Raw genomic sequence first — 57671 nt, forward strand, 5'->3', positions numbered from 1 at the left:
CCACGCCATACGCAGCCCTGCCCATGCCGACTTCCAATCCTTCGTTATTCAGCAGCCGCAGGAACTTCAATTGGTAACGCGATTGGCGCGCGAGATCCGGAGTGCCTGCGTCACCTGTCGAAATGTCCGCGGCAACGTCATAAGCAACGGCGTCGAGATGAACGCGCCTGTAGAGATCGCGTGCCGCCAGTTCGCCCGCACGCAACGCAGATTCGGCTTCCTGAAATGCCATTTGACGATCACGCAGATTCCCCGCCATGCGCTCCTCCAGGCTCGCCAGGCGCATACCGGCCAACCCGATGAGCGTCAGCAGCAACAGCATCACCAGGGTGACCAGCAGCACTGCGCCGCGCTCGGCGCGCCAACGCCTCATTCGGCCCGCACGGCATTGCGCAGCACAGTGGTGCTGCTCATCACCAAACGCAGGCGACGCTCCGTATTGGCGGTCAGCGTTCGTCCGTCGAACACCAGCGCAGTCGACGCCTCGTCGACGTTGCGGGTCAGGCTCTGCAACAACAGGCTGACGCGCACCGTGCGCACCCTGCGCCAGTCGGTAGCGGCCATCTCCCTCGCGGTCTTGTAGATCGCGACGGCGTCGCCGCCCTCGCCGGTAACGCCATAGCGCAGGCTTAGCCCCGCCACGCCGGAGACCAGTTCGTCGGTCTGTTGCTTGTCGCTGCTCTCGCTGTTGTAGGTGACGAAGAGGCCCGGCGAGCCCCCTTCCCCCTTGCCGATCCAGTAGATGGCGTAGCGATAGGGATAGACGCGAGTGGCCGAGGCCAGGAAGTGGCCCAACGCGCGGTTAGCGACCAGGGTGCTCGCACTGCCGGCGTTTCGCATCAGCAGGCAGGACTGCAGATCGGAGAGCAGGTAATACGCCCCGGCCGAGGCACCAGCGGAGGCCAGGGTGACCTGGTTGCCGACGACCGAGCGCGCCGCAAGCGCGGGCTCGCCGACATAACGCAGCAACAACGCATCCGTGTTCGCCAGTTTCCCGGAGGGCAACCAGGCCGGCGCCGCCATGCCGCTGCCGTAACCTTCGATGCCCGCCCTTTCCAGGGCGAATTGCGTGGTGCCAGCCCCGCTGGCATTCACCACGCCGGACGGGCAAGCACTGACGAACCCGGCAGTGCGCAGGTCCTGTGCGAGAATGTCGAAGGCGAAACGCCCGCTTTCCTGAAGCTCGGCCAGGGCAAGGCTGGCGTGGTAGGTCTGCTTGCTGCTCAGCAGCACTTCGATCACACCCGCCATGAGCAGCAGGCTGAGTGCCATGGTGATCAGCAATTCCACCAACGACAGGCCGCGCTGGGCAGAGGCGTCCATGTCAGAGTGAGGTGCGATAGGTAAAGGTTTCCCAGCGTTCGCCATCGCTGGGCCACCGACCTCGCGCACGACTGTCGTCCCAACGGATAGCGATCTCCACGCGGTACAGCTCGCCGCCGCGGAACACCCGCACCGAGCCGCCGCCTGATCCGCCCAGCGCCGTGCAGACCGTATTGCGCCATTGGCTGAGATCGAGTTGCGCACGACTGCTGCCGGAAACCGCCGGGCAATCTCCGGTCGGCTCGGCAAAGGCAAGGTCGTAGGCGCCCGCGCGGGCCGCCGGCAGGTTCGCCCGCAGGAGGTCGCTCATCTCGCTGGCCAGCCAGGAAGCCTGTGAGCGCTGCAACGCACTGTAGCCGGCGGCGACTCCGACGTTCTGCAGGCCCGCCAGCCCCAGCAGGCCGATGGACAGGATCACCACCGAAACGAGCAGTTCAACCAGGGTGAAGCCCCTGGCCGGCAAGCGACTTTGCATGGTTTCGCCTCGCTGCTGAGCGGATTGTGCGGCGTCGTGGGACGGCGCTCCGATCTCTAGAGTGCGAGGTGTTTCAGGGCCGGGTCAGCCAGACTGCGCGCCGAAATCGCCGGGAAATTTCCGCGCGAATAGGCGATCAGGCGCAGGCGCGGGAAGGCTTTCGACGGTGGAAACCACCGGTCCCGGAGACACGACCGCTCATCACGGCGAGCCCAAAGAAAAGGCCACCTTGCGGTGGCCTTTTCCGATCCCGTAGCGATCAGCCGTTGGCCGACTGCTGCACGATCACCGTCTGCGCCGGCATCGGCGCCGGGAAGTCGGTGCCCAGGGCTTCCTTGATGGTGCGGTTGGTGTCGAAGTAGACCTGCCAGTAGACATCGTTATGGCAGTAGGGGCGCACGGCAAGCACGGGGCCGACGAGGTTGAACTCGAGGATTTCCACGTCTACCGGCGGGTCGCTCAGCACGTTGGGAATCGCCGCGACGCGCTGCTTGAGCACCGCCACGGCGGCCGCATAATCGGCGGCGCCGGAGAGCTGGGCCTTGAGCTCCACACGGCGGTAGGGGTTGTGGGTGTAGTTCTGGATGGTGTCGCTGAATATCTTGTTGTTGCCCACCAGGGTCAGGACGTTGTCCGGGGTGTTGATGGCGGTGGCGAACAGGCCGATCTCCTTCACTGTGCCGGTGACACCGCCGGCGGTGACGAAGTCACCGACCTTGAACGGGCGCAGCACGATGATGAAGCCGCCGGCGGCGAGGTTGGCCAGCAGGCCCGACCAGGCCATGCCGATGGCCAGGCCGATGGCTGCGATCAGCGCCGCGAGGCTGGTGGTCTGCACGCCGAAGTAGCCGAGGATGCCGACGACCAGAAGGATGTTCAGGGTAACGGTGATGAAGGAGCCGACGTAGCGCAGCACCGTCGGATCGACGCTCTGCTTGGCCAACGCCTTTTCCACCAGGTTGACGGCGAAGCTGATCAGCCAGCGACCGAGCACCCAGAAGAGAATGGCGACGAGAATCTTCACACCGAACGCGAGCGCGTACTGCGAAACCGTCGCCCACAGTGCGTTGATCTTCTCCGTACCCACGTTGATGATGTTCGTATCGTCCATGGAAGCGCACCTGCGAGAGAAAGGGACCAGATGAACGCTAGCACGGCCCCGGCGGTTTGCTCGTCGCAGTGCGCAGCCCAGAGCCACGGCGGGCTCCGGGCGCCATGGAGCTAGCAGTCGCCGGGTAGCGAGGCGATCCAGCGATTGAGCAGTTCCAGCCCCTCGCGGTGCACCAGGGTGCGGCCCAGCTCGGGCATCATGTCGCCCGGCTTGTCGCTGCCGACCCGGTAGCTGAGCACCGATTTTTCCGGGCTGCCGGGGTGGATGTCCTCCAGCCTCCCGCCCGTGCCGCCGCCCGCCGCCACCGGTGGTTTGCAGAGGCCATAGGCGATGGAAACCGGCGTGTGCGGGTCGAGGTGCAGGCCCGAAGTGCGTGCCGCGCCCTTGGGGTTGTGGCAGTGCGAGCAGTTGGCGTCGAGGTAGCTGCGCGCCTGTTTCTCCAGCCCCTCACCGGGACGCGGATGGCCCCACAAGGCGTTCTGCGGAACCTGCGCCAACGCTGGCAAGCCCTTGAGGAAGCCGCGCGCCTGCCAGTGCTGCAGCTGGTTGTCGCTGCCCTCGGCGTAGGCGAAGTCCTTGTTCAGGTGCCGCGCCTTGGGCCCCAGCGGAGCGATGCCGCCGCCCTTCTGCTCGGCGTGGCATTCGGAGCACTGATTGGCGTCCGGCACCATGTAGGTGAAGGCAGTCTTCTTGCCATCCTCGGCGGTCAACTCCAGCGCCGGGCTGTCGCCGGCGAGTTCCAGCGTCGCCTCGCTCTGGTCGGCATTCCACACGTAGGGCAGCGCCGCCCAGCCGTCCTTCTGCCGCACCAGCACACGGGTTTCCACCAGGTGGACCTTGCCCATGTCCAGTCCGGCCTTGGGGTCGCGGTCGTCCTGGCTGTTCTGCAGCAGGTTGCCCTGGGCGTCCCTGGGGTAATAGAAGGTCTTCGTCAGCACGGTGCCGACGGGGTAGTCGAAGCGATCCTCGGCGTACTGCGCCGACAGGCCTTCGGGCATCCATACGGTGCGCAGCTTGTGCGCGTAGTCGGTGAACAGCGGGGTGTTGAGGTCATACGGCAGCACCTCGGCGGCCGGCGTCAGGTGGCCGTCCGCCAGGTGCAACATGCCCCAGCCGCTGAGCTTTTCCGGGTAATCATCACCTTCGGGCTGATAACGCGGCTTGCTCTCCTGCCCGCACCCGGCCAGTGCACCAGCAAGGGCAGCGGCCAGGGCGAGCGGCAACAGGAACGGAGCGGGTTTCGTCATGCCTTGTTGCCCTTCTCGCCGAGGCCGGCCTGTTCGATCTTCGGCAGCGGCTTGAGCTTGCACTGGTGGCTGCTCATGTCGGTGCTGATGTTCTTGTAGCCGTTGGGACCGTCGACGTTGACGATACCGGCGTTGCCGTTGTCGATGCAGATGGCCAGGGCTTCCGGAAGCTTGCCGTCGACCAGTTTCTTGTCGTTGAAGTAGCCGTCCCAGAGGATGTCCGGCAGGCGCCCGTTGAGACCGAACTTGGCGATCTTCAGGGCCTTGAGTTCCAGGTGGTCGGGGCTGTCGCCGCCCGGGCCGAAGGTGTTGCCGTGGATGAAGATGCCTTCGGGGTACGGGTCGAAGTTGGGCTGGGTGGCCTTGCCCGAATAACCGGTACTGAAGTAGCTGCTGACGATGACGTTGGCGGTCTTGTGGTTGCCGATCTTGTTGTCGAAGATCTCCACGTCATCGTTGGAGTTCACCACCACGCCCGAGCCCGCCGGCACGCTGGCCACTGGCGTGCCCTTGTGGCCGAAGTTCTCGTGGTTGTTGCCCTGCACATCGTTGTCGAAGACGCGGGTGCCGCGTCCCGGCTGCGGAAGGTTGGGCATGTTGAAGACGAGGATGCCACCGGTATTGTCGGTGGCGACGTTGTTGTAGACGTCGGCGCCGATGGTGTTCTCGATCTCGATACCGGCGACGTTGCGCTCGGCGCGGTTGTTGCGCACGACCACGTTGCGCGACTGGCCGACATAGATACCCGAGTCGGAGGCGCCGATCGCGACGTTGCCTTCGAGCAGCGTGTTTTCGGTCTGTACCGGGTAGATGCCGTAGCCGCCGTTCTCGGTAGCCGGGCCGTTGGTCCATTCGGTGCGGATGTTGCGGATGACGATGTTCTTGCCACCGATGACCTTCAGGCCGTCGCCCTTGGCGTCCTCGATGGCCAGGCTCTCGATGGTGAAGTCGGAGGCGTCGACGAACAGGCCTTCGGCACCGGCCTTCTGGTTCTTGAAGCTGAGGATGGTCTTGTCCATCCCGGCGCCGCGGATGGTCACGCCGTCCACCTTCAGGCTCAGGCTGCGGTCCAGGTGGTAGGTGCCGGCGGGAATGTCGATGACATCGCCGGCCTTGGCCTTGATCAGGCGCGCCTGCAGGTCTTTCTGGAAGTCGGCGCTGACGGCAGCGGTGGGCTTGTCACCTTCGCCGCAGGCGGCCAGGGCAACGGAGAGAGCGAGAAGGGAAAGAGTGGCGAGACGCATGGCGGGCTCCGGTCTTGTTTTTATGATATGGAACTATCGTACCAAATAAGACCGAGAATACTCCTACATCCCGCGCCACGCCAGCCCTTCAGACACATCGCACTTTGATTGATTGACGTCAGGGTTTAGCGGTGGCGGATCGGGATGATCTGCGCTTCCAACCCAAGGAGTGCACGGATGAGCTTCATGCCCTGGAACGACGAATTCGTGATCGGAATCGAGCGGATCGATGAACAGCACCGCTGGCTGGTCGACCTCACCAATGCGCTGTACGACAGCCTGAACGGCCCGGAGGGCGAGGGTCAGCCCATCGGCGAGTTGCTGGAGCAACTGGTGGAGTACACGATGAATCACTTCATCGTCGAGGAAGTGCTGTTCCAGCGCCTGGGCTATCCCGAGGAGGAAGCGCACCGGGCCGAGCACGATCGTTTCAATCGGCAGATCATCGACCTGCTGTACCGCCACGAGGATGGCGAGGTCGTCTCGGTCGAGGCCCTGGAGCTGCTCAAGGCCTGGCTGATCCACCATATCCTGAAGGTGGACAAGGCTTACGTGGCGTTCTTCAAAGGAAAAGGCGTGACCGCTTAGCGACACGCCTTTTTTACAGCACGGTACAGACGAATCAGCGCGGAATATTGGGCTGTCGCTTGGTGGTGCGCTTCTTGCCCTTGGCGTAGCCGCTGGCCTTGCCTTCCTCGGCCTTGTTCCACGGCTTGGAGCCGTTGCTGGCGCGCGGCGGCAGGCCGGTGTGCTGGGTCAGCAACGGCTTGCCGGTCTTCTTGCTGCCGGCCGGGGTGGAGTTCTTGCGGCGCGCGCTCTGGTACTCGTCGGTCTGCGGCTGGTAGGTCGGGATCAGGTGATGCTTGCCGTTGCCAATCAGGTCGGCACGGCCCATGCGCTCCAGCGCCTCGCGCAGCATCGGCCAGCCCTTCGGGTCGTGGTAGCGCAGGAAGGCCTTGTGCAGACGGCGCTGCTGGTCGCTCTTGACGATGGTCACGCCGTCGCTCTTGTAGGTCACCTTGCGCAGCGGGTTCTTGCCCGAGTGGTACATGGCGGTCGCGCTGGCCATGGGCGAGGGATAGAACGCCTGCACCTGGTCCGCGCGGAAGCCATTGCGCTTGAGCCACAGGGCGAGGTTCATCATGTCCTCGTCGGTGGTACCCGGATGCGCCGCGATGAAGTACGGGATCAGGTACTGCTCCTTGCCGGCCTCCTTGGAGAACTTCTCGAACATGCGCTTGAAGGCGTCGTAGGTACCGATGCCCGGCTTCATCATCTTCGACAGCGGGCCTTCCTCGGTATGCTCCGGGGCAATCTTCAGGTAGCCGCCAACGTGGTGCGTCACCAACTCCTTGACGTACTCGGGCGACTCCACGGCCAGGTCGTAGCGCAGGCCGGAGGCGATCAGGATCTTCTTCACACCCGGCAGGGCGCGGGCCTTGCGGTACAGCTCGATGAGCGAGGAGTGGTCGGTATTGAGGTTCTCGCAGATGCCCGGCCACACGCAGGACGGCTTGCGGCAGTGACGCTCGATCTCCGGGTCCTTGCAGGCGATGCGGTACATGTTGGCGGTCGGGCCACCCAGGTCGGAAACGACACCGGTGAAGCCCGGCACCTTCTTCATCTCCTCGATCTCGGCAAGGATCGACTCATGGGAGCGGTTCTGGATGATTCGCCCCTCGTGCTCGGTGATCGAGCAGAAGGTGCAGCCACCGAAGCAGCCGCGCATGATGTTCACCGAGAAACGGATCATCTCGTAGGCCGGGATCTTCTCCTTGCCATACAGCGGGTGCGGCACGCGCGCATAGGGCATGCCGAACACGTAGTCCATTTCCTCGGTGCTCATCGGGATGGGTGGCGGGTTGAACCACACGTCCACTTCGCCATGCTTCTGCACCAGGGCGCGGGCGTTGCCCGGATTGGTCTCCAGGTGCAGCACGCGGTTGGCATGGGCATAGAGCACCGCGTCGCTGCGCACCTTCTCGAACGACGGCAGGCGGATCACCGTACGCTCGCGCTCCAGGCGCGGGTGTGCCAGCAGCTGCACGACCTTGGCTTCGTTCGGGTCTTCCTGCTCGCCCTTTTCCTGCTCGATGGCGCAGGCGGCGGTGTCCTGGGTGTTCACGTAGGGGTTGATGATCTTGTCGACCTTGCCCGGGCGGTCGATGCGGGTGGAGTCCACCTCGAACCAGCCTTCGGGAGTGTCGCGGCGCACGAAGGCGGTACCGCGCACGTCGGTGATCTGCTCGACCCGCTCGCCGGCAGCCAGGCGCTGGGCGATCTCCACCACGGCGCGCTCGGCGTTGCCGTACAGCAGGATATCGGCGGTGGCGTCCATCAGGATGGAGCGGCGCACCTTGTCCTGCCAGTAGTCGTAGTGGGCGATGCGGCGCAGCGAAGCCTCGATGCCGCCGAGGATGACCGGGGTATCGCTGAAGGCTTCCTTGCAGCGCTGGCTGTAGACCAGGCTGGCGCGATCCGGGCGACGACCGGCCAGGCCTCCCGGGGTGTAGGCGTCATCGCTGCGGATTTTCTTGTCCGCGGTGTAGCGGTTGATCATCGAGTCCATGTTGCCCGCCGCCACGCCGAAGAACAGGTTCGGCTGGCCGAGCTTCATGAAGTCGTCCTTCGAACGCCAGTCCGGCTGGGCGATGATGCCCACACGGAAGCCCTGGGCTTCCAGCAGGCGGCCGATAATGGCCATGCCGAACGACGGATGGTCGACGTAGGCGTCCCCGGTGACGATGATGATGTCGCAGGAATCCCAGCCCAGCTGATCCATCTCTTCCTTGCTCATGGGCAGGAACGGCGCCGGGCCGAAACACTCGGCCCAGAACTTGGGATAGTCGAACAGCGGCTTGGCGGCTTGCATCACGGGCACCGTGGGTATCTCTAGTAGGGATCGCGGAAAAACGCGGGCGCGGAATATAGCACAAAAAGTGTACAAATCCGACCAGCGAACTCAGATTTACGGGGGATTTAACCTTCCGACGGTAGATTGCCAATGCCATCATCTGGCTATACTTCAGCCACTATCCGCAGTACGCCTGGCCAACCCGCCCAGGCCAGGGAGTGCCTGTCGTGTGTCGTGCCATCGTACTGTTGCTTACCCTGCTGTTCTGCCACACGGCGCTAGCCTTCGAACTCGACGACAAGGCCAGCGGCGCCTGGCTCAATGATCACCTCGAATTGCTGCAGGAGCGCGACGGCCCGCTATCGCTGGCAGCCGTGCAGACCAGCCGCGACTTCATTCCGGCCAACGGCCGCACCAGCGTTGGCCAGAGTCCTGACGGCTGGTGGCTGCGCCTGGACCTGGACCGCCGTACCGCGCCGCTGGGCGGCTGGTGGCTGGAAGTCGATGCCGTCAACCTGAAGGACCTGCGCCTCTACATACCCGACGAACGGGGCATCTACCGGGAAACGCTGTCCGGCGAGGCCGTGCCGTTCGCCCAGGGCCGTGACCGCGACTACCGCCGACCGCTCTTCCACCTGCCCGAAGGCACCGGCCCGGTGCGCATCTATGCCCGCGTCTACGACCCCGCCGGCAATTCGTTCCCGCTGCGTATCTGGTCGCTGGATGATCTGCAGGACCATCGCGCCGATACCAGCCTGTTCCTGGGTTTCATCTACGGCCTGATCGCCGCCCTGCTGCTGTACAACCTGTTCATCCTGCTGACCCTGCGCGACCCGGCGTACTTCTGGTACGTGCTGACGACCGCCAGCGCCCTGCTGTTCAGCCTGGGCATGAGCGGCCACGGTTTCGAGTACTTCTGGCCCGATCACCCGGTGCCCTGGTGGCTCGACCGCATCACCCTGCCCTCGCTCTGGGGCCTTTGCGTACACCGCTTTACCATCACCCTGCTGCAGACCCGCCGCTACGTGCGCTGGTCGCACTGGCTGCTGAACCTGAACTGCGCGCTGTACGTGCTGACCATCGTCCTCGGCGCGCTGCAGTTGCGCGGCGTGGCCGGCTGGATGCTGGTGGCGATCACCCTGATCGGCGTGCCGGCAGCGCTGGGCGGTGCCGTGGTGCGCTGGCGCCAGGGTTCGTTCCCGGCCTTCCTCTACCTGCTCGGCTTCGGCCTGGTACTGACCAGCGTGAGCATCTCGGTGATGCGCGCCACCGGCATGGTGCAGCCCTCGCCATTGACCTCGTACATCTTCCCCATCGCCGTGGCGATGGAGTCGGTACTCTTCTCCTTCGCCCTCACCTCGCGAATCCAGGGCCTCAAGCGCGAGCGCGCGCAGGCACTGGAGCAGGCGGATCGGGAGAAGAGCGCGCGCCTGACCCTCATGCAGAGCGCCCAGCAAGACCTGGCGACAGCCGTGGCCGAGCGCACCGCCGAACTCACCCAGAGCAACCAGCTGCTGCGCGAGCGCGAAGTGCAGCTGCAACACGCCGCGCACTACGACCCGCTGACCGGCCTGCCGAACCGTCGCTACCTGGTGGAACATGCCGAACACGCCCTGGCCCATGCCCAGCAGAACGGCGAGACCCTGGCGCTGATGCTGATCGACCTCGACCACTTCAAGCCGATCAACGACAGCCACGGGCACGATGCGGGCGACTTCATGCTGCAGAACGTCGGCAACCGCCTGCGCCAGTGCGTGCGCGGCAGTGATTGCGTGGCGCGCCTGGGCGGTGACGAATTCGCAGCATTGATTTCCGGGCCCGATGCCGAGAGCCACGCCAAGGAGATCGCCTGCCGCATCCTCAATGAACTGTCGCGGCCGGTGAAGTTCGACAGCCTGGAGCTGCGCGTCACGCCGAGCATCGGCGTGGCCATCTATCCCAGCCACGCCATGCAGTTCAGCAAGCTCTACAAGGCCGCCGACCAGGCGCTCTACGAGGTGAAGGGCAATGGCCGGGCGGCCTACGCCATGGCCAGCGAGGCCGCCGGCGAAACCAGCGATCTCTGGCTGGAAAACGAACGGCTGGAAAGCGAAGACCGTGCCTGATCAGCTGCGGTAACGGCGCGGCACGCGGGCGGTGACCTTGGTCAGCAACTCATAGCCGATGGTCCCGGCATGGGCGGCCACCTCGTCCACCGGCAGGTTGGCGCCCCACAGCTCAACGCGATCACCCACTGCGGTGCCGGGCAGATCGGTCAGGTCCACTGCAAGCATATCCATGGAGACACGCCCGGCCAGCGATGCGCGCCGCCCATCCACCAGCACCGGCGTACCGCTCGGCGCGTGGCGCGGGTATCCATCGGCGTAGCCGCAACTCACCGTGCCGATACGCGACGGCCGCTCGGCCACCCAGGTCGCGCCGTACCCAACGCTCTCACCCACCGCCACCTCGCGCACGGCGATCAGTCGCGCCTCCAGGCTCATGGCCGGGCGCAGGCCCAGTTCAGCGGCGCCGATGTCGGCGAAGGGCGTGGCGCCATAGAGCATGATGCCGGGGCGAACCCAGTCCATGTGTGCGGCGGGAATGGTCAGCACGGCGGCAGAGTTGGCCAGCGAGCGCAGGTCGAAATCCAGGTCCAGCACACTGAGGAAACAGGCCACCTGGTCTTCGGTCAGCTCGTCGCCGCGCACATCGGCATTGGCGAAGTGGCTCATCAGGTTCAGCTCCGCCACCTGCGGCGCCTGGCGCAGGCGCGAATGCCAGTCGCGTAGCGCCTCGGGCGAGAAGCCCAGGCGGTGCATGCCGGTATCCAGCTTCATCCACACATTCAGCGCACTGGGCAGTTGCGCGGCGAGCAGCGCCTGGGCCTGCTCAGGGCCTTGCACCGCCACATCCAGGCGCAGCTGGACAGCGATCAGGTATTCCGCCGGCTCGAAACAGCCCTCCAGCAGCAGGATGCGGGCGCCGGCATGCAGAGCGCGTACCTCGGCGGCCTCCTCCAGGCAGGCCACCGCGAAGCCGTCAGCCTCGTCGTGCAGGCAGCTCACCACCTCCCGAGCGCCGTGCCCATAGGCGTTCGCCTTGACCACTGCGAAAGCCTCGCGCCCAGGTGCGCAGCGCTTGGCAACGGCGTAGTTGTGGCGAATGGCGGCAAGATCGACGTGGGCGACGAGCGGGCGCATGGCGGCCTCTGAAATGAAAACGGGCGCCTATCTTAAGGCGCCCGTCGGTCACGCGGAATGCGGCATCGTTACTCGTCTTCGAAGTTGTACATGCCGGGCGCGAGGTTCTCGAAGCGGCTGTAGCGACCGAGGAAGGCCACGCGCACCGTGCCGATGGGGCCGTTCCGCTGCTTGCCGAGGATGATCTCGGCGACGCCCTTGAACTCGGTCTCCGGGTGATACACCTCGTCGCGGTAGACGAACATGATCACGTCGGCGTCCTGCTCGATCGCTCCGGATTCGCGCAAGTCGGAGTTCACCGGGCGCTTGTTGGGGCGCTGTTCCAGCGAGCGGTTGAGCTGGGAGAGCGCCACCACCGGGCAGTTGAATTCCTTCGCCAGCGCCTTGAGCGAGCGGGAAATCTCGGAAATCTCGTTGGTCCGGTTGTCGCCGGCGGAACCGGGGATCTGCATGAGCTGCAGGTAGTCGACCATGATCATGCCGATCTCGCCGTGTTCGCGCGCCAGGCGACGGGTCCGCGCGCGCATTTCCGAGGGCGAGATGCCGGCGGTGTCGTCGATGAACAGCTTGCGGTCGCTGAGCAGGTTCACCGCCGAGGTCAGTCGCGGCCAATCCTCGTCGTCCAGCTTGCCGGTACGCACCTTGGTCTGGTCGATGCGCCCGAGCGAGGCGAGCATACGCATCACGATGGAGTCGGAGGGCATCTCCAGCGAGTACACCAGGATCGCCTTGTCGCTGCGCATCAGGGCGTTCTCCACCAGGTTCATGGCGAAGGTGGTCTTGCCCATGGAGGGTCGGCCGGCCACGATGATCAGGTCGGACGGCTGCAGGCCGCTGGTCTTCTCGTCGAGGTCAGTGAAGCCGGTGGTGATGCCGGTCAGCGCGTCCGAGGTGTTGAACAGGTGGTCGATGCGGTCGATGGTCTTGACCAGGATATCGCCGATGCCCACCGGGCCGCCGGTCTTGGGCCGCGCTTCGGCGATCTCGAAGATCTTGCGCTCGGCTTCGTCGAGCACTTCGTTGGCGCTGCGCCCTTCGGGGTTGAAGGCACTGTCGGCGATATCGCTGCTGATGCCGATCAGCTGCCGCAAGGTGGCCCGCTCGCGGATGATGCCCGCGTAGGCCTTGATGTTCGCCACCGAAGGCGTGTTCTTCGCCAGCTCGGCGAGGTAAGCAAGGCCGCCCACCTGGGGCAGTTGCCCTTCGCGTTCGAGCTGCTCGGAGAGCGTCACCACATCGATCGGCTGGTTGGCTTCGGCGAGCTTGTAGACGGCGCGGAAGATCAGGCGATGGTCATGGCGGTAGAAGTCACCATCGGACACGGCGTCGGAGACGCGCTCCCAGGCGTTGTTGTCGAGCATCAGGCCACCCAGCACCGCCTGTTCGGCTTCGATCGAGTGCGGCGGCACCTTGAGGGAAGCGGTCTGCAGGTCGTATTGCTCGGGGACGGTGATGTCGTTCATGGGCGCTTCGTGCGGGCTCTTCGTAGAAATTCAAAGGCGGAAAAAACAAAGGGCACGGTACCGAATTTCAGTACCGTGCCCGATGTTAGCGGACTGATTCGCCCATGCAAGATGTGCGAAACGTCCTAGCGACGGATCGCTTACTCGGCGACTACAACCACGTGCAGGGTTGCATCAACATCCATGTGCAGTTGCACTTCGATGTTGTATTCGCCTACAGCGCGCAGGGCGCCGTCGGGCAGGCGAACTTCGCTCTTTTCCAGCGGGTAGCCGGCAGCCGAAACGGCGTCGGCGATGTCGCGGGTGCCGATCGAACCGAACAGTTTGCCTTCGTCGCCAGCGTGGGCGCCGATGGTCACGATCAGTTCGGCCAGTTGGGCAGCACGAGCTTCAGCAGCGGCTTTTTTCTCAGCAGCGGCTTTTTCCAGCTCTGCGCGGCGCTCTTCGAAAGCAGCGACGTTGGCAGCGGTGGCAGCGGTGGCTTTGCCCTGCGGCAGCAGGTAGTTACGAGCGTAACCGCCCTTTACGTTCAGCTTGTCGCCCAGGTTGCCCAGTTTGGCGATCTTTTCCAGCAGGATGACTTCCATTTGAGTCTTACCTCTTAACTTTTAACCTTCACCGTTCGCAGCTTTCTGGCGCTTGGCCAGGCGACCGCGAAAATCAAACAGACTGTCGACGACGGCGACAAGACAGATCACATTGCCCAGTACGAATACCAGCAGGTACAGCGGTGCCAGCCAGAAGCCCGGAAGCTTCTTCAGCGCGGCCAGGCCGTGCCCCAGTGCGATCCCGGCGAACAGCAGCGGAATCATGCACAGCGGCGCCAGCATGGTGGCCGCGGGCCCTGCGAAGGGCAGCGCCACAACGCCGACCAGCAGCGCTACAGCCGTGCCCGGCGACAGACGCAGTGCACGGAACTCGCGGCCAAACCCTTCCGGGTTGAACAGTACTGCTTGCCAATAACGCGCCAGCATCAGGCACAACAGGCTGATCGTCTGCAGCGAGGCTGCCATCAGGCCGGTGATGGTCGGAACCATCTCCGCCTGCAGGGCGGCCATCTGTTCCGGCGAAAGCTTGGCTTCGGCCAGAACCTGCGGCAGTGCCTTGCCGAATGCATCGGCCAGACCTGCGACCAACCCGGCCGACACCGTGCTGAGCAGCAGCACGAACACCGCACCGAGCACAACGCTCGCCAGCATCACCTGATTCCAGGACACCTTGCTGCGCAGAACCTGCGCCAGCACGGCACTACCCACCAGAACCAGACTCACGCTGGGGTCACCCAGGTACCACCAGGCCAGTGCCGGAAGCAGCGCCCACACCAGGATGCCAAAGGCATCGCCGGCGCCACGGCGCAACAGCACCAGACTGCCTGCTGCGGCACCGAGCCAGAACAAAGGCTGCAGTACCGCGGCTGCGACGACCACCAGGGTCGCCTGCATGCGGCCTCGCATGACAAATTCAGCCAATGCGCGCATGCGATCTATCCATCAATTCCAGTCGACTGCCCGATCAACGGCCGTGGCTGTCGGTGTAGGGAAGCAGGGCCAGGTAACGGGCGCGCTTGATAGCGGTCGCCAGCTGACGCTGGTACTTGGCTTTGGTGCCGGTGATACGGCTCGGAACGATCTTGCCGGTTTCGGAAACGTAGGCCTTCAGGGTGTTCAGATCTTTGTAATCGATCTCTTTCACGCCTTCAGCGGTGAAACGGCAGAATTTACGACGACGGAAGAAACGTGCCATGTGTGTGGCTCCTCAATACTGGTCCGGGATTACTCGTCAGCGCTGTCGCGGCTATCTTCGCCGTCAGCGGACTCGCCCTCGTTCGATTCGGGACGCTCACGGCGCTCACGGCGCTCGTTGCGGCTCTCTTCGGCCTTCAGCATTTCGGACTGGCCGGTAACGGCTTCGTCGCGACGGATGACCATGTTACGGATCACGGCGTCGTTGTAGCGGAAGTTGTCTTCCATCTCGGCCAGGGCCTTGGCGGTGCACTCGACGTTCATCAGAACGTAGTGAGCCTTGTGCACGTTGTTGATGGCGTAAGCCAGCTGACGACGGCCCCAGTCTTCCAGACGGTGGACTTTGCCGCCGTCTTCTTCGATGGCCTTGGTGTAACGCTCGACCATGCCACCGACTTGTTCGCTCTGGTCCGGGTGAACCAGGAACACGATTTCGTAATGACGCATAAATGCTCCTTACGGATTGCAGCCTGCCGACTAAGCGGTCAGACAAGGAGTGAATGATTTTTTCCTTGCCACCAGAGAAGGCGCGCGAGCACCTGCCAGGACGGCAAGGGCCGACATTCTAGAGAAGCGTGCCAGGGGGCGCAAGGAAAACTGGTGAAACTTTGAACAGCGCAAGGCGGCGCCGGCCGCCTTGCGTGGGGACGTCAGGCGCCAGCCTTGATCTGGCGCTGGCGGACGATCTCGAACAGGCACACACCGGTAGCCACCGAGACATTCAGGCTGCTCACGCTGCCCTGCATCGGCAACTTGGCCAGGTAGTCGCAGTGCTCGCGGGTCAGGCGGCGCATGCCCTTGCCCTCGGCGCCCATCACCAGCACGGTCGGCCCGGTGAGATCGAGTTCGTAGAGCATCTGGGTCGCCTCACCGGCAGTGCCGACGATCCACAGCCCGCGCTGCTGAAGCTTCTCCAGGGTGCGCGCGAGATTGGTCACGGCGACCAGCGGGATCACCTCGGCGGCGCCGCAGGCGACTTTACGCACGGTGGCGTTGAGGGTCGCAGACTTGTCCTTGGGCACAATCACCGCCAGCGCGCCCGCCGCATCGGCGGTGCGCAGGCAGGCGCCGAGGTTGTGCGGATCGGTCACGCCATCCAGTGCCAGCAGCAGTGCGGGACCGGTGGAGCGCTCCAGCAGCTCCTCCAGCATGTTTTCGCCCCACACCTGACTCGGGCTGACCTCGGCGACCACACCCTGGTGAACGCCCTCGGCCCACTCGTCCAGCTCCTTGCGGTCGCGCGTACCCACCGGCACGCGCACCTGGCCGGCCAGCTCGACCAGCGCCTGGACGCGCGGATCATGCCGACCTTCGGCCAACCACAGTTGCTTGACCCGCTTCGGGTGATGGCGCAGCAACGCTTCTACGGCATGGACCCCGTAGACCTTTTCCCACTGACTCATTTCTTCGCCTTACCCTTGCCTGCCGGAGTGCCGGTCGATGCACCCGCCTTGGGCTGCGACGCCCCCTTGCGGTGCTTGGTTGACTTGCCGGACCGGGCCTTCTGCTTCGACGGATTGCGCGGCTTGCCAGCGGCGGACGCAGACTTGCCCTTGCCGGTCGCCGGCTTGTTACCGCCGACCTTGGCCTCTTCGAGCAGCGCTTTCTTCACTTCGCGGCTCTTGCGCACATCGGTATTGCCGAGCATCTCCTCGGCCTTGGCGAGCATATCCGGCGCCACCGACGGCAGCGCCTGGACCACGCCAACCTTGCGCTTGCGCGGCTGGTGCGACGGCACCACGGCCACGTCGGGAGCGAAGAACGGATCATCCGCCACCTGGGCGCGGGCCTTGGCCGGCTTCTCCCTGGCAACTGCGCCCTTGGGCGCCTTGCCCTTGGCCACTTTGCCCTTGGCAACCGGCTCGGCCTTCTCGCCACGCTTCTTGCGGCCAATCGGCGCGCTGAGCACGTTGTCGGAGAGCTCGAAATCGATCTTGCGCTCATCCAGGTCGACGCGCGCCACGACCACTTCCACGGCGTCACCCAGGCGGAAGCTGCGGCCAGTACGTTCGCCCGCGAGGCGGTGATGCACGGCATCGAAGTGGTAGTAGTCGCCCGGCAGCGCGGTGACGTGGACCAGGCCTTCGACGTAGATGTCAGTCAGTTCAACGAAGATGCCGAAGCCGGTCACTGCGGTGATCACGCCGGGGAAGGTCTCGCCCACGCGCTCGCGCATGAACTCGCACTTCAGCCAGTTGGTGACGTCGCGGGTCGCCTCGTCAGCGCGGCGCTCGGTCATCGAGCACTGCTCACCCAGCTGAGCAAGACGCGCCTCGTCGTACGGATAGATTCGCGCCTTGGGCATGCTGGCCGCGCCAACGCGCTGCACATGTTCGGAAGCCGCCTTGGAGCGGATCAGGCCACGGATGGCACGATGGGTCAGCAGGTCCGGGTAGCGACGGATCGGCGAGGTGAAGTGGGTATAGGCCTCGTAGTTCAGGCCGAAGTGGCCGGCATTCTCCGGGCTGTACACCGCCTGGCTCAGCGAACGCAGCATCACGGTCTGGATCAGCTGCAGGTCCGGGCGACCCTGAATGGACTCCAGCAGCTTCTGGTAGTCCGCCGGGGTCGGATCGCCCTTGCCCCGGTACAGCGTCAGCCCCAGCTCGCCGAGGAACTGGCGCAGGTTGTTCAGCTTCTCCTGCGGCGGGCCGTCGTGGACGCGGTACAGCGCCGGAATCGCGTGCTTCTCGAGGAATTTGGCGGTGGCGACGTTGGCCGCCAGCATGCATTCCTCGATCAGCTTGTGTGCGTCGTTGCGCTGGGTCGGACGAATCTCTGAGATCTTGCGGTCCGCACCGAAGACGATGCGGGTTTCCTGAGTCTCGAAATCGATGGCTCCACGCACATGGCGCGCACCGACCAGGACCTTGTACAGGTCATAAAGCGTGTTGAGGTGCGGCACCACCGCCGGCAGTTGTTCCTTCAGGCGCTGGCCTTCGGGGCTGTCCGGGGTTTCCAGGTACTGACTGACCTTGGTGTAGGTCAGGCGCGCGTGGGAATGAATGACCGCCTCGTAGAACTGGTAGTCGGTCATCTTGCCGGCCTTGGAGAGATTCATCTCGCAGACCATGGCCAGGCGATCGACCAGCGGATTCAGGGAGCACAGGCCGTTGGAGAGAATCTCCGGCAGCATCGGAATCACGCGTTCGGGGAAGTACACCGAGTTGCCGCGCTTGGCCGCCTCTTCATCCAGGGCCGAACCGACCTTCACATAATGAGAGACGTCGGCGATGGCGACGAACAGCTTCCAGCCACCACCTTTGCGCTTTTCGGCGTAGACCGCGTCGTCGAAGTCGCGGGCGTCCTCGCCATCGATGGTGACGAAAGGCAGGGCGCGCAGGTCGACGCGCTTCTCTTTATCCTTCTCCAGCACTTCAGGCTTGAGTTTGGCCGCTTCCTTCTCCACTGCCTCGGGCCAGGTGTGGGGAATGTCGTAGCTGCGCAGCGCGACTTCGATTTCCATGCCCGGCGCCATGTAGTCGCCGAGCACTTCCACCACTTCGCCCTGGGCCTGGCGATGTACGCTCGGCCAGACGTCGATGCGCACCTGGACGAATTGATTGTGCTTGGCCTTGCCGGCCTTGCCCGGCGGGATCAGCACTTCCTGCTGGATCTTCGGGTTGTCGGCCACCACCGTGCCGATGCCGCTTTCATCGAAATAGCGGCCGACGATGGTCTCGTGGGCGCGTTCGACCACCTCCACCACGGCGCCTTCACGGCGGCCGCGGCGATCGAAGCCCGACACACGCGCCAAGGCGCGGTCACCGTCGAACACCAGGCGCATCTGCGTCGGGCTGAGGAACAGGTCGTCGCTACCGTCATCGGGGATGAGGAAGCCGAAGCCGTCGCGGTGGCCGGCGATGCGGCCGAGGATCAGGTCGAGCTTGTCCACCGGCGCATAGGCGCCACGGCGGGTATAGATGAGCTGGCCGTCACGCTCCATGGCGCGCAGTCGGCGGCGCAGCGCTTCTTCCGGCTCTTCGCCGGAGAGGCCAAGTTCATCCAGCAACTGGGCCCGCGTCGCGGGAGCGCCGCGCTCGGCGAGGTGCGCCAGGATGAGTTCACGGCTGGGGATGGGGTTGTCGTATTTTTCCGCCTCGCGGGCGGCCTCGGGATCGAGGTTTTGCCAATCGGCCATTAAAGTGCGGTCACCTTATATATAGGGGTATGGATCGCCATGTGCTTATTGAAGCGCGAAATCCGCTCGTCGGTCAGCTTCGGGCAAGAATAAATTTTTTATCGCATCAGGGGTTTACAAGCGAAAACGCTCTCCGTATAGTTCGCGCCCACAGCGTCAGACAGACGTTGTAACACGGAAACGATGAGTAATCATCGACTCCAGTGCCCAGGTGGCGGAATTGGTAGACGCACTAGGTTCAGGTCCTAGCGGTGGCAACACCGTGGAAGTTCGAGTCTTCTCCTGGGCACCACTTATTCAAGGATAAAGTCAGTCATTTACGGGCTTTGTCAGGCGGGTTCGGAACCCTGAAACCGAACGATAGACCGCTGGATGCAACCAAGGGTTGCATCACCGCAAGACGATGAGCGATCATCGCACCCCATGCTGAAAAGCATGCCCAGGTGGCGGAATTGGTAGACGCACTAGGTTCAGGTCCTAGCGGTGGCAACACCGTGGAAGTTCGAGTCTTCTCCTGGGCACCATCTTCAAACGAAAAAGCCGAGCACTGCTCGGCTTTTTCGTTTTCGGCTTTCCGCCTCGCCAAGAATTAAAACCAGGCGCAGGAGCGGGCTCCGCCGGCGATATCAGCCCCGCGCCGAGCCCGATCCCATCGCGGACAGCGCTCGCCTCCACACAAACACCGAGGCCGTGCGCACCATCACGCCTTGAACTGCCCCAGGCTGGCGCGCAACTGACCGGCCAACCCATCAAGCACTCGCCCACTGCTGGCCGTCGCACTCACCGCTTCCGCGGCTCGACTTGCCTCGGCATGGATCACCTCGACCCGGCCGCGCACCGCCGCAGCACCAACCGCCTGCTGCTGCGCCGAATGGGTCGCCGCCTCGATGGCCCCGTGCACTTCCTCCACCGCACTCTGCACTTCACGCTGCAGCCGTTCGCTATCCTGCAACGCGGCCAACCCCTGAACAGCCTGCTCACGAGCCTGCCCGATAGCCGAGACTGCCTCCCGTGCACCCTGCTGCAACGCACCGATATGCGACTGGATATCGCCCGTGGACTGCTGGGTCTTGCTCGCCAGCGCTCGCACCTCGTCCGCCACCACGGCGAAACCGCGCCCACTTTCACCCGCGCGGGCCGCTTCGATGGCGGCGTTCAGTGCCAGCAGGTTGGTCTGTTCGGCGATGCCATGGATCACCGAGAGCACCACTTCGATCTGCTCGCTCTGCCGCGCCAGGCGCTCGATCACACCGGCGCCGCTCTGCACACGGGACTCCAGGGTTTCGATCAGGCCACCGACCTTGCGGGCAATGGCTGCATTGTCCTGCGCCGCCTTGCGGATCTCTCCGACCCGAGCCAAGGCCGCCTCCATGGAGCGGCTCTCTATTTCCGCTTCCGCCGCCATCCCGGAGAGCGCCTCTAGGCTGCCGGCGACCTCATTGCGCTGCCGGTCCGTTGCCGCCTCGGCACTGGCACTGCGAGTGGCCAGCGCGGCAATTTCACTGCCGGTCTGCTGAGCAACCTGCCCGGCCTCCCGCACGATGGGCTGAAGCTTGTCGACGAAGCGATTCACCGCTGTCGCCATCTCGCCCAGCTCATCACGACTATCCAGGCGCACCCGGCGGGTCAGGTCACCCTCACCCGCCGCCAGGTCATTCAAGGCATTGATCAGCAGGCGCAGACGATTCACCACGCGATGACCGAGCACGACTGCCAGGCACAACAGCACACCAAGACCCACCAGCACCAAGCCCATACCGATGCGCCAACGCAGGGTACTCGCGGCCTCCTCGATGGAAGTCTTCGCGCCCAGGCTCATGCCGTCTGCCGCCTGTTTCGCCGACTGCAGACGCGCAGTCAGCGCCCTGGCGCTGTCGGCAGCTGCGCCGGCAAGGCTGTCCCCCACCAACTGATCACCACTGGCGACCAGGGCAGAGAAGCGCTGATCCAGCGCGGCGATCCGCTTCTCGATCGCATCGGTGGAAACACCCAGGCGCACTTTGCCGATTTCCACGCCATTCGGGCTGATCGGCGCTTCAACGAGAAACACCGAGCTGTCGTGGCTCGCGGCCTCCAGTACCTTGTCCAGCGCCCGCTCACCCTTGCCTTTTTCCAGCAGCGCCTTGACCCGCTCATCCTCGCGATTGAGGTAACGGGTGAGGTGCTGGCCCTGCGGATCGTCGTAGACCACGAAGAGCACATTGGGATTGGCCTGAGCGCGCCGAGCGTAATCGGAGAGCAGCGGCACGTCGTTATCCCACATGGCCTTGGGCGCCACGGCAGCCAACAATTGCGCCAATTCGGTGGCGGATTGGCGCAGGCTCTGTTCCAGGCTCTGGCGCAACTCGCCCTGCTCTTCTTCCAGCCGCGCGGAGAGCGCCGAGCCCAGGCGCTCGCGGGTATGCGCGGAAAGATCATTCAAACCGGAGGTCACTTCGCGACCGGCCTGCTCCAGCTCACCAGCCAGGCGTTGCGATTCCTTACCCAGGTGATCCCCCAGATTGCTGACCAGGCCATCGACGGTGCTGCGAGTGAGCCACAGGGCAATCGCCAGTTGCACCAGCAGTGCGATGCCCAAGGCAATGAATGCGGGGCGCAGCAAGCGGCTGCGCAGAAGCGACAGGACGGCGGACACGGCAGGCTTCCTCCGGGAGGCAACGGAACTCTGGCGCAGATGGCGCGCCGATCCATTTCACCAGCAAAGCGCGTGCCGGGCCGCAAAACACGGAGGGCAGAAACGACAACGGGCCGCATGAGCGGCCCGTCGCGGTATAGCGTGTGGATCAGCCGAACGGATGACGCAGGACGATGGTCTCGGCGCGGTCCGGGCCGGTGGAGATGATGTCGATGGGCGCGCCAACCAGCTCCTCGATGCGCTTGATGTACGCGCGCGCATTGGCCGGCAGGCCTTCCAGGCTCTGTACGCCCACGGTCGACTCGCTCCAGCCCGGCAGGTCTTCGTAGACCGGCTGCAGGCCGATGTAGCTGTCGGCATCGGTCGGCGCATCGGTCAGCAGTTCGCCGGCGGCATTCTGGTAGCCGGTGCAGATGCGCACGGTTTCCAGGCCGTCGAGGACGTCCAGCTTGGTCAGGCACAGGCCGGACAGGCTGTTGATCTCGATGGCGCGACGCAGTATGACGGCATCGAACCAGCCGCAACGACGGGCACGCCCGGTGGTGGCGCCGAACTCGTGACCGACCTTGGCCAGGCGGGCGCCGACTTCATCGAACAGCTCGGTCGGGAACGGGCCGGAACCCACGCGAGTAGTGTAGGCCTTGGTGATCCCCAGGATGTAATCCAGGAACAGCGGACCAAAGCCCGAACCGGTGGCGGTGCCGCCGGCCGTGGTGTTGGAGCTGGTGACGAACGGATAGGTACCGTGGTCGATGTCCAGCAGCGAACCCTGGGCGCCTTCGAACATGATGTTCTCATCGGCACGGCGCAGGTCGTGCAGGGTCGAGGTCACGTCGGCCATCAGCGGACGCAGTTCTTCGGCGTAGGCCATGCACTCGTCCAGAGTCTTCTGGAAGTCGACGGCCGGTTCCTTGTAATAGTTCTGCAGGACGAAGTTGTGGTAGTCCAGCAGCTCGCCCAGCTTGGCAGCGAAGCGCTCGCGGTGGAACAGATCGCCCACGCGCAGACCACGACGGGCCACTTTGTCTTCGTACGCCGGGCCGATGCCGCGACCGGTGGTGCCGATCTTGGCGTCGCCACGGGCCTTCTCGCGGGCCTGGTCCAGGGCCACGTGGAAGGACAGGATCAGCGGGCAGGACGGGCTGATGCGCAGGCGCTCGCGCACCGGTACGCCCTTCTCTTCCAGCTTGGCGATCTCGCGCATCAGCGCGTCGGGCGCCAGCACCACGCCGTTGCCGATCAGGCACTGCACGCCTTCGCGCAGGATGCCCGACGGAATCAGGTGCAGCACAGTCTTCTCGCCAGCGACCACCAGGGTATGACCGGCATTGTGGCCGCCCTGGTAACGCACCACGGCAGCAGCCTGGTCGGTCAGCAGGTCGACGATCTTGCCTTTGCCCTCATCACCCCACTGGGTGCCCAGGACTACGACATTCTTACCCATAAACTTGTCCCCATCGTGGATGTTCGGTGCCGGCCGCGGCCGGCAGAAACTCGAGTGACGCGCCTCAGAGCGCGGCCACCTGCCAATTGCCATCGCGAACCAGCAGTTGCCGGTCGCAGCCCGCTTCGGTAGCCGAAGCCGCATCCTGCCCGGGCAGCGCCTGTACCACGCGCACGCCCTGACGGCGCAGCTGCTGCACCGCCTGCCACAAGCCGGCGCCATCGGCCGGCGCCCAGACTCCGGTGCGCGGCTCGTCGAGCTGGGCGCGACCGAGAGTGACCAGGGTCTTGAGGTCGGTGGAAAAACCGGTCGCCGGACGGGCACGGCCGAAATCAGCGCCGATGTCGTCGTAACGACCGCCCTGGGCGATGGACTCGCCAACCCCAGGCACGAACGCAGCAAACACCACGCCCGTGTGATAGTGATAGCCACGCAACTCGCCGAGGTCGAAATAAAGCGGCAGCTGCGGGAAGCGCGCAGCCAGCGAGTCGGCAATAGCCGTAATGTCCGCCAGCGCGGTCTGCACCGGAGCCGGAGCCCCGGCAAGCACTTCACGCGCCTGGCTCAGCACCTCGCGGCCACCACACAACTCAGCCAACGCACGCAGCATGCCGGCGAGATCGCCCGGCAGGCCTTCGGTCAGCGCCGCGATTTCATCCACGGCCTTGCGCTGCAAGGCGTCGAACAGCAGTTGCTCGACTTCGCCGGACAGCCCGGCAGCCTGGGCCAGGCCACGGTAGATGCCGACATGACCGAGGTCCATGTGCACGTCCGGCACCTGGGCCATCTCGAGCATGTCGAGCAGCAGACTGATGACTTCGACGTCACCCGCCGAGCCGGTATTGCCGTAAAGCTCGGCACCCAGCTGGATCGGGCTGCGCGAAGTCGCCAGCGCACGCGGGCGGGCATGCAGCACGCTGCCGGCGTAGCACAGGCGGTTCGGCCCTTCGCGACGCAGGCTGTGGGCGTCCATGCGTGCCACTTGCGGCGTGATGTCCGCACGGAAGCCCATCAGACGGCCGGACGCCGGATCGGTGACCTTGAAGGTACGCAGATCCAGATCCTGGCCGGCACCGGTCAGCAGGGATTCCAGGTATTCGATATGCGGGGTGACGACAAACTCGTAACCCCAGCGCTGGAACAGGTCCAGCACCTGACGGCGGGCTGCTTCAACGCGAGCCGCCTCCGGTGGCAGCACTTCTTCGATCCCATCTGGCAGCAGCCAGCGGTCTACCGTTGCCATGTCGCCTCTCTCCTTTTTTAGGCCGGGCGGCACTTCAATGAATGCAGTAAAGAAGGACGGTGCCGAACAGCATGCTGCCCAGCCCGATGAGTCTCAGACTGCGGTCGCCAAGGCGCCCGAGCCCGCTCACGGCGTCGCGCCAACCACGCGGGTACAGGAATGGAAGGATGCCTTCCAGCACCAGCAACAGACAGAACGCCTTGCCGAATTCCTGCCACATGGCTCTCGTACATCATTCTCGCGGACGCAAAAAAGCCGGGATTTCCCGGCTGACCCATGATAACACGATTTCTCCGACGGGCGCTGCCGCCCGCCGGAGACTTTGACTTACGGTTTAGCTTTTTCCAGATAGCGGAAGAACTCGCTGCTCGGATCGAGCACCAGCACGTCCTTTTTGTCCGCAAAGCTCTCGCGATAAGCCTTGAGGCTGCGGGTGAAGGCGTAGAACTCCGGATCGGCAGAGTAGGCCTTGGCGTAGATCGCCGACGCCTTGGCATCGCCGTCACCACGGGTTTCTTCCGATTCGCGATAGGCCTCGGCCAGCAGCACACGACGCTGACGGTCGGCATCCGCACGGATACCTTCGGCCAGTTCGCGACCCTTGGCGCGGTGCTCGCGGGCTTCCCGCTCACGCTCGGTGCTCATGCGCTCGAACACGCTGCGGTTCACTTCCTTGGGCAGGTCGATGGCCTTGACGCGAACGTCGACCACTTCGATACCCAACTCCTTCTGCGCCATGCGGTTCAGCGACGCAGTGATGTCACCCATCAGCGCATCACGCTCCCCCGACACGACTTCGTGCAGGGTGCGCTTGCCGAACTGGTCGCGCAGGCCGGCTTCCAGACGACGGGACAGACGCTCGTCGGCAATCTGCTTCATGCCGGAAGTCGCGGTGTAGAAGCGCTCGGCATCGGAGACGCGCCACTTGGCGTAGGCGTCGACCATCACCGCTTTCTTCTCCAGCGTCAGGAAGCGCTGGGTCGGCGAGTCCAGGGTCAGCAGGCGGCCATCGAACTTGCGCACCGTGTTGACGTACGGAATCTTGAAGTGCAGACCGGGCTTCACGTCCGGCTCGACCACGCGACCGAAGCGCAGCATGACGGCGCGCTCGGTCTGTTGCACCACGTAGACGCTGCTCCAGACGGCAACAGCAACCACCACACCCGCGATGAGGGCGATCAGGGACTTGTTACTCATCAGCGGCTCTCCCGGGTACGCGTGTCACGCTGCTGCAGGTCGCTGGCGACCCGCGAACCGATATCCGGCGTGCTGCTGCTCGCGCTGGGCGCGGTGCTCGGAGCTGCCGAACCACGGCCATCCATCATCTTGTCCAGCGGCAGGTAGATCAGGTTGTTCTGACCTTGCTGGCCGGTGACCAGCACCTTGCTGGTCTGGCTCAGGACATCCTGCATGGAGTCCAGGTACAGACGCTGACGGGTGACTTCCGGAGCCTTGTGATACTCACTGGCCAACTTGGTGAAGCGGTCTGCCTCACCCTGGGCGCGGGAAACCACTTCATCGCGGTAGCCGTTGGCTTCCTCGATGATGCGCTGGGCCTGGCCACGGGCTTCGGGCACCACGCCGTTGGCGTAGGCTTCGGCCTGGTTCTTCTCGCGCTGCTCGTCCTCGCGGGCACGGATCACGTCGTCGAACGCTTCCTGTACTTCACGCGGCGCGGCGGCGCTCTGGATGTTCACCTGGGTCACCGTGATACCGGTCTTGTAGGTATCGAGGAAACGCTGCAGGCGATCACGCACCTCGGTGGCCATCTGTTCGCGGCCCTCGGTGAGGATCTTGTCCATGGTGGTGGAGCCGGCCACGTGACGCAGGGCGCTTTCGGTGGCGTGCTGCAGGCTCACTTCCGGCTGGTCGACGTTGAGCACGAAGTCCTTCAGGTTGCTGACCTTGTACTGCACGGTCAGCGGAACCTCGACGATGTTCTCGTCTTCGGTGAGCATCTGACCCTGCTTGCTGTAGGCACGCTCGCGGGTGACGTTCTCCTGGAACTTCTTGTCGATCGGCGGGAAGTAGATGTTCAGGCCGGGGCCCACGGTGTCGTGGTACTGACCAAAGCGCAGGATCACCGCCTGCTCCTGCTCATCCACGACGTAAATGGCGTTGTACAGCCACAGCACGGCGAGGATAGCCAAGCCGATACCGAACAGACCGAGGCTACCGCCCCGACCACTGCCGCCACCGCCCGAACCACTGCCGCGCTTGGGTTTGCCGAAAATTCCATTCAGGCTGTCTTGCAGCTTGCGGAAGGCCTCATCCAGATCAGGCGGGCCCTGGCGACCACCACCACGGCGTCCACCCCAGGGGTCCTGGTCGTTCTTGTTCGAGTTGTCACCCGGCTCATTCCAAGCCATAGCGCTCTCCATCTGATAACGCGAAAACGCGCCTACGGCGCGCCCACCTATGCTACCGAATGCCCATTACCCTGCCAAAAACAGTGTGCCGGGCTTTATTGCAAAGTGTGTTGCGCAATGAACTCCGACGGCTGCCAGCCTTCGCGGCTCACCATGCGGTTCAACTCGACACGCGGCAGGCGGACCTGCAAAACGGCGCGTCCTTGTTCGTCGTGATTCTCAGACTGTACCGCACCCAGCTCGAAGAACTGAGCCCGAAGTCGTCCCAGGCGCTGCGGCAGGCAGAGCGTTCCCACGAACATGTCCTCCCCCAGCAACTCGGAAATCGCCTGCTCGAGCAATTCCAGCCCACGCGATTCACGCGCCGACAGCCAGACACGGACCGGCTTACCCAACTCGTCGCGCTGGATCATCGGCTGCAGGTCCGGCAACAGGTCGATCTTGTTGTACACCTCGAGCATCGGCAACTCGTTCGCGCCGATCTCCTTGAGCACTGCCAGCACCTGCTCGATCTGCGCATCGCGATCCGGCTCGTGGGAGTCGATCACATGCAGCAGCAGGTCGGAGTTGCTGGACTCTTCCAAGGTAGCCCGAAACGCCTCCACCAGCTTGTGCGGCAGGTGGCGAATGAAGCCTACGGTGTCAGCCAGCACGATCGGCCCAACGTCATCGAGTTCCAGACGGCGCAAGGTCGGGTCGAGAGTGGCGAACAACTGGTCGGCCGCGTAGACCTCGGATGTGGTTAGCGCATTGAACAGCGTGGACTTGCCGGCGTTGGTGTAACCCACCAGGGACACCGCCGGAATCTCCGCACGGCGGCGGCCACGACGGGCCTGCTCGCGCTGGCTGCGAACCTTTTCCAGGCGCGACTTGATCTGCCGGATACGCCCACGCAGCAGGCGGCGGTCGGTTTCCAGCTGGGTTTCACCCGGGCCACGCAGGCCGATACCACCTTTCTGGCGCTCAAGGTGAGTCCAGCCGCGCACCAAACGCGTGCTCATGTGTTCCAGCTGGGCGAGCTCCACCTGCAGCTTGCCCTCGTGGGTGCGGGCGCGCTGGGCGAAGATATCGAGAATCAGACCCGTACGATCGAGCACGCGGCACTCGAGCGCTCGCTCGAGGTTGCGCTCCTGGCTCGGCGTGAGGGTGTGATTGAAGATGATCAGCTCGACCTTCTCGGCGTGGACGAGGTCGTGCAATTCTTCGACCTTGCCGCTGCCGATCAGGTACTTGGCTGAAGGCTGATGGCGCGAAATGCTGACGAAAGCAACCGATTCCGCGCCTGCCGAACGGGCCAGCTCCTGGAATTCCTGCGGGTCTTCGCGCGCCTCGGGGTCCTGACCTTCCAGATGGACCAGAATGGCCCGTTCCCCACCACCCGGGCGCTCAAAGAACAAGGCGGACTCCCGTCAAACGTTGCCCGGCTCGGCCGGTTGATCACCGGTGGGCAGGCGCACGGGGCGGCTGGGGACCACGGTGGAAATAGCGTGTTTGTAGACCATCTGGCTGACAGTGTTCTTCAGCAGGATGACGAACTGGTCGAAGGATTCGATCTGACCCTGCAGCTTGATGCCGTTGACCAGGTAGATGGAAACCGGAACGCGTTCTTTGCGCAGGGTATTGAGGTAAGGGTCTTGTAGCGAATGCCCTTTTGACATATGCCGCACTCCTTGTAAGGGTAAAATACTGATTTAGTAGTAGTCGAATTTGGCTTAACGCCGTCCTGAACCCCAAGGATAGACGGCCGGAATTAAGGTCTCGAGCCTATATGGAGACCGCCTCAAAGTATTTCAAGGCACGCGGCAAATTGTCGCTTGCCTGACTGTCCAACCAGTGTAGATCGCTCCAGCTGCGGAGCCAGGTGAACTGGCGCTTGGCCAGCTGCCGCGTGGCGATGACGCCACGCTCCACCATCTCAGCGTAGGACAGTTTGCCCTCGAGGTAATCCCATACCTGTCGGTAACCCACCGCTCTTATGGACGGCAGCCCCACGTGCAAGTCACTTCTTGCGCGAAGGCGTTCGACCTCGGCGATGAAGCCCTGTTCCAGCATCTGGTCAAAACGTTGCGCGATACGCTCGTGCAACACCTGGCGCTGCAGAGGCGCAATCGCCAGGTGAGCCACAGTATACGGTAATTGTCCACCGCCTTGCGCGCCAAGACCCGCATTTTCACTAGCCTGGCGAAGGCGGTGTGCAGTCATGGACATACCGCTGACACGGAAGACCTCAAGCGCCCGGACAAGCCGCTGGGGGTCGTTGGGGTGGATGCGCGCCGCCGACTCCGGGTCGACGCGGGCGAGTTCCGAGTGCAGGGCACTCCAGCCTTCGGCGGCCGCCCAGGCTTCCAGTTCGGCACGTACGACGGGGTCGGCACTGGGCATATCGGCCAGGCCTTCCAGCAACGCCTTGAAATACAACATGGTGCCGCCGACCAGCAGCGGGATCTTTCCGGCCGCGGTGATTTCGGCCATGGCCGCCAGGGCGTCGGCGCGGAACTCCGCTGCCGAATAGGCCTCGCTGGGGTCACGGATATCGATCAGTCGGTGCGGGAATTCCTCCAGCACCTCGCGCGGCGGCTTGGCGGTGCCGATATCCATGTCGCGGTAGATCAGCGCCGAGTCCACGCTGATCAGCTCCACCGGCAGCAGACGCGCCAGCTCCAGCGCCAGGTCGGTCTTGCCGGCGGCGGTGGGGCCCATGAGGAAAATGGCGGGAGGCAAGGACATCGGGAACTCGTTATTGCGCACTGCTGAATCGATTGGCGCGCAGTTTACTGCACTTTCCTGAACGCAACCTTACGGAAATCAACGTCCGCGCAGGAACAGCTTGTCCAGCTCGTCGAGCCCCAGTTGTGTCCAGGTCGGCCGGCCGTGGTTGCACTGGCCGCTGCGCTCGGTCACTTCCATGTCGCGCAGCAGGCCGTTCATCTCCGGCAGCGTCAGGCGGCGATTGGCGCGCACGGCGCCGTGGCAGGCCATGGTGCCGAGCAGCTCGTTGAGGTGCGCCTGGATACGGTCGCTGGTGCCGTACTCCAGCAGGTCGGCGAGCACATCGCGCACCAACTGGGTGGCCTCGGCCTGCTTGAGCAGCGCGGGAATCTGGCGGATCGCCAGGGTCTCCGGACCGAGCCGTTGCAGTTCGAAGCCGAGCTTGGAGAACCAACTGCCATGCTCCTCCGCGCAGTCCGCCTCACGCTCGCTGACAGCGATGGATTCAGGCACCAGCAGCGGCTGACCACGCAGGCCTTCGCTGGCCATGGCGGTCTTCAGGCGCTCATACATGATGCGCTCGTGGGCCGCGTGCATATCCACCAGCACCAGGCCGTGGGCGTTCTCCGAAAGGATGTAGATACCCTTGAGCTGCGCCAGGGCATAGCCCAGCGGCGGCACATCCTGGCTGCTTTCCGGCAACGCCTGCGGCGCCTGGTCGGGCAGCGGAGCAAAATAGGCCTGGTAGGCGCCCTGGGCCTCCTGGATCGGCGGTATTTCCGGGCGCGTCGGCTGGTAGCTGAAGCCACCGCCACCGGATCCGCCGGAAGATGGGCTGGGCTGCCAGGCACGCGCGGCGGCCGGAGCCTCCAGCACAGTCTCGGACAGGCGCATCTCGCCCTGCGGACCGAACTCGCCGGCCTCCGTACCCGTGGGGCGCGGTGTAGTCAGGGTGGTGGCGCCCGGCGGAGCCAACTGGTCGTCGGGGCGCACTTCCGCCAGCGCCCGGTGCAGGGTGCCGTAGAGGAAGTCGTGGACCATGCGACTGTCGCGGAAGCGCACTTCGTGCTTGGTCGGGTGGACGTTGACGTCCACCACCGCGGGATCGACTTCGAAGAACAGCACGAAGGTCGGATGCCGGCCGTTGTACAGCACGTCACGATAGGCCTGGCGTACGGCGTGGGCGACCAGCTTGTCGCGCACCATGCGGCCGTTCACGTAGAAGTACTGCAGGTCCGGCTGGCTGCGGGAGAAGGTCGGCAGACCGACCCAGCCCCACAGGTGCAGGCCGTTGCGCTCCACTTCGATGGGCAGGGCCTGTTCAAGGAAACCAGCGCTGCACACGGCGCCGACGCGGCGGGCGCGGGAAGCTTCGTCCTTGGCTTCATGCAGCGAGAGGATGGTCTTGCCGTTATGGCGCAGATGGAATGCCACGTCGAAGCGCGCCAGCGCCAGACGCTTGATGACTTCCTGCAGATGATCGAATTCGGTCTTCTCGGCGCGCAGAAACTTGCGTCGCGCCGGGGTGTTGAAGAACAGGTCGCGCACCTCGATGCTGGTGCCCACCGGGTGTGCCGCCGGCTTCACGGTGGACTCCATGTCGCGGCCTTCGACCTCCACCTGCCAGGCCTGCTCGGCATCGGCGGTGCGGGAGGTCAGGGTCAGACGCGAGACGGAGCTGATCGAAGCCAGCGCCTCGCCGCGGAAGCCCAGGCTCATCACCCGCTCCAGGTCTTCCAGCTCGCGGATCTTGCTGGTGGCATGGCGCGCCAGTGCCAAAGGCAGGTCGTCGGCAGGAATGCCGCTGCCATCGTCGCGCACACGCAGCAGCTTGACGCCGCCCTGTTCGACCTCGATGTCGATGCGCTTGGCACCGGCGTCCAGGCAGTTCTCCAGCAGTTCCTTGATGACCGAGGCGGGCCGCTCGACCACTTCGCCGGCAGCGATCTGGTTCGCCAGCCGCGGAGTCAGCAGCTGGATTCGGCGAACGTCACTCATTGCTGCGACGCCAGGGAGGTGCCCGGGATCTTCAGCACCTGACCGATCTTCAGCTCATCGCTCTTGAGCGAATTGGCGCTGCGGATCGAGGCCGTGCTGACGTCAAAGCGGCTGGCAACCATCGCCAGGCTGTCGCCACTGCGCACGACATACTCTCGCGGGCCGGAAGCCAACTGGCCGCCGTCACGCAGCGAGGCGATGTAGGTACCCGGCGGCGGGGTCTGCACGAAGTACTGACGCACGCCAGCGGCGATGGAGCGCGCCAGGGCCTGCTGGTGCGAGCCGCTGGCGAGCTTGGCCGATTCGTTCGGGTTGGAGATGAACCCGGTTTCCACCAGGATCGACGGGATGTCCGGGGACTTCAGCACCATGAAGCCGGCCTGCTCCACACGGCGCTTGTGCAGCGGGGTGACGCGGCCGACGCTGGTCAGCACCTTGTGGCCGACGTCCAGGCTGGAGGACATGGTGGCGGTCATCGACAGGTCGAGCAGCACGCCGGCGAGCATCTTGTCCTTGTCGTCGAGGTTCACGCCGCCGTCGCCGCCGATGAGGTCGGAGCGGTTTTCCGTGTCGGCCAGCCAGCGCGCGGTCTCGGAGGTAGCGCCACGGTCGGACAGGGCGAATACCGAGGCACCGAAGGCGCTGCGGCTGGGCGCGGCGTCGGCGTGGATCGAAACGAACAGGTCCGCGCCCTTCTTGCGGGCGATCACGGTGCGGTTGCGCAGTGGGATGAAGTAGTCGCCGGTGCGCGTCAGTTCGGCGCGGAAGCCTTTCATCTGGTTGATCTGCCGCTGCAGTTCGCGGGCGATCGACAGCGTGATGTTCTTCTCGTGCAGACCATTCGGGCCGAGGGCACCAGGGTCTTCACCGCCGTGACCGGCGTCGATGGCGATCACCACGTCACGCTTGCCGCCACTGCTGGGCGCGGGAATCTTGGCCACCGACTGGGCGGGGCTGACCGGCGTGGCGGGCACGCTGGGGGTCGGGGTCGCCGGGACGTCCGGGGCAATGTCGGCGCCCTGGTCATAGAGGTCGACGACGAGGCGGTTGCCGTACTGCTGGTTCGGCGGCAGCACGAAGCTCTTGGGCGTGACCTGGTTCTTCAGGTCCAGCACCAGGCGCAGGTCGGTGGGCGAGCGCTGGGCGGAGCGCATCGCGGTGATCGGGGTATTGCCGAGTTTGAGCTTGTCGAGGGCGGCGGACATCTGTGCGCCGTTGATGTCGACGACGATACGGTTGGGCGCGCTCAGGGTGAACAGACTGTGCTGCACAGGGCCGGACAGATCGAACACCAGACGCGTGTTGTCCGGCGCGCGCCAGATGCGCACGCTCTTGATTTGCGTGGCGGCAGAAACCTCACCGGCAACGAATGCCAGCAGAACGGACACCCCGATAAACAACGCCCGAAGGCGCAACCCCCAACCCATCTTTTTTCTATGCTCCCGTGGCCAGGGCGGCACACCAGGCTTCGCCCCGTGTTCCGTGCGGGTCGAGGCGCAGCATGCGTCCGCCCGCATGCGGAACAATGGTAATGTCCATGTCGGCCTTTGGCAAAATGCCTTTGCCACGCTCCGCCCACTCGATCAGGCACAACGCATCGCCCTCGAAGTAGTCGCGGATGCCGAGGAACTCCAGTTCCTCCGGATCGGCAAGGCGATAGAGATCGAAGTGGAAGGCGCGCAGATCGCCGATTTCGTAGGGCTCGACCAGGGTGAAGGTCGGACTCTTGACCGCTCCACCGTGGCCCAATCCCCGCAGGATGCCGCGCGACAGCGTGGTCTTGCCCGCCCCCAGGTCGCCATGCAGATAGATCACTCCGCGCCCGCCGGTCGCCTCGGCGATCCGCCGACCAAGATCGACCATGGCCTCTTCGCCATCGGCGAACAGATTCAGTTCAGGCATGGGCACAACTCCTCGAGCAGCTGACGAACGGCAGGAATCAGATCGGCGGCGGCCAGGCCGCGACCTTGCGCGCCGAGCGACTCGCCGGCGCGCGCGTGCAGCCAGACCGCCAGGCAAGCGGCATCGAATGCAGGCAACCCCTGCGCCAGCAGCGCACCGAGGATGCCGGAAAGCACGTCACCCAGCCCGGCGCCCGCCATGGCTGGATGACCGTGATCGCACAGCGCGAGCCGGCCATCCGGGGACGCGATCAGGCTGCCGACGCCCTTGAGCACGGCCACCGCCTGATAGCGTTGCGCCAGTGCGAGAGCAGCCTTGGGGCGATCCGCCTGAACCTCCGCGGTGGAGATTCCCAGCAGGCGCGCCGCTTCGGCGGGATGGGGAGTGATCACCCAGTCGCCGGACGGGCGGGCCACCCGCTCTTCGGCCAGCAGATTGAGCGCATCGGCGTCCCACACCTGTCGGCGCTCCAGGCTCGCTGCGGCGCTGACCAGTACGCGCCCCCAGGCGTCACGACCGACGCCAGGGCCGACCACCAGCACATCGGCCCGCTCGGCGAGGCGCAGCAGCTCTGCGGAAGAGGAGACGCCGCGTGCCATCAGTTCGGGGCGACGAGCCAGCGCAGCGGGCACGTGGACTGCACGGGTCGCCAGGGAAACCAGCCCGGCGCCGCAGCGTAGCGCGCTCTCCGCCGCCAGCAGAACGGCGCCGCCCATGCCGGTGTCGCCGCCGATCACCAGCGCATGGCCGAACAGGCCCTTGTGCGCAGCCTTGGGGCGCGCTGCGAGGCAGGGCAGGGAAGCTGCAGCGAGCCGGCGCGCCAGGCTGCTTTCGGGAAGCAGCGCAGGATCGGCATCGAGCCCGTCGAATACCAGCTCGCCGCACTGGTCGGGCCCCTGAGCAGTAAACAGGCCAAGCTTGAGGCCAATGAAGGTCACCGTCAGATCGGCGTTCACCGCGCAGCCCAGCACTTGTCCGGTATCGGCGCTGAGGCCGGAAGGGATGTCCACGGCCAGGACCGGCAGGCCGCTGGCGTTGATCGCCGCGATGGCCGAGGCATAGGGCTCGCGCACCTCGCCGCCGAGGCCGGTGCCCAGCAGCGCATCCACCAGCACACCTCGCAGTTCGGCGCGGTCGCTCCAGGCCTGGACATCCACGCCGACCGCGCGCGCCTCGCCATGGGCCGAGGCGGCATCGCCAGAGAGGCGAGAGGCATCGCCCACTGCCAGCACGCGTACGCGCCAGCCGGCGCGCAGGGCCAGAGCGGCGATCAGGTAGCCGTCGCCGGCATTGTTGCCGTGGCCGGCCAGCACGGTAACCTCGCCGGCATCCGGCCACTGGCGACGCAGGGCGCGCCAGGCGGCATGGGCGGCGCGGCGCATCAGCTCGAAGCCGGGCGTGCCGGCCGCGATCAGGCGCGCATCGAGGTCGCGCACCTGCTGGGCGCTGTACAGATTCAGGGGCAGATCGTCGTGGGCAGTCATCGCTGTTCCGGGCGGCAGAATGTGTCGCCTGAGCGCCTGTTCAAAAGCTCGCGAGCTAGAGCAGAGCAAGGCAAAAACAGACGAGGGAGCGCAGTTTACTGCTGTAAATGAGCATTCCGAGTCTGTTTTTAACGCAGCTCTGCCGACGCGCAGCAGATTTTGAGCGGCTATTGGCGTACGGACGGGCCGACGCCGGCCAGGTCTGGCAGAATTATACGCACCCGGACTTCGGTTTCCCGCCTTCCATGCACGATTCAACGCTCGACTACGCCGACCTCGCCCGCTCCATCAAGGACTGGGGGCGCGAACTCGGCTTCCAGCAGGTCGGCATCAGCGGGCTCGACCTCGAGGAACACGGCACCCACCTGCAGCGCTGGCTGGATGCGGGCTACCACGGCGAGATGGACTACATGGGCGCCCATGGCAGCAAGCGCTGGCGGCCCGACGAACTGGTTCCCGGCACGCTACGGGTCGTATCGCTGCGCATGGACTACCTGCCCGGCGACACCCGTATGGCGCAGGTCCTGGGCGATCCGGAGAGGGCCTATGTCTCGCGCTATGCCCTGGGCCGCGATTACCACAAGCTGATCCGCAAGCGTCTGCAGCAACTGGCCGAACGCATCCAGCAGCAGGTCGGACCGTTCGGCTTCCGCGCCTTCGTCGACAGCGCACCGGTGCTGGAGAAGGCCATCGCCGAGCAATCGGGTCTGGGGTGGATCGGCAAGAACACCTTGGTGCTGAACCGCAAGGCCGGCAGCTACTTCTTCCTCGGCGAGCTGTTCACCGACCTGCCGCTGCCGGTGGATGAGCCGCACGGCACGGAGCACTGCGGGCGCTGCTCGGCCTGCATGGACATCTGCCCCACCGCCGCTTTCGTGGCGCCCTATGTGCTGGATGCACGGCGCTGTATTTCCTACCTGACCATCGAATTGAAGGGCCCGATCCCCGAAGACCTGCGCCCGCTGATCGGCAACCGTGTATTCGGCTGCGATGACTGCCAGATGGTCTGCCCGTGGAACCGTTTCGCCCGCGCCACCGACCAGGGCGACTTCCAACCGCGCCACAGCCTGGACAACGCCGCGCTGGCGGAGCTGTTCCTGTGGACGGAAGAGGAATTCCTCAGCCGCACCGAGGGTTCGCCATTGCGACGAGCGGGCTACGAGCGCTGGCTGCGCAACCTGGCCGTGGGATTGGGCAATGCGCCATCGACCATCCCGGTGATCGAGGCGCTGCGGGCACGACAGGAGTTCCCGTCGGAGCTGGTGCGCGAGCATGTGGCGTGGGCGCTGGGCCGGCACTGCGCCTGAAGGAGACGTGTAGGAGCGAGGGGGACGCATGGTACTCGCTCGCAAACCAAGCCCCGCGACGGAATCAGTTCGCGAGCAAGCTCGCCCCTACAAAGAGCCGTCGGCTCAGACTTTGATGAAGTGCTCGCGGTAGTAGCGCAGCTCGGCGATCGACTCGCGGATGTCGTCCAGCGCCAGGTGGGTGTTGCCCTTCTTGAAGCCATCCCGCACCGAAGGCGCCCAGCGCGCTGCCAGTTCCTTGAGGGTGGAGACGTCCAGGTTGCGGTAGTGGAAGTAGCCTTCCAGCTTCGGCATGTGGCGGTAGAGGAAGCGGCGGTCCTGGCAGATGCTGTTGCCGCAGATCGGCGAGCTGCGCTTGGGTACCCACTTTTCCAGGAAGGCGATGGTCATCGCTTCGGCTTCGGCGGCGGAGATGGTGCTTTCACGCACGCGCTGGGTCAGGCCGGATTGGCCGTGCTGACGGGTATTCCACTCGTCCATGCCGGCGAGCAGCTCCTCACTCTGGTGCACGGCGATCACCGGGCCTTCCTCGAGGATGTTCAGGTCGCTGTCGGTGACGATGGTCGCCATCTCGATGATGACATCCTTGTCCGGGTCCAGCCCGGTCATTTCCAGGTCGATCCAGATCAGGTTCTGCGGGTTCTGCATGATGGGGCTCCTCAGCTCAGCCCCCTAGTTTAGCGGGAAGCGGACGCGCGCATGCTAAACTGCGGCGCGATTTTCCCTGTGGATACCCTATGGCCAAGCGTCACCTCACCCGCCGGCAGAGCTGGCGGATCGAAAAAGTCCAGGAAGAACGCGCTTCGCGCGCGGCGAAGCGTGAGTCACGCGCCTTGGAAGAATTGGAAGGCGGCGACCTCGGCCCGGAGCAGACCGGCCAGGTGATTGCGCACTTCGGGGTGCAGGTGGAAGTCGAGGCCCAGGAAGGCGACCACGCCGGCCAGGTGTTCCGCTGCCACCTGCGCGCCAACCTGCCCCCGCTGGTGACCGGCGACCAGGTGGTCTGGCGCCCCGGCAACCAGGGCATCGGGGTGATCGTCGCGCAATTGCCGCGAACGTCCGAGCTGCGTCGCCCGGACATGCGCGGCGTGCTCAAGCCGGTGGCGGCCAACGTCGATCGCATCGTGATCGTCTTCGCCCCGCGCCCGGAACCCCACGCCAACCTGATCGACCGCTACCTGGTGGCCGCCGAGCACGCCGGCATCAAGCCGCTGCTGTTGCTGAACAAGGCCGACCTGATCGACGAGGAAAACGCCCCCTTCCTCGATTCGCTGCTGGGCACCTACCGCGAGCTGGGCTACCCGCTGCTGGAGGTTTCCGCCTTCAACGGCCTGGCGCTGGACGCCCTTCGTGCCGCGCTGAACGAGCACGTCAGCGTGTTCGTCGGACAGTCCGGCGTAGGCAAGTCGTCGCTGGTGAACGCATTGCTGCCCGGCGTCGACACCCGCGTCGGTGATCTCTCGGAAGTCACCGGCAAGGGCACCCACACCACCACCACCGCGCGGCTGTTCCACTTCCCCGCCGGCGGCGACCTGATCGACTCCCCCGGCATCCGCGAATTCGGCCTCGGCCATGTCAGCCGTGACGATGTCGAAGCCGGCTTCATCGAGTTCCACGACCTGCTCGGCCACTGCCGCTTCCGCGACTGCAAGCACGATCGCGAACCGGGCTGTGCGCTGCTCAAGGCGCTGGAAGACGGGCGTGTTTCGCCGCAACGGATGGCCAGCTACCGGCACATCCTCGCGAGCCTGCCGCAAGACGAATATTGATTGGCGGATAACGCCTCAAGCGTTATCCGCCGCACCGATGTTGCACGGCCCAGTAGGAGCGAGCACGCCTCGGCAAATCAATGGCATGAAGCGCAACGAAGAAGGCCAGCTGTTCAGCTGGCCTTCTTCGTTTCCTACTGCTGCTTGTTCAACTCGTCGAGTTTCAGCGTACCGCCGTCGTCGAACAGGTTGAGCTTCTGCTTGAGCTGGTCCGGCGGCACAGGGTCGCCCTGGCCGCTCGCTGGCTTGGCCGGTGCGCCATTGGGCGCTGCCGGTGTGGCGGCGCCCGGGGCAGCCGGGACTGCGCCATCGACCGGCTTGTCGCTGCCGCCGTCCTGCCCCTCGATGGCGCGCTGGGCCTTCTTGGTCAGGACGATGATGTCGATCCGACGGTTCACTGGATTCAGCGGCTGGTCGCGGTCGAACAGCGCCGAAGAGGCGTAGCCCACCACGCGGGCGATCTGGTCTTCCGGGTAGCCGCCGGCTTCCAGCGCGCGCCGCGCCGCGTTGGCGCGGTTGGCCGAAAGCTCCCAGTTGCCGAAGTCGCCATTGCCGGCGTAGGGCTTGGCGTCGGTGTGGCCACTGATGCTGATTTTGTTCGGCACCTGCTTGATGGTCTCGGCCAGCGCCAGCAGGATGTCCTCGAAATAGGACTGCAAACGCGCGCTGCCCAGGTCGAACATCGGCCGGTTGTCCGAATCGACAATCTGGATACGCAGGCCGTCCTGGGTGATCTCGAAGAGGATCTGGTCCTTGAAGCGCTTGAGCGTCGGGTTCTCGTCGACCTTGTTCTGCAGTTCCTGCAGCAGCAACTCCAGGCGCTCCTTCTCGACCTTCTCGGCGACGTCCTCGGCCTGCTGCTCGTTGATCTTGGCGTTCTCGTCCGGGTTGATGCGCGTCTCGTCGGCATCCGGCTGGGCCTGGATCTGCGGGTTCAGCGTCTTGTCCGGCGCCGGCGTCGGCGTGCCGCCCAGGTCGATGACGTAGGGGCTGGCACTCTCGGTGAAGCCGATGGGGTCCTGGAAGTAACCGGAGATGGCCTTCTTCTGCTCGGGCGTGGCCGAGGACAGCAGCCAGAGCACGAGGAAGAACGCCATCATGGCGGTGGCAAAGTCGGCGAAGGCGATCTTCCAGCCGCCGCCGTGGTGGCCAGCGGCATAGCGCTTGACGCGCTTGACGATGATCGGCTGATTGTTATCCATGCGTCAGGCGACCCATCAGCGACCGCGAACGGCCTGCTCCAGCTCGCTGAAGCTCGGACGGTGCGCCGGCAGCAGCACCTTGCGGCCAAACTCCACGGCCAGCGAGGGCGGCATGCCGGAAGCCGAAGCCACCAGGCAGGCCTTGATCGCTTCGTAGAGGTTCAGCTCTTCCTTGGCGTCGTGCTCCAGCGCGTTGGACAGCGGGCCGACAAAACCGTACGCGGCGAGAATACCGAGGAAGGTACCCACCAGCGCCGCGGCGACGTGGTGGCCGATCTCCGCCTGGCTGCCCTGGCCGAGCAGCGCCATGGTGATCACGATGCCCAGTACCGCGGCGACGATACCGAAGCCCGGCAGGGCGTCGGCGACGCGGGTCACTGCATGGGCGGGGTGCTCGAGGTCTTCCTTGAGGCTGCCCAGTTCCATGTCGAACAGGCCTTCCAACTCGTGGGGCGCCATGTTGCCGGAAGACATGATGCGCAGGTAGTCGCAGATGTAGGCCGTCATGCGGTCGTCCCTGAGCACCGCGGGGTACTTGCTGAAGATCGGGCTGGCAGCCGGGTCCTCGACGTCGGCCTCGATCGCCATCATGCCTTCGCGGCGGCTCTTGTTGAGCACCTCGTAGAGCATGCCCAGCACCTCCAGGTAGAAGGTATGGGTGAAGCGGTTGCCGAACATCTTCGGCGCCTTCTTCAGTACGGTCATGAAGGTGCTGCCAGGGTTGGCCTGGAGGAAGGCGCCCAGCGCGGCGCCGCCGATGATCAGCACTTCGAACGGCTGAATGATGGCCGCGATCTTGCCGCCGGAGAGCATGTAGCCGCCGAGCACGCTACCCAGAATGACGATGATGCCGATGATTTTTGCCATGGGGACCGGACTGAAACTGTGAACAGAATGGAGGCATGATTCCCGCCTCCCTGTTGTTATCGGAGATTTCGGGCAAGACTATAGGCCGAAAACACTAAAAACCAGTTCGGCGCCTCACGCATGTCTAAGCAATTGCTTCATCCAGAGCGTCTCAAGGCCTGGCTAACCCAGCTGGAAGACCTGCCTTTGCCCGTTCCGCTGGAACAGCGCGATGACATTCGCCGGGCGCTGAACGACAGCCGCCGCTCGATCCGCGATATCGCCGAACTGCTGCAGGACGCGCCGACCCTGGCCTTTGCCATCCTGCGCGAAGCCAACCGCGCACAGAGCGCCAGGGACAATCCGGCGGAAAGCCTGGAGGTCGCCCTCAACCGCCTGGGCTTGTCCCGCGTCACTCAATTGCTCGACAGCCTGCCCGCGATGCCCGAGACGCAGATGCCGCGAGCCCTGAGCCAACTGCTGCTGATCAGCCGCCATGCCATGCAGCAGGCCAGCGGCCTGTTCGCCAACCGCCTGGCGCGACTCTGGCAGGAAATCCACTGGGGCAGCCTGTTCACCCTTGCGCCGCTGTGGGCGCTGGCCACCGCGAAACCGGAGCTGATGGAGAGCTGGCAGCGCCAGGTCTACGGCCTGGGCCGCTGCAGCAGCGAAGTCGAAGAGGAGTTGCTCGGCACTCCCCTGCTGCCCTTGTGCCGCGCGCTGGCCGACAGTTGGCGGCTGCCGGACTGGGTCGGCCAGGGCTACGCCCTGCTCAGCGACGACAAGCGCCTGCTGGTGCGCGCCCTGCACGTCGCCCACACCGAACACGAGCCGCTGGGCCAGCAGCAGCGCCTGGACGCCGATCCGGAACTGCAACGCTGGCTGACCCGCCCGGCCAACACCATCCTCCTGGCCAACAGCATCGCCATGGCCGCACACCAGTCCTGGGGGGGCGTGCACATGCTGCGCTGGCAGCGCCTGACCAGCCTCTATCTGCAGATGCCGCTGGAAGAATTGCAGCAGACCGTCCACGGCCTCGCCGCGCAGAGCGCCCGCCGCCACGCCCGCCCGCTGCTCTGGCACCCGGCGCAGGCGTTGCTCTGGCCCTGGGATGCGCGCCGCTGGCTCAACGGGCCGAAGGCCGAGGAGCCGGCCAAGGCGCCGGACACCCTCGTCGAATGGCGTCAGCACTGCACCCGCCTGATGCAGACGCCCAGCCCGTTCGGCAACGCCGTGCAACTGCTCGACTGTGCCACGGCTGCCTTGCAGGCCTGCGGGCTGCAACGCGGGATGATCCTGCTGGCCGACAAGGGCGGCAGCTGGTTGCAGGCGCGCCGCCACTTCGGCCTGGACGGCGAGATCGGCGAGTTCAAGCTGGAAGTCGCCGCCAGCCCGGTGCTGCGCAAACTCCTGCAACAACCCGGACAACTGCGCCTGAGCCCGACCAACATGGCCGAGTTCTCGGCGCTGATTCCCGGCTCGCTGAAGGCGCTGCTACCCAGTGAACATCTGCTGCTGCGCTCGCTGGGCAATGGCGCGCGGGTGGTCATGCTGGTCGTCTGCGACCGCCTCGGGCAGCCGCTGGCAGACCTGCACGCGCAGGCCTTCGGCCGCACCGTGCAGTGCATCGAGCACGCGGTGAAGCAGATGGCGCGGGGCTCGTGATCCGGGAAAGGTTTGCTCCCCGCCTTCTGCCCTTTAAACTAACCGCCCTCACGGGGTAGCCCAGGGCGCGCGCTCACGTTGCCTCCCCCACCCTTTTCGCCGGGAGTCTCCGCCATGTCCGCCTTCTCCGCCCTGCCCCTGGTGATCGAACCGGCTGACCTCGCCAGCCGTCTCGATGCTCCGGAACTGATCCTGGTAGACCTGACCAGCGCCGCGCGCTACGCCCAGGGCCACATCCCCGGCGCCCGTTTCGTCGCTCCTGCGCGCACCCAGATGGGCGGCACGCCGGCCCCGGGCCTGCTGCCGGCCAAGGCCGACCTGGAAGCGCTGTTCGGCGAATTGGGCCACCACCCCGATGCCGTCTACGTGGTCTATGACGACGAAGGCGGCGGCTGGGCCGGTCGCTTCATCTGGTTACTGGATGTGATCGACCACGGCAACTACCACTACGTCGACGGCGGCCTGCACGCCTGGCTTGCCGACGGCCTGCCCTTGAGCGAGGACGTTCCGGCGCCGGTCGGCGGCCCGCTGCCGCTGACCCTGCACGACGAGCCGACCGCCACCCGCGAGTACCTGCAGAGCCGCCTGGGCGCAGCCGACCTGGCCGTCTGGGACGCCCGCAACCCCAGCGAGTACAGCGGCCAGAAGGTTCTCGCCGCCAAGGCCGGCCACGTGCCCGGCGCGGTCAATTTCGAATGGACCGCCGGCATGGATCCGGCCCGCGCGCTGCGCATCCGCACCGATATGCCGCAGATCCTCGAGGACCTGGGCATCACCAAGGACAAGGAAGTGATCACCCACTGCCAGACCCACCACCGCTCCGGCTTCACCTACCTGGTGGCCAAGGCCCTCGGCTATCCGCGGGTCAAGGGCTATGCCGGTTCCTGGTCGGAATGGGGCAACCATCCCGACACCCCCGTAGAGGTTTAAGGAATGTCGTTCAAAGATCGTCTGTTCATCCTCAGCCAGTACCTGCTGCCGCATCACCTGCTGTCGCGCCTGATCGGCTGCGCCGCCGAATGCCGCGCGCCCTGGTTCAAGGACCGCCTGATTCCCTGGTTCGCCCGTCGCTACCAGGTGGATATGCGCGAAGCCCAGGTCGAGGACCTGCGCGCCTATGAACACTTCAACGCCTTCTTCACCCGCGCCCTGAAAGAGGGCGCGCGTCCGCTGGACGAAAGCGCAGGCGCGGTGCTCTGCCCCGCCGACGGCGCCATCAGCCAGCTCGGCCCGATCGAGCATGGCCGCGTGTTCCAGGCCAAGGGCCACAGCTACAGCCTGATGGAACTGCTGGGCGGCGACGCCGAGCGCGCCGCGCCCTTCATGGGCGGCGACTTCGCCACCGTCTACCTGTCGCCCAAGGACTACCACCGCGTGCACATGCCGCTGGCCGGCACCCTGCGCGAGATGGTCTACGTGCCGGGCCGCCTGTTCTCGGTAAACCAGCTGACCGCCGAGCAGGTGCCGGAACTCTTCGCCCGCAACGAGCGCGTGGTGTGCATCTTCGACACCGAGCGCGGGCCAATGGCCGTGGTGCTGGTCGGCGCGATGATCGTCGCTTCCATCGAGACCGTCTGGGCCGGCCTGGTCACGCCGCCCAAGCGTGAGCTGAAATCGTTCTCCTACGACGAAGCCTCCCGTGCGCCGATCCACCTGGAGAAAGGCGCCGAGCTGGGCCGCTTCAAGCTGGGTTCGACCGCCATCGTGCTGTTCGGTCCCGAGCAGGTGAGCTGGGCGCAAAACCTCGCCGCCACCAGCGCCGTGCGCATGGGCGAGCGCCTGGGTGGCGCACGCCAGGGCTGAGGTCCGCTGTCCATAAGGCGGGCGGCCAACGAGCCGCCCACCACTGCTTTTCGCCTCATCGTGCCAGTTCCCTGCCATGAAACGCTTCCTGCACCTGATGGGCTGGCGTGCCAATGCCACCAGCCATCTTGAAAAGTGGCTCTCCGCAACCGGAGCGCTGTGCGGCATCGCCGCCATCTACGCCGTCACCCACTGGGTGCTACCCAGCGAAGCGGCCATCTGGGTCGTCGCCTCCATGGGCGCCAGCGCCGTGCTGCTGTTCGCTGTACCTCATGGCGTGCTCTCGCAGCCCTGGGCTGTTCTCGGCGGCCAGGTCCTCTCGGCCTGCGTCGGGGTGATCTGCCAGAAGCTCCTCCCCGGCCAGGCCTTCACCCCCGCCCTCGCGGTGGGCGCTGCAATCCTGGTCATGCACTACGCCCGCTGCATCCACCCCCCGGGCGGCGCCACGGCACTGGCGGCAGTATCCGGCGGTCCGGCCATCACGGCCCTGGGCTTCCACTACGTGCTCAGCCCGGTGCTGCTCAACGTCGTGCTGATCCTCGCCGTCGCGCTGGCCTTCAACGGCCTGTTCGCCTGGCGCCGCTACCCCGCACCGCTGGCACGCCTGCCAGTCACGCCGAAGCTGCCCGCGGGGCCGGCACCGGAGGACCTGTATCACGCGCTGCGCAAGATGGATTCGTACATCGACGTGCAGTTCGACGACCTGCTGAAGATTCTCCAGCTGGCCCAGGAACACGCCCAGGCGCAGCGCCTGACGCCCGAAGACATCCTGCTCGGCGCCAGCTACAGCAACGCCCTGAGCGGCAACGCCTGGGCCGTGCGCCAGGTGATCGACGACCACCCGGACAAGCGCAGCCGCCAGGATCAGCTGGTCTACAAGGTGGTCGCCGGCGCCGGCAAAGGCAACACTGGCGTCTGCCGCCGTCAGGACCTGCTCGACTGGGCGGCCTACCCGGTGACGGCCCAGGGCGACGGCTGGGTGCGCAGCACGGCGCAGGACTCGGCGAAGGACGCCCTGCAACGTCAGATCAAGGGGCAATCCCCTCGGCCGTGACCTGTCCGCGCACCATCCGGGCGATGGGCTGCGGCGGGCGGCGGATGCTGCTAGAGTTCGGAAAAAGCCGACAGTTATGAACAACTGGTTCGTACAACGAGCCGGGTTGTGGAGAATCGACTCTCACCATGGACAACAGTCCCCAGCAGTTTCTACGTGTCCCCACACCAACGCACGAGAGCCTGAGCTTCTGCAACGCCAATGCGCGCGAGCTGAAAAACTGGCTGGATCACCTGCCCAAGGCCAATCTCGGGGAAACGGCTCGTCAGCTCTACCAGGGGCTGATCGAACTCAACCAGCTCAAACTGCCGGTCGAGACTCGCCTGCAATTACTGGAACTGTTCCGCCCGGAAGTCCACTTCGTCTGCCACAACCTGGAGCGGCACTTCCTCAACCAATCCATCGTCCTGGACGAGCGCCCGCGCAAGGTCGCCAACCTCTGCCAGGCGCTGCAGAACCATCTGGCCATCGGCTACAAGCTGATTGTCGTACGCGAAGCCTCGCGCTTCACCCGCGAACGCGCCCAGGTGATGACCGCGGCCACCCAGCGCGCCATCCGCAGCCTCTGCGGGCCGCTGGTACGAGCGTCCCAGCTGTACTGCCCGGTGCCGGAAAACCTCTGGCTGGAACTCCACCAGCTCTACCAGCTCGCTCGTCGGCACGGCTTGCAGCACACGCCGGTGCGCGATGCGCTCGCCCGCCAGTCCCAGGGGCTGTCCATCGAGCACGCCTATGTGACTGCGCTGATGCTCGGCTCTGCGCGCTGCAACCAGATGCGCCAGAACAACATCGCACGCGTCGCCGAAGTGCTCGAAGGCTGGGCGGCGCAGATCAGAGTGCAGGCCGCCGACGCGCCTTCCACCCTGTTCGTGGTGGTGCCGCAGGTGGATGGCCCGCCGCGCTATCGCACGCTGTTCAAGGAAAGCGATCTCACCGGCGCGCTGGGCATCGACCCGCAGCCGCTGGTGGACCTGATCCGCGAATACCTCCTGCTGCCGGCCGAGGATCGCGCCAAGGCGCGCCTGAAAGTCCCGGACGGCGTCAGCATCGATCTGCTGCAGCACCTCGCCGCCGCCTGGGGCGACATCGCCGAACGCACCTTCAACCGTACGCCCGGCCAGGGTCATTTGACCCTCTGTATCGGCATGAGCGCCCTGCACTATTTCCTCGCCGGCCGTCGCAGCTTTGCCGACGTCCTGAAGATCCAGGTGCAGGAACAGGTGCCCAGCTTCAAGGCAGAGGTCAACGACGCCTGGTCCGGCGCCTTCGATGCGCAGAAACTCAACGACTGGCAGCCCGGCATGCCGCTGGAGGAAATCGAATACACCGCGCCACGCACCGTCGACGACACGGGCGTTGGCGCCGCACCGGAAAATCCGCGCGACGACTATCCAGTCTTCAACCTGGCCATCGTCAACCACAGCCCCGGTGGCTACTGCCTGACCTGGCCAAAGGAAATTCCCAGCCAGTTGCAGGCCGGCGAACTGCTCGGTATCCAGGACACCCCGGAGCACAGCTGGAGCGTCGCGGTGGTGCGCTGGATCCGCCAGGTCCGCGGCGGCGGCACGCAGATGGGCATTGAGCTGATCGCCCCGCTCGCCCAGCCCTGCGGCCTGCAACTGCTGCGCAAGACCGAACAGGGCAGCCAGTACCTGCGGGCGCTGCTGCTGCCGGAAATCGCCGCCATCTCCCGCCCGGCGACCGTCATTACTCCTCGCCTGCCCTTCCAGGAAGGCAACCGCGTGCAGCTCAACCTGCAGGGTGACGAACGACGTGCCACGTTGACCCGCAAGGTCACCGCCACCGCCAGCTTCACCCAGTTCGAATACCAGGCGCAGGATGCTGCCGGCCCGTCGAGCGATAAGCCCATCACAGCACCGAATGCTCGAGGTGCTGGCGGGGAGGAAGACTTTGACTCACTATGGAAGTCTCTGTAGATTCCGGAGAATTCCCATTCGTCGCCAATTTGCTGCCGTCCAGCGCGGTATAAGCAGCCTTCCTCATGGCCAATGAAAAGAAAACCATCCGCCTGCTGATCCTGGAAGACTCGCAGAACGAAGCCGAGCGCCTGGTCAGCCTGTTTCGCAATGCCGGTCGCGCGACCCGCGTCCACCGCATCACCTCCAGCGACGACCTGACGGACATCCTGCCCCAGGGCTGGGACCTGCTGATCGCCGCCCCCGAGGCCGAGGCGCTGGACCCGAGCGAAGCGCTGGGCAGCATTCGCCGCCAGGCCAAGGACATTCCCTTTATCCAGTTGGTCAGCGGCAACGACTCCGACGCCGTCACCGAGGCCCTGGCCCTCGGCGCGCAGGATGCCCTGCCGCAAGGCGAGGACGAGCGGCTGATCCTGGTCGCCAACCGCGAGCTGGCCAACCTCGAGGAGCGCCGCGCCCGCCGCTCCGCCGAAGTCGCGCTGCGTGAAGCAGAGAAACGTTGCCAGTTGCTGCTGGACAGCTCGGTGGACGCCATCACCTACGTCCACGACGGCATGCACATCTACGCCAACCGGGCCTACGTCGGCCTGTTCGGCTACGAGGATGCCGAGGAGCTGGAAGGCATGCCGATGATCGACCTGATCGCCGGCTGCGACCAGGCCAACTTCAAGGACTTCCTCAAGGGTTACCATCTCACCAAGGAAAGCACCGAGGACAACGCCGACCTGGCCTGCAGCGGCATCCGCAGCGATGGCCAGGCCTTCGCCGCGCGCATGACCTTCTCGCCGGCCACCTATGACGGCGAACCCTGCATCCAGGTGGTGATACGCGCCGAATCGGACAACGCCCAACTCGAGGAAAAACTGCGCGAAGTCAGCAGTCAGGACCTGGTCACCGGCCTGTTCAACCGCGCCCACTTCCTCGACCTGATGGACAGCGCCGTGGAGCGTGCGGTAACCGCCGGCCAGCCGGCGACCTTCGCCTACATGCTGCTGGATCGCGCCCAGACCCTCCAGCTCGACCTCGGCGTTGCCAGCATCGACCTGCTGCTGGCGGACCTGGGCAACCTGCTGCGCGGGCAGTTCCCGGAGCAGGCGCAACTGGCCCGCCTGGGCGACGATGTGTTCGCCGTGCTGCTGCAGGGCGAAACCCCGGAACAATCGGCGCCGCGCTTCAACGCGCTGCTGAAGAAGGTCGAAGGCCACCTGTTCGACATCCATGGCCGCACCGCACAGGTCACCCTGTCCATCGGCACCGCCGGGCTGGACGAGAAGACCACCCGCGCCCAGGAAGTCATCGAGCGCGCCCACCGTGGCGCCGACGACGTCGCACAGAAGGACGGCAACGGCCTGAAGATCTACAACCCGGCCGATGAACTCGCCGCTGCCGCCTACCGTGGCGACATCGTCGCGATCATCCGCCAGGCGCTGGAGCAGAACAGCTTCCGCCTGCTGTTCCAGCCGATCATCAGCCTGCGTGGAGATACCCACGAGCACTACGAAGTACTGCTGCGCCTGCTCAACCCGCAGGGCGAGGAAGTACCGCCGGCAGATTTCCTCAACGCCGCCAAGGCCAGCGGCCTGGCCGAGAAGATCGACCGCTGGGTGCTGCTCAACTCCATCAAGCTGCTCTCCGAACACCGCGCCAAGGGTCACGAGACCAAGCTCTTCGTGCACCTCTCCGGCCCCAGCCTGCAGGACCCCGAACTGCTGCCGTGGCTGAGCGTGGCGCTGAAGGCCTCGCGCCTGCCGGCCGATGCGCTGATCGTCCAGATCAGCGAACCGGACGCCATCGCCTACCTGCGCCAGGCCAAGGTGCTCAGCCAGGGCCTGGCGGAACTGCATTGCCAGATCGCCCTGTGCCAGTTCGGTTGCGCACTCAACCCGTTCAACACGCTCAAGCACATGAACGTCGACTTCGTGAAGGTCGACGGCTCCTATGTGCAGGACCTGAACACGGCGGAGAACCAGGAAAACCTCAAGACCCTGATGGCCAGCCTGCACGCCCAGGCCAAGCTGACCATCGTCCCCATGGTGGAAAGCGCCACCGCCCTGGCCACCCTGTGGCAGGCCGGCGCCAACTACATCCAGGGCCGCTACCTGCAGGGCCCGAGCCAGGCGATGGACTACGACTTCGCCTCGGACGAGTAACCCGGAACGGAACCTACAAAAAGCAGCCGGAAGCCCATAAAAAAGCCGCCCATCGAGGCGGCTTTTTCATGCTGCGGCAAATCAGAGTCCGTCCACACCTTCGCGATCACGGAAGCCGAGCAGGTAGAGGATGCCGTCCAGCCCCAGGGTGGAGATCGCCTGCTTGGCCGACTGCTTGACCAGTGGCTTGGCGCGGAAGGCCACGCCCAGGCCGGCCAGGCCGAGCATCGGCAGGTCGTTGGCGCCATCGCCCACGGCAATCGTCTGTTCCAGCTGCAGGCCTTCCTTCGCCGCCAGTTCGCGCAGCAGGTCGGCCTTGCGCTGGGCGTCAACGATGGGCTCGATGGCCACGCCGGTCAGCTTGCCGTCGACGATCTGCAATTCGTTGGCGAACACATAGTCGATGCCCAGCTTGGCCTGCAGCTGCTTGGCGAAATAACTGAAGCCGCCGGAGAGGATGGCCGTCTTGTAGCCCAGGCGTTTGAGCTCGGCGAACAGGGTTTCGGCACCTTCGGTCAGGCGCAGCGAAGCGCCGATCTCTTCCAGCACATCCTCGGAGAGCCCCTGCAGCAACGCCAGGCGCTCCTTGAAGCTGGCGCGGAAGTCCAGCTCGCCGCGCATGGCGCGCTCGGTGATTTCGGAAACCTGCTCGCCCACGCCGGCCGCCTTGGCCAGCTCGTCGATGACCTCGGCCTCGATCAGCGTCGAGTCCATGTCGAACACCGCCAGGCGACGGTTGCGGCGGAACACCGAGTCCTGCTGGAAGGCGATGTCGACGTTCAGCTCCTGGGCCACGCTGAGGAACTCGGCGCGCAGGGCTGCCGGATCCGCGGGCTCGCCGCGCACGGAGAACTCGATGCAGCCCTTGCCCTGGTCCGCCGGCATGTCCAGCGGCATACGTCCGGACAGGCGATCGATCTGGTCGATGTTCAGGCCGTACTTGGCAGTGATCGAGCTGACCCGCTGCAACTGCTCGGCGGTCACCCGGCGAGTCAGCAGGGTGACAATGTGGCGCGGCTTGCCCTGGCCACCGACCCACTGCCGGTAATCGTCCTCGGAGACCGGTGTGAAGCGCACCTGCTGGTCCAGCTCGTAGGCCGTGAACAGCACATCCTTGAGCACTGACGAAGCGCGCTCGTTGTCCGGGATTTCCACGAGGATGCCGAAGGACAGCGTGTCGTGAATCACCGCCTGGCCGATATCGAGGATGTTCACGCCACCCTGCGCCAGGACGCCGGTGATGGCTGCGGTGAGGCCGGGGCGGTCTTCCCCGGTGATGTTGATCAGGACGATCTCGCGCAAGGCGCTGTCTCCGCCATGGAAAAAAGGCAGACATTCTACCTGCTTTCACCGTCCGCGGATGCTCCGCTCGCCCGTTCGGGGCCGGCGCCGTCGATCGGATTAACGGCGAGTTCCCCGGGTCATTCCGGCCCGGTTCGAGTTGACGGGCCCTGCGGCGCTTTGCCCCTCGGTAGGGCCTCGTTATACTGCCCCGCATCTGCCCTAGAGAAGACCGAGCCCGCTGTGACCCGGCCCACCTCCGTCAAGCCCGACAATTTCTTCCTGCTGCTCTTCCATGCCCTGCGCCAGCGCCGCGTGCCGATCGCCCTGCGCATCGCCATCCACAGCCTGCTGCTGGTGGCCGCTGCCCTGGTGATCTACGCCTGGGTGATGGGCATGCAGTTCAAGCAGGCCATGCAGCAGCAGGCCGACGCCCTCGGCCAGAGCCTGACGACACAGACCGCGCAGTCGGCCACCGAGTTGCTGGTGTCCAACGACATCCTCAGCCTCAACGTGCTGCTCAACAACCTGACCAAGAACCCGCTGGTGGCCCACGCCGCCATCTACAGCGTGGACAACCGCATCCTCGCCGAGTCCGGCACGCGGCCCAAGCAGGGCCTGCTGGGCGATGCCGAGGGCCTGTACTCCACGCCGATCACCTTCCAGGAAGTGATCGCCGGCCACCTGCGCATCAGCCTCGACATGCACCAGTTCGAGCAACCGATGACCGTCAGCCTGCAGAGCATGGGGCTGATCAGCCTGATCCTGCTGCTGCTCACCCTGACCTTCGGCCTGCGTCTGGGGCGGCAGATTTCCACACCGTTGTTACAGCTTCGTGTCTGGCTGCGCGACCCGGACGACCCCGCTCCAGGCGCCGGCCTGCAGAACGAGATCGGCGACCTTGCCCGCCAGTTGCAGGCGCGCCTGGTGCCCGAGAAACCGCCAGCTCCCGAACCGCTGGCCAGCGCTCCCGCGCCGCGCCCGAAAGCGCCTGCCAAGGTCGGCAAGCCCGCGGCCAAAGAGCCGTCGCTGGAAGCAACGGGCCCCGCAGACGAACACGAGTTCGACGAAAACATTTTCTCCGACGACGAGCTGCTCGCCCCCGCCGCGCGCCGCAAGGCCAATGCTGACGACGACTTCCCCGAGGAAGAGTTCGAGACCGTGGCGGAAGAGGAAGCCGAGGACGAAATCGGCGTCGAGGAAGAAGAGCCTGAAGCCGAGCCGGAGCCGATTTCCGCCGGCACCAGCGCTGTGCTGGCCGTGCAACTGGGCGCCCAGGAACAGCTGCGCCGCCTGCCGCGTGCACGCCTGGTGGACCTGCTGGAACGCTACCGCGACTGCCTGGAGCAAGCCGCGCGCCTGTACAAGGGTACGCTCTACACCCTCAGCGACGGCGGCAGCCTGATCCTTTTCCACAGCCGCGACCAGGACGAGGAATTCCTCACCAACGCACTGTGCTGCGGCGAGCTGATGCGCGCCCTGGGCCATGCCCTGCAGATCGAGGTGGCCGACAGCGGCATCACCCTGCAGCTGCAACTGGGCCTGGTGCTGGGCGAAGACGTCGCCGACCTCGAACAGGCCGACCTGCTGCAGGATTCCTCTGCCCAGGACGCCCTGGCCCTCAGCCAGCACAGCCGCAACCTGCTGCTGGTGGAAAAATCCATCGGCGACGACGAGAAGGTCCGCGAGCGGGCACGCATCCGCCCCATCGCCAGCCCGGAAAACGCCTGCTGCGTGGAATGGCTGAAAGAGCCCTACCCATCCATGCTGGAACGCCAGCTCTCGCGCATGCGCGCCCTGCGCACCAGCTGACCCCCAATAGAAAGAGAGGGGGCCGCCCGGCCCCACGTGGAACGGATTCCATGACCACCCTGCTCACCCATCCCTTGCCTGTGCTGGCCTTGGGCCTCGCGCTCGGCTCGCGCGCCATCGGGCCGCGCCTGCTGCTGGCCGGCATGCTCGCCGCGTGCCTACCCGACCTCGATGTGCTGGCCTTCAAGCTGGGCATTGCCTACCACGACGCCTTCGGTCATCGAGGCTTCAGCCATTCCCTGCTGTTCGCGGCGTGCCTGGGTGTGCTTGGGGCGCTGTGCTGCCGCCTGCTGGGCAGCGGCCCGCTGAAAGCCGGCCTGTGGATCGGCCTGGCAACCGCCTCCCATAGCGTGCTGGATGCGATGACCGACGGAGGACTGGGCGTCGCCTGGTTCTGGCCGTGGAGCGAGCAGCGCTACTTCCTGCCCCTGCACCCGATCGAGGTCTCGCCCATCGGCCTGTCGCGCTTCCTCAGCCCGCGCGGCCTGGAAGTACTGCTCTCCGAGGCGCGCTGGGTCTGGCTGCCTTGCCTGGGCATGGCGCTGGCCGGCATTGGAGTACGCCGCCTGCTGCGCGGGGACGCCTGACTCAGCGTTTGCCGAGCTGCGCCTGGAGCTGGTCCAGCAGCGAGGCCTGCTCACCCTGCAACGGCAACTGCGCACTGTAGCCCTGGAAACTGCTGAACCGTGCCTGGTAATCGAGTTCCAGCTGAAAGCGGTTGTCCCAGCCGGGCGAATCTTCCGGCATCAGCTGGTCGCAATCGTGCAGCGCCTGCAACGTATCGCAGGGCTTGTAGGCCTGCGGATAGACCTGGCGCTTCCAGAGTACCCACGGCGACAGCGTCAACGCCGCGAGACGATTGCGCCGCAAGTCCAGCTCCAGCAACTGCAGCAGCCCGTTGCCGCCGAGGTACTGGTGCTGGTAGTCGACCATCACCATATCGACGCTGTGCCCCCGGTCGTTGAGCAGTCGGGTGTGCACAGCGCCATCGGTGTGCGCGTTCAGAGTGAGGAACACCTGGTCGTTGCGACGGATCAGCCGATCCCAGAGCAGCACGCCACTGGCATTGTCCTCGCGGGACAGCTCCGCCACGCCCTTGTCGGTGCGCCGCAGGATGCTGTGGGACGCGAGAATCACCGGCACATGGGGATGCTCGTCGATGACGCTCTGCGCCCACACCAGGGTGGCTTCAGAAGGGTTCCAGTCCAGCGCCAGCAGCAGGAACGACTGCCCATAGCGCTGGAACAGGTGCACCTGGCTCAGCCCCCTGGGATCGCTGCCGACATAGGTACTCTGCCAGGCCGCGCGCTGAGGTCCGAAGTGGTCAGCGAAGCGGTCAAGGAACGATCGGCGGTCATCGCTACTGGCCTCCTCATGCACGTCGCGTTCGCCCGTGGCGATGCTGTAGGGCACGCCGCGCTCCTCCAGCGTACGCATGGCACCGCTGGCGGTCTGCCATTGGGTGGCGACGCCGGCGTTCTCCACCACATCCCCCAGGTGCACCACCAGCGGCACCTGGAGAACCTCGGCGTGCTTGGCCAGCCAGAACGTCTGGGCGAAGAACGCCAGCGCCGGCTGGTACGGCAAGCCGGGAAAGCGCTGCTCGCTGCGGAACAGGTGGCGCTGGCGGTGGTTGTTCTCCGCGTAGAACTGGGTGTCGGGCAGCAGCGGCAGCACGAAGCTGCCACCGCCGGAGATGATTTCCAGAGGCGGTAGCGGATGCTGGCGGAAGAATGCCTGGTCCCGCTCGACCACATCCTGGGTATCGGAATCGTCGCAGCCGACCAGCAGCAGACAGCAGGCAAGAAGGGATGTCAGTACTTTCATCACGGATTGGAGCCCACTCCGGGGAGGCGCAGCAGGCGATAGGTGTCATTGTCGAAGCGGCCCTCGAACAACTGCTCCGGGGCCGTGGGCAGGGAGGCGGCGATACGCTCGGCATCGCGCGCCTGGATCATCAGGTACAGCGGGCCGCGCTGGGCAGCCAACTGCTCCGGGCGGTCGAGGAACAGCGGCTGCAGGTCACGGTCGAGATTGACCATCAGCTTGATCGCCCGCGCGTCCGGAGCCATGCCATAGAGCGCCAGGGGCGCAGGCTGCGCATCGAGCTGCAGGACCAGCTCGCGGGAGAACGCCTGGCTGTCGTACAGGCGATGCTCCACCGGCTCGAAGACCAGAATGTAGCTTGCCCACAGTGCCAGCGCCGCCCCCAGGGCCAGTGCCGCCGGCCGCCGCCAGCGCAGTGCGCCCAGCACCAGCAGCGCGGCAAGCACCACGATGCAGGCCGGCAGGCGCCAGCCCAGGGCGGCAAGTTCCTGTGGGTAGCGTTTCCAGGCCAGCCACAACCCGGCCAGCAGCAAGGCCGGCAAGGCGAGCCATAGCACGCGCAGTACGCCACGCAGCACCTGCGCCAGACGGCTGCCGACAACCATGAAGGGATAACCGGCGACAATGGCCGCCAGCGGCGCCAGGGCAACGATGTAGCGGGCCTTCTTGGCCTGCGGTACCGACAGGCCGACCATGACCACCAGCGCCGCCAGGGCACAACCCGCCACCAGGCGGAACGCCGGCTCGCGGCGCCGTTGCCAGAGCAGCGCCAGCGCCGGCAACGCCAGCGGGAAGGCCAGGGCGTAGTTGCCCAGCGAACTGCGGAAGTAATACAGGGCATCGCTGGAGCCAGCGGAGCCGTCCAGACGGCCGATCACCTGCATCCGCAGGACATCCTGGACAAACTCCTCTCCGCCGGTGGAGCGCGCCAGGGCAATCAGCGCGAGCACGCAGAGCATCAGCAGGACCAGCGCGCTTGCCGAGAAGGCAACCAGAGCCTTCCAGCGCCGGTCCAGCAGCAACTGGCTGCACACCATGCCGGCCGGCACCACCAACCCCAGCGGGCCACGCAGGGCAAAACCGATGAACAGCAGTGGCAGCAGGCGCAGCAGCAGGCCCGGCACGCCATGGCGCTCGGCCTGAAACGCCCGGTAGAAGGCCAGCAGCCCTACGGCAGCGACCATCAGGTCGAGGGACACGGCCCGGGTCTCGCTGACGAAGGTGGCCGTCAGCAGCAGCATCGCCAGGCTGACCAGCGCCCAGGAGCGCGAGAACGGAGCCACCAGGCGATACACCATGCCGGCGCAGACGGCCGCCGCTACCGCGGTGGGCAGCCAGGCGGTGAGCTCGGTGACCCGCCCCAGCGGTAGCGAGAGCAGGTAGGTCAGGAGGGTGGAGGTAGCCGGATAGTCCGGGTAGGGTGCGCCGTAGGTGGTCGGGAACCAGCTGGGCCCATGGCGCAGCATTTCGCGGGCGAACAGCACGAAGCGCGAGTCGAAGCCAACGAAGGCGTCACCGTGTACACCGAGCAGGAACAGCACCAGAGTCGCCAGCATGACGCAAAGCGTCTGACGACTCAGGGCGGAATCTGCCTGAATACCGGACGTAGGAGGGAATGACGACACGCTTGAGTCTCTCGCAGGCTCCGCGCGGAAACGTCCGGGCGCCAATAGCCTGCACAAGCGCCCGTAGATACCACAGGGGCCGTCAAGAAGATGTCAAAACCGGCCACGGCAGATGCAAAACGGCCCGCAAAGCCAAACTCTGCGGGCCGTGGAATTTCGCGCCGAGCAGTGCCGGCTTAGAAGCGGTAGACCTCGACGTCAGTGCGGATCGGCACCACCAGCGGGATCTTCGGCCCCTCCACCTTGGGCTTGGCCACCTGCTCGGTATTGGCTACCTGCGGCTTGCGCGGCGGCGCCGCCTGCTGTTCGGCAACCGCGGCGGCGACCGGACGTACGTCGCGAGCGAGCTGCGCGGACAGCTTGCGCAGCAGGTCGCCCTGGGCACGCACCTGGTCCTGCACGCTGCCAGAATGCGCTTCTTCCTCGCGGAAGACGCGGCTGTCACGCAGCTCACCCTTCGGGTCGAGCAGACGCCAGCGCGCCTCCAGCACCGCCGGCTCCTTGGGGCCGGAATCCAGGCGACTGATGGTCAGCATGACCTGCACCTGCGGAGTGAAACCGGGCTTCTCCGGGAACAGCGCCAGACGGGTGCTGTCCAGCTCGCCCGACAGCAGGCGCATCAGCTGCTGGCTGACGTTGGTTTCCAGGCTGCCAGCCCAGCGGGCTTCAGTCGACAGGTTGAGGATACCGTCGGCCTGGCGCTGGACCATGGTCTCGCGCTTCAGGTAATCGGCCAGGGACACCGGGCCGAGCAGAACCGCGACGCCGTTGTCACGGGTCGGAACAGGAACCGCGCCCGCGTCCAGTTGGTACAACTGGGTCGGTCGGTTCACTGTACAGCCCGTCAGCCCAAGGAGGCTGACGAGGGAAAATAAGGCCAAGACGCGCCAAGCGCTCATCTGGTTCACCGTCATTCGCCGAAAATCGGCGCTACTTCCAACAAATTTCACTATGGCTTCAGGCAACGCGCCGAGGCGCCAGTAGCCAAAGGGACGTATCATCCCTCAACCGGCGCCTCAGCTCCAGAGGCAGAATGTATCGAACCGCGTTTCAATCCTGAGACAGCGATTCTACCAGCAAGGCGTCCACTCGCTGGAAACCGCGCGGCAGTTTGTTGCCACGACGCCCCCTTTCGCCCTTGTAGTGCTCCAGATCGTCACCCTTGAGCGAAAGCGTCCGCTTGCCGGCCTGCAGCACCAGGGTAGCGCCCGTCGGAAGAACAGCGAGGTCGGTGAGATACTCCTCGCGGCTTGCCACGCGGTCGCCCGGCACGCTGATGATCTTGTTGCCCTTGCCCTTGGCCAGCTGCGGCAGGTCGGAAACCTTGAACAGCAGCAGGCGGCCTTCGGTGGTGACAGCGGCGATCCAGTCCTGCTCCAGGTCGTTGACCGGCCGCGGGGCCATGACCTGCGCGCCATTGGGCAGGCTGAGCAGCGCCTTGCCGGCCTTGTTCTTGGCCTGCATGTCCTCGCCCTTGGCGACGAAGCCGTAGCCGGCGTCGGAGGCCAGCACGTACAGGGCATTGTCCTCCGGCAGCAGCACGCGCTCGAAGGACGCGCCCGGCGGCGGCGTCAGACGGCCGGTCAACGGCTCACCCTGGCCACGGGCCGATGGCAGGCCGTGGGCGGCCAGCGAATAGCTGCGGCCGGTGGAATCGATGAACACCGCGTACTGGTTCGAGCGGCCCGGCGCAGCGGCCTTGAAGCCGTCTCCGGCTTTGTAGGACAGACCGGTGGCGTCGATGTCGTGCCCCTTGGCGCAACGTACCCAGCCTTTTTCCGAGAGCACCACGGTGACCGGCTCGGTCGGCATCAGCTCGGTTTCCGACAGGGCGCGGGCTTCGGCACGCTCGACGATGGGCGAACGGCGGTCATCGCCGTAGGTCTCGGCGTCGGCGACCAGCTCGTCGCGCACCAGCTTGCGCAGCTTGGCGTTGGAACCCAGGATCGCCAGCAGCTTGGCGCGCTCCTTGGCCAGCTCGTCCTGCTCGCCGCGGATCTTCATCTCTTCAAGGCGCGCCAACTGACGCAGGCGGGTATCGAGGATGTAGTCGGCCTGCAGCTCGGAGAGCTCGAAGCGCTGCATGAGGACCGGCTTGGGCTGGTCCTCGGTGCGGATGATGTGGATGACTTCGTCGAGGTTGAGGAAGGCAACCAGCAAGCCTTCCAACAGGTGCAGGCGCTTCTCGACCTTGTCCAGGCGGAACTGCAGGCGGCGGCGCACGGTGTCGGTGCGGTAGGTCAGCCACTCGCTGAGCACCTGGCGCAGGTCCTTGACCTGGGGTTTGCCGTCCAGGCCGATGACGTTCATGTTCACCCGATACGAGCTTTCCAGGTCGGTGGTGGCGAACAGGTGGGTCATCAGTTCTTCGGCATCCACGCGGTTGGAGCGCGGGATGATGACGATGCGGCAGGGGTTCTCATGGTCCGACTCATCACGCAGGTCGGCCACCATCGGCAGCTTCTTGGCCTGCATCTGGCCGGCGATCTGCTCCAGCACCTTGGCCCCGGAGACCTGGTGCGGCAGCGCGGTGACGACGATATCGCCATCCTCGACGCGGTACACGGCGCGCATGCGCACCGAGCCGCGGCCGGTTTCGTAGATTTTCTGCAGGTCGGCGCGCGGGGTGATGATTTCCGCCTCTGTGGGGAAATCCGGGCCTGGGACGAAATCGATCAGGTCGGCGACGGTGGAGCCCGGGTTATCCAGCAGGTGCACGCAGGCAGCGGCCACTTCGCGCAGGTTGTGCGGCGGAATGTCGGTGGCCATGCCCACGGCGATGCCGGTGGTGCCGTTGAGCAGCAGGTTGGGCAGGCGCGCCGGCAGC

General features: G+C 65.4%; 48 protein-coding genes and 2 tRNA genes (2 of these 50 cut by a window edge). 14 read left to right on the plus strand and 36 right to left on the minus strand.

What is annotated here, in order from left to right:
• The 6 genes from A9513_RS21620 to A9513_RS21645 form a co-directional block, all read right to left on the minus strand.
• Nucleotides 1–343, minus strand: partial view of a PilX N-terminal domain-containing pilus assembly protein gene (locus tag A9513_RS21620; RefSeq protein WP_065085555.1) — the 5' portion only. Its footprint begins 98 nt before the window's first position; only the first 343 of its 441 coding nucleotides appear in the window; its start codon is at nt 341–343; its stop codon lies beyond the left edge, outside the window.
• 26 nt (nt 344–369) lie between these two features.
• Nucleotides 370–1323, minus strand: coding sequence for a PilW family protein (locus A9513_RS21625; protein ID WP_065085556.1), 954 nt, complete (start codon nt 1321–1323; stop codon nt 370–372).
• A gap of 1 nt (nt 1324) precedes the next feature.
• Nucleotides 1325–1798 (minus strand): type IV pilus modification protein PilV, encoded by a 474-nt coding sequence (gene pilV, locus A9513_RS21630; RefSeq protein WP_065085557.1) that lies wholly within the window; start codon nt 1796–1798, stop codon nt 1325–1327.
• A gap of 259 nt (nt 1799–2057) precedes the next feature.
• The gene (locus tag A9513_RS21635; RefSeq protein WP_024766009.1) at nt 2058–2909 is read right to left on the minus strand and encodes a mechanosensitive ion channel family protein; all 852 of its coding nucleotides are present in this window, start codon (nt 2907–2909) and stop codon (nt 2058–2060) included.
• Between the two features lie 110 nt (nt 2910–3019).
• Nucleotides 3020–4156 (minus strand): SO2930 family diheme c-type cytochrome, encoded by a 1137-nt coding sequence (locus A9513_RS21640; RefSeq protein ID WP_065085558.1) that lies wholly within the window; start codon nt 4154–4156, stop codon nt 3020–3022.
• Nucleotides 4153–5400, minus strand: coding sequence for a parallel beta-helix domain-containing protein (locus tag A9513_RS21645; protein ID WP_024766011.1), 1248 nt, complete (start codon nt 5398–5400; stop codon nt 4153–4155). The genes A9513_RS21640 and A9513_RS21645 overlap by 4 nt, the downstream gene beginning before the upstream one ends.
• A gap of 177 nt (nt 5401–5577) precedes the next feature.
• On the opposite strand from A9513_RS21645, the gene A9513_RS21650 reads away from it, so the two are divergent.
• The gene (locus tag A9513_RS21650; RefSeq protein ID WP_024766012.1) at nt 5578–5988 is read left to right on the plus strand and encodes a bacteriohemerythrin; all 411 of its coding nucleotides are present in this window, start codon (nt 5578–5580) and stop codon (nt 5986–5988) included.
• A gap of 34 nt (nt 5989–6022) precedes the next feature.
• Here the strand turns inward: A9513_RS21650 and A9513_RS21655 are convergent, their stop codons facing one another.
• Nucleotides 6023–8272, minus strand: a complete 2250-nt coding sequence (locus A9513_RS21655) for a YgiQ family radical SAM protein (RefSeq protein WP_038803350.1) — start codon at nt 8270–8272, stop codon at nt 6023–6025.
• A 230-nt stretch (nt 8273–8502) separates the two neighbouring features.
• On the opposite strand from A9513_RS21655, the gene A9513_RS21660 reads away from it, so the two are divergent.
• A complete protein-coding gene (locus A9513_RS21660; RefSeq protein ID WP_226046620.1) occupies nt 8503–10359 on the plus strand; it encodes a GGDEF domain-containing protein in 1857 nt (618 codons plus the stop codon).
• Here A9513_RS21660 and alr read toward each other — a convergent pair whose 3' ends face one another.
• The 8 genes from alr to rnr form a co-directional block, all read right to left on the minus strand.
• Nucleotides 10360–11436: an alanine racemase gene (gene alr, locus A9513_RS21665; RefSeq protein ID WP_037012091.1), complete on the minus strand. Its 1077-nt coding sequence runs from the start codon at nt 11434–11436 to the stop codon at nt 10360–10362. It abuts the gene before it with no gap.
• A 68-nt stretch (nt 11437–11504) separates the two neighbouring features.
• Nucleotides 11505–12899 (minus strand): replicative DNA helicase, encoded by a 1395-nt coding sequence (dnaB, locus tag A9513_RS21670; RefSeq protein ID WP_038803348.1) that lies wholly within the window; start codon nt 12897–12899, stop codon nt 11505–11507.
• 140 nt (nt 12900–13039) lie between these two features.
• Nucleotides 13040–13486: a 50S ribosomal protein L9 gene (rplI, locus tag A9513_RS21675; protein ID WP_015479134.1), complete on the minus strand. Its 447-nt coding sequence runs from the start codon at nt 13484–13486 to the stop codon at nt 13040–13042.
• Between the two features lie 21 nt (nt 13487–13507).
• Nucleotides 13508–14377, minus strand: coding sequence for a hypothetical protein (locus tag A9513_RS21680; protein WP_037012089.1), 870 nt, complete (start codon nt 14375–14377; stop codon nt 13508–13510).
• 34 nt (nt 14378–14411) lie between these two features.
• Complete coding sequence (gene rpsR / locus A9513_RS21685) at nt 14412–14642, minus strand: 30S ribosomal protein S18 (RefSeq protein WP_003095634.1); 231 nt, start codon at nt 14640–14642, stop codon at nt 14412–14414.
• A gap of 29 nt (nt 14643–14671) precedes the next feature.
• Nucleotides 14672–15088 carry a 30S ribosomal protein S6 gene (rpsF, locus tag A9513_RS21690; RefSeq protein ID WP_015479136.1) on the minus strand — a complete coding sequence of 139 codons (417 nt, stop codon included), beginning with the start codon at nt 15086–15088 and terminating at the stop codon, nt 14672–14674.
• Nucleotides 15089–15291: 203 nt separating this feature from the next.
• Nucleotides 15292–16044 carry a 23S rRNA (guanosine(2251)-2'-O)-methyltransferase RlmB gene (gene rlmB, locus A9513_RS21695; RefSeq protein ID WP_037012087.1) on the minus strand — a complete coding sequence of 251 codons (753 nt, stop codon included), beginning with the start codon at nt 16042–16044 and terminating at the stop codon, nt 15292–15294.
• On the minus strand, nt 16041–18782 hold the full coding sequence (rnr, locus tag A9513_RS21700) for a ribonuclease R (protein ID WP_065085560.1): 2742 nt from the start codon (nt 18780–18782) through the stop codon (nt 16041–16043). Before rnr ends, rlmB begins: the two co-directional genes overlap by 4 nt.
• A 205-nt stretch (nt 18783–18987) precedes the next feature.
• Here rnr and A9513_RS21705 point away from each other — a divergent pair.
• Together A9513_RS21705 and A9513_RS21710 are read left to right on the plus strand one after the other, a co-directional pair.
• Nucleotides 18988–19074: transfer RNA gene (locus A9513_RS21705), tRNA-Leu, on the plus strand.
• A gap of 145 nt (nt 19075–19219) precedes the next feature.
• Nucleotides 19220–19306 (plus strand) — tRNA-Leu (locus tag A9513_RS21710).
• A gap of 176 nt (nt 19307–19482) precedes the next feature.
• Here A9513_RS21710 and A9513_RS21715 read toward each other — a convergent pair.
• The 13 genes from A9513_RS21715 to A9513_RS21775 form a co-directional block, all read right to left on the minus strand.
• A complete protein-coding gene (locus A9513_RS21715; protein ID WP_065085561.1) occupies nt 19483–21417 on the minus strand; it encodes a methyl-accepting chemotaxis protein in 1935 nt (644 codons plus the stop codon).
• Nucleotides 21418–21565: 148 nt separating this feature from the next.
• Nucleotides 21566–22861, minus strand: coding sequence for an adenylosuccinate synthase (locus tag A9513_RS21720; protein WP_038803347.1), 1296 nt, complete (start codon nt 22859–22861; stop codon nt 21566–21568).
• Between the two features lie 64 nt (nt 22862–22925).
• Complete coding sequence (locus tag A9513_RS21725) at nt 22926–24104, minus strand: ATP phosphoribosyltransferase regulatory subunit (RefSeq protein ID WP_065085562.1); 1179 nt, start codon at nt 24102–24104, stop codon at nt 22926–22928.
• A 34-nt stretch (nt 24105–24138) separates the two neighbouring features.
• Entirely contained in the window at nt 24139–24324 is a 186-nt protein-coding gene (locus tag A9513_RS21730) for a DUF2065 domain-containing protein (protein WP_065085563.1), read from the minus strand.
• A gap of 107 nt (nt 24325–24431) precedes the next feature.
• Complete coding sequence (hflC, locus tag A9513_RS21735) at nt 24432–25301, minus strand: protease modulator HflC (protein ID WP_024764328.1); 870 nt, start codon at nt 25299–25301, stop codon at nt 24432–24434.
• Nucleotides 25301–26473, minus strand: coding sequence for an FtsH protease activity modulator HflK (hflK, locus tag A9513_RS21740; RefSeq protein ID WP_024764327.1), 1173 nt, complete (start codon nt 26471–26473; stop codon nt 25301–25303). Before hflK ends, hflC begins: the two co-directional genes overlap by 1 nt.
• A 95-nt stretch (nt 26474–26568) precedes the next feature.
• The gene (hflX, locus tag A9513_RS21745; protein WP_024764326.1) at nt 26569–27870 is read right to left on the minus strand and encodes a ribosome rescue GTPase HflX; all 1302 of its coding nucleotides are present in this window, start codon (nt 27868–27870) and stop codon (nt 26569–26571) included.
• 12 nt (nt 27871–27882) lie between these two features.
• A complete protein-coding gene (gene hfq, locus A9513_RS21750) occupies nt 27883–28131 on the minus strand; it encodes an RNA chaperone Hfq (protein WP_017520393.1) in 249 nt (82 codons plus the stop codon).
• Nucleotides 28132–28237: 106 nt separating this feature from the next.
• Nucleotides 28238–29200, minus strand: a complete 963-nt coding sequence (gene miaA / locus A9513_RS21755) for a tRNA (adenosine(37)-N6)-dimethylallyltransferase MiaA (protein WP_065085564.1) — start codon at nt 29198–29200, stop codon at nt 28238–28240.
• 78 nt (nt 29201–29278) lie between these two features.
• On the minus strand, nt 29279–31180 hold the full coding sequence (gene mutL / locus A9513_RS21760; RefSeq protein WP_065085565.1) for a DNA mismatch repair endonuclease MutL: 1902 nt from the start codon (nt 31178–31180) through the stop codon (nt 29279–29281).
• The gene (gene amiB / locus A9513_RS21765) at nt 31177–32607 is read right to left on the minus strand and encodes an N-acetylmuramoyl-L-alanine amidase AmiB (RefSeq protein ID WP_083196183.1); all 1431 of its coding nucleotides are present in this window, start codon (nt 32605–32607) and stop codon (nt 31177–31179) included. The genes mutL and amiB overlap by 4 nt, the downstream gene beginning before the upstream one ends.
• A gap of 7 nt (nt 32608–32614) precedes the next feature.
• Nucleotides 32615–33082: a tRNA (adenosine(37)-N6)-threonylcarbamoyltransferase complex ATPase subunit type 1 TsaE gene (gene tsaE, locus A9513_RS21770; protein WP_037012078.1), complete on the minus strand. Its 468-nt coding sequence runs from the start codon at nt 33080–33082 to the stop codon at nt 32615–32617.
• A complete protein-coding gene (locus A9513_RS21775) occupies nt 33070–34566 on the minus strand; it encodes a bifunctional ADP-dependent NAD(P)H-hydrate dehydratase/NAD(P)H-hydrate epimerase (RefSeq protein WP_065085566.1) in 1497 nt (498 codons plus the stop codon). The genes tsaE and A9513_RS21775 overlap by 13 nt, the downstream gene beginning before the upstream one ends.
• Nucleotides 34567–34811: 245 nt before the next feature.
• Between A9513_RS21775 and queG the strand changes: the two genes are divergently transcribed.
• Nucleotides 34812–35873: a tRNA epoxyqueuosine(34) reductase QueG gene (gene queG, locus A9513_RS21780; RefSeq protein ID WP_065085608.1), complete on the plus strand. Its 1062-nt coding sequence runs from the start codon at nt 34812–34814 to the stop codon at nt 35871–35873.
• A gap of 105 nt (nt 35874–35978) precedes the next feature.
• Here queG and orn read toward each other — a convergent pair whose 3' ends face one another.
• Nucleotides 35979–36521, minus strand: a complete 543-nt coding sequence (gene orn / locus A9513_RS21785) for an oligoribonuclease (RefSeq protein ID WP_024764319.1) — start codon at nt 36519–36521, stop codon at nt 35979–35981.
• Between the two features lie 89 nt (nt 36522–36610).
• Here orn and rsgA point away from each other — a divergent pair, with 89 nt between their 5' ends.
• Nucleotides 36611–37642, plus strand: coding sequence for a small ribosomal subunit biogenesis GTPase RsgA (gene rsgA, locus A9513_RS21790; RefSeq protein ID WP_065085567.1), 1032 nt, complete (start codon nt 36611–36613; stop codon nt 37640–37642).
• 134 nt (nt 37643–37776) lie between these two features.
• Here the strand turns inward: rsgA and motB are convergent, their stop codons facing one another.
• On the minus strand, nt 37777–38844 hold the full coding sequence (gene motB, locus A9513_RS21795; protein ID WP_024764318.1) for a flagellar motor protein MotB: 1068 nt from the start codon (nt 38842–38844) through the stop codon (nt 37777–37779).
• Nucleotides 38845–38859: 15 nt separating this feature from the next.
• Nucleotides 38860–39711, minus strand: a complete 852-nt coding sequence (gene motA, locus A9513_RS21800) for a flagellar motor stator protein MotA (RefSeq protein ID WP_024764317.1) — start codon at nt 39709–39711, stop codon at nt 38860–38862.
• 120 nt (nt 39712–39831) lie between these two features.
• Between motA and A9513_RS21805 the strand changes: the two genes are divergently transcribed.
• From A9513_RS21805 to A9513_RS21830, 6 genes are all read left to right on the plus strand, one after another.
• Complete coding sequence (locus A9513_RS21805; protein ID WP_065085568.1) at nt 39832–41355, plus strand: HDOD domain-containing protein; 1524 nt, start codon at nt 39832–39834, stop codon at nt 41353–41355.
• A 114-nt stretch (nt 41356–41469) separates the two neighbouring features.
• Entirely contained in the window at nt 41470–42285 is an 816-nt protein-coding gene (gene rhdA, locus A9513_RS21810; RefSeq protein WP_065085569.1) for a thiosulfate sulfurtransferase, read from the plus strand.
• Nucleotides 42286–42288: 3 nt separating this feature from the next.
• The gene (gene asd, locus A9513_RS21815) at nt 42289–43158 is read left to right on the plus strand and encodes an archaetidylserine decarboxylase (protein ID WP_024764314.1); all 870 of its coding nucleotides are present in this window, start codon (nt 42289–42291) and stop codon (nt 43156–43158) included.
• Between the two features lie 76 nt (nt 43159–43234).
• Complete coding sequence (locus A9513_RS21820; RefSeq protein WP_065085570.1) at nt 43235–44212, plus strand: HPP family protein; 978 nt, start codon at nt 43235–43237, stop codon at nt 44210–44212.
• Nucleotides 44213–44340: 128 nt separating this feature from the next.
• Nucleotides 44341–46149 carry a molecular chaperone gene (locus A9513_RS21825; protein ID WP_065085571.1) on the plus strand — a complete coding sequence of 603 codons (1809 nt, stop codon included), beginning with the start codon at nt 44341–44343 and terminating at the stop codon, nt 46147–46149.
• A gap of 65 nt (nt 46150–46214) precedes the next feature.
• Complete coding sequence (locus tag A9513_RS21830; protein WP_065085572.1) at nt 46215–48299, plus strand: EAL domain-containing protein; 2085 nt, start codon at nt 46215–46217, stop codon at nt 48297–48299.
• An 81-nt stretch (nt 48300–48380) separates the two neighbouring features.
• Here the strand turns inward: A9513_RS21830 and serB are convergent, their stop codons facing one another.
• On the minus strand, nt 48381–49601 hold the full coding sequence (serB, locus tag A9513_RS21835; RefSeq protein WP_024764311.1) for a phosphoserine phosphatase SerB: 1221 nt from the start codon (nt 49599–49601) through the stop codon (nt 48381–48383).
• A 222-nt stretch (nt 49602–49823) separates the two neighbouring features.
• Between serB and A9513_RS21840 the strand changes: the two genes are divergently transcribed.
• Together A9513_RS21840 and A9513_RS21845 are read left to right on the plus strand one after the other, a co-directional pair.
• Nucleotides 49824–51392 carry an AhpA/YtjB family protein gene (locus A9513_RS21840; RefSeq protein ID WP_065085573.1) on the plus strand — a complete coding sequence of 523 codons (1569 nt, stop codon included), beginning with the start codon at nt 49824–49826 and terminating at the stop codon, nt 51390–51392.
• 50 nt (nt 51393–51442) lie between these two features.
• On the plus strand, nt 51443–51979 hold the full coding sequence (locus tag A9513_RS21845; RefSeq protein ID WP_065085574.1) for a metal-dependent hydrolase: 537 nt from the start codon (nt 51443–51445) through the stop codon (nt 51977–51979).
• A gap of 1 nt (nt 51980) precedes the next feature.
• On the opposite strand, the gene A9513_RS21850 is transcribed toward A9513_RS21845, so the two are convergent.
• From A9513_RS21850 to parC, 4 genes are all read right to left on the minus strand, one after another.
• On the minus strand, nt 51981–53219 hold the full coding sequence (locus A9513_RS21850; protein WP_065085575.1) for a calcineurin: 1239 nt from the start codon (nt 53217–53219) through the stop codon (nt 51981–51983).
• Nucleotides 53219–54775 carry a glycosyltransferase family 39 protein gene (locus A9513_RS21855; RefSeq protein WP_065085576.1) on the minus strand — a complete coding sequence of 519 codons (1557 nt, stop codon included), beginning with the start codon at nt 54773–54775 and terminating at the stop codon, nt 53219–53221. Before A9513_RS21855 ends, A9513_RS21850 begins: the two co-directional genes overlap by 1 nt.
• Nucleotides 54776–55020: 245 nt before the next feature.
• Nucleotides 55021–55743: a membrane integrity-associated transporter subunit PqiC gene (locus tag A9513_RS21860; RefSeq protein WP_024764306.1), complete on the minus strand. Its 723-nt coding sequence runs from the start codon at nt 55741–55743 to the stop codon at nt 55021–55023.
• Nucleotides 55744–55894: 151 nt separating this feature from the next.
• Nucleotides 55895–57671: the 3' portion of a DNA topoisomerase IV subunit A gene (parC, locus tag A9513_RS21865; RefSeq protein ID WP_065085577.1), read on the minus strand. Its footprint extends 488 nt past the window's final position; the window shows 1777 of its 2265 coding nt (coding positions 489–2265); the start codon falls outside the window, past its right edge — the gene reads right to left on this strand; it ends in the stop codon at nt 55895–55897.

Source organism: Pseudomonas sp. AU12215, from assembly GCF_001675465.2.
Classification (GTDB): Bacteria; Pseudomonadota; Gammaproteobacteria; order Pseudomonadales; family Pseudomonadaceae; genus Pseudomonas; species Pseudomonas nitroreducens.

Coding starts and splice junctions, on each gene's coding strand:
- A9513_RS21625 (WP_065085556.1), bottom strand. CDS start 1,323: ATGGACGCCTCTGCCCAGCGCGGCCTGTCGTTGGTGGAATTGCTGATC.
- pilV (WP_065085557.1), bottom strand. CDS start 1,798: ATGCAAAGTCGCTTGCCGGCCAGGGGCTTCACCCTGGTTGAACTGCTC.
- A9513_RS21635 (WP_024766009.1), bottom strand. CDS start 2,909: ATGGACGATACGAACATCATCAACGTGGGTACGGAGAAGATCAACGCA.
- A9513_RS21640 (WP_065085558.1), bottom strand. CDS start 4,156: ATGACGAAACCCGCTCCGTTCCTGTTGCCGCTCGCCCTGGCCGCTGCC.
- A9513_RS21645 (WP_024766011.1), bottom strand. CDS start 5,400: ATGCGTCTCGCCACTCTTTCCCTTCTCGCTCTCTCCGTTGCCCTGGCC.
- A9513_RS21650 (WP_024766012.1), top strand. CDS start 5,578: ATGAGCTTCATGCCCTGGAACGACGAATTCGTGATCGGAATCGAGCGG.
- A9513_RS21655 (WP_038803350.1), bottom strand. CDS start 8,272: ATGCAAGCCGCCAAGCCGCTGTTCGACTATCCCAAGTTCTGGGCCGAG.
- alr (WP_037012091.1), bottom strand. CDS start 11,436: ATGCGCCCGCTCGTCGCCCACGTCGATCTTGCCGCCATTCGCCACAAC.
- dnaB (WP_038803348.1), bottom strand. CDS start 12,899: ATGAACGACATCACCGTCCCCGAGCAATACGACCTGCAGACCGCTTCC.
- rplI (WP_015479134.1), bottom strand. CDS start 13,486: ATGGAAGTCATCCTGCTGGAAAAGATCGCCAAACTGGGCAACCTGGGC.
- A9513_RS21680 (WP_037012089.1), bottom strand. CDS start 14,377: ATGCGCGCATTGGCTGAATTTGTCATGCGAGGCCGCATGCAGGCGACC.
- rpsR (WP_003095634.1), bottom strand. CDS start 14,642: ATGGCACGTTTCTTCCGTCGTCGTAAATTCTGCCGTTTCACCGCTGAA.
- rpsF (WP_015479136.1), bottom strand. CDS start 15,088: ATGCGTCATTACGAAATCGTGTTCCTGGTTCACCCGGACCAGAGCGAA.
- rlmB (WP_037012087.1), bottom strand. CDS start 16,044: ATGAGTCAGTGGGAAAAGGTCTACGGGGTCCATGCCGTAGAAGCGTTG.
- rnr (WP_065085560.1), bottom strand. CDS start 18,782: ATGGCCGATTGGCAAAACCTCGATCCCGAGGCCGCCCGCGAGGCGGAA.
- A9513_RS21720 (WP_038803347.1), bottom strand. CDS start 22,861: ATGGGTAAGAATGTCGTAGTCCTGGGCACCCAGTGGGGTGATGAGGGC.
- A9513_RS21725 (WP_065085562.1), bottom strand. CDS start 24,104: ATGGCAACGGTAGACCGCTGGCTGCTGCCAGATGGGATCGAAGAAGTG.
- A9513_RS21730 (WP_065085563.1), bottom strand. CDS start 24,324: ATGTGGCAGGAATTCGGCAAGGCGTTCTGTCTGTTGCTGGTGCTGGAA.
- hflC (WP_024764328.1), bottom strand. CDS start 25,301: ATGAGTAACAAGTCCCTGATCGCCCTCATCGCGGGTGTGGTGGTTGCT.
- hflK (WP_024764327.1), bottom strand. CDS start 26,473: ATGGCTTGGAATGAGCCGGGTGACAACTCGAACAAGAACGACCAGGAC.
- hfq (WP_017520393.1), bottom strand. CDS start 28,131: ATGTCAAAAGGGCATTCGCTACAAGACCCTTACCTCAATACCCTGCGC.
- miaA (WP_065085564.1), bottom strand. CDS start 29,200: ATGTCCTTGCCTCCCGCCATTTTCCTCATGGGCCCCACCGCCGCCGGC.
- mutL (WP_065085565.1), bottom strand. CDS start 31,180: ATGAGTGACGTTCGCCGAATCCAGCTGCTGACTCCGCGGCTGGCGAAC.
- amiB (WP_083196183.1), bottom strand. CDS start 32,607: ATGGGTTGGGGGTTGCGCCTTCGGGCGTTGTTTATCGGGGTGTCCGTT.
- tsaE (WP_037012078.1), bottom strand. CDS start 33,082: ATGCCTGAACTGAATCTGTTCGCCGATGGCGAAGAGGCCATGGTCGAT.
- A9513_RS21775 (WP_065085566.1), bottom strand. CDS start 34,566: ATGACTGCCCACGACGATCTGCCCCTGAATCTGTACAGCGCCCAGCAG.
- queG (WP_065085608.1), top strand. CDS start 34,812: ATGCACGATTCAACGCTCGACTACGCCGACCTCGCCCGCTCCATCAAG.
- orn (WP_024764319.1), bottom strand. CDS start 36,521: ATGCAGAACCCGCAGAACCTGATCTGGATCGACCTGGAAATGACCGGG.
- rsgA (WP_065085567.1), top strand. CDS start 36,611: ATGGCCAAGCGTCACCTCACCCGCCGGCAGAGCTGGCGGATCGAAAAA.
- motB (WP_024764318.1), bottom strand. CDS start 38,844: ATGGATAACAATCAGCCGATCATCGTCAAGCGCGTCAAGCGCTATGCC.
- motA (WP_024764317.1), bottom strand. CDS start 39,711: ATGGCAAAAATCATCGGCATCATCGTCATTCTGGGTAGCGTGCTCGGC.
- A9513_RS21805 (WP_065085568.1), top strand. CDS start 39,832: ATGTCTAAGCAATTGCTTCATCCAGAGCGTCTCAAGGCCTGGCTAACC.
- rhdA (WP_065085569.1), top strand. CDS start 41,470: ATGTCCGCCTTCTCCGCCCTGCCCCTGGTGATCGAACCGGCTGACCTC.
- asd (WP_024764314.1), top strand. CDS start 42,289: ATGTCGTTCAAAGATCGTCTGTTCATCCTCAGCCAGTACCTGCTGCCG.
- A9513_RS21820 (WP_065085570.1), top strand. CDS start 43,235: ATGAAACGCTTCCTGCACCTGATGGGCTGGCGTGCCAATGCCACCAGC.
- A9513_RS21825 (WP_065085571.1), top strand. CDS start 44,341: ATGGACAACAGTCCCCAGCAGTTTCTACGTGTCCCCACACCAACGCAC.
- A9513_RS21830 (WP_065085572.1), top strand. CDS start 46,215: ATGGCCAATGAAAAGAAAACCATCCGCCTGCTGATCCTGGAAGACTCG.
- A9513_RS21845 (WP_065085574.1), top strand. CDS start 51,443: ATGACCACCCTGCTCACCCATCCCTTGCCTGTGCTGGCCTTGGGCCTC.
- A9513_RS21850 (WP_065085575.1), bottom strand. CDS start 53,219: ATGAAAGTACTGACATCCCTTCTTGCCTGCTGTCTGCTGCTGGTCGGC.
- A9513_RS21855 (WP_065085576.1), bottom strand. CDS start 54,775: ATGCTGGCGACTCTGGTGCTGTTCCTGCTCGGTGTACACGGTGACGCC.
- A9513_RS21860 (WP_024764306.1), bottom strand. CDS start 55,743: ATGAGCGCTTGGCGCGTCTTGGCCTTATTTTCCCTCGTCAGCCTCCTT.